We start from the raw sequence: 57,141 nt of genomic DNA on the forward strand, positions 1-57,141 counted from the left end.
ACACGCTGCTCGGCTCGGTGCTGATGCTGCTCGCCATCATGGCGATGTACTGGAGCGCCGGCACCACCGACATCACCGTGCTGCTCAAGCACGAATTCCCGAAGCAGTTGCAGACCTGGGCGTGGCTCGCCTTCTTCGCCTCGTTCGCGGTGAAGATGCCAATGTGGCCGGTCCATACCTGGCTGCCGGACGCCCACGTCGAAGCCCCGACCGCAGGCTCGGTCGTGCTGGCGGCGATCCTGCTGAAGATGGGCGGCTACGGGTTCCTGCGGTTTTCGCTGCCGATGTTCCCGCTCGCCTCGCTGGATTTCACCCCGCTGATCTTCACGCTGTCGGTGATCGCGATCATCTACACCTCGCTGGTCGCGCTGATGCAGGAGGACGTGAAGAAGCTCATCGCCTATTCTTCCGTGGCTCATATGGGCTTCGTCACCATGGGCATTTTCGCTGCCAATGCGCAGGGGATCGGCGGCGGCATCTTCCAGATGATCTCGCACGGCATCGTCTCGGGCGCGCTCTTCCTGTGCGTCGGCGTGGTCTATGACCGCATCCATACCCGCGAGATTTCCGCCTATGGCGGTCTGGTCGAGCGCATGCCGGTCTATGCCGCGGTTTTCATGCTCTTCACCATGGCCAATGTCGGATTGCCCGGCACGTCCGGCTTTGTCGGCGAATTCCTGACGCTCTTGGGCACCTTCAAGGTCAATGTCCAGGTCGCGACACTGGCGACCCTCGGCGTGATCCTGTCGGCCTGCTATGCGCTGTGGCTTTATCGAAAGATGATCTTCGGCAAGCTCGACAAGCCAAAGCTGATGGGCATTCAGGACATGAACTATCGCGAGATCGGCATATTCGTGCCGCTCGTGGTCCTGACGCTGCTGTTCGGCTTCTGGCCGAAGCCCGTTCTCGACATGTCGTCGGCTTCGGTCGATGCGCTGGTCGCGCAGTATCAGACGGCGATCGGCAAGACCAGGCAGGCCGAAGCCGATCGGCGCATCCCGGGTGAAACGAAATGAGCGCGGTCCCCAGTCTGATTCCGGCATTGCCGGAGATCATCCTCGCGGTCGGCGCGATGGTGCTGCTGATGGTCGGCGCCTTTGGCGGCGAGCGCACCAATCTCGCTGTCAGCGCCGCGTCGATCGGGCTGCTCGTCGTGGCCTGCCTTGCGGTCGTGCTGCTACCGTCAGGCCGGCTTGCGACGTTCAATGGCAGCTTCGTGGTCGACGATTTCGCGCGCTTTGCGAAAATTCTCGCCTTCGGCGGCACCGCGATCGCAATCCTGATGTCGTTCGATTTCGTCAAGCGCGCCGGCATGCGCAAGTTCGAATATCCGATCCTCATGCTGCTCTCCGCCGTGGGCATGGGCATGCTGATTTCGGCGACGGACTTGATCGCGCTCTATCTCGGCCTCGAATTGATGAGCCTGTCTTTGTACGTGATCGCGGCGATCGACCGCGACTCGGCCAAGTCGACCGAAGCCGGATTGAAATATTTCGTCCTGGGCGCGCTGTCGTCCGGCATGCTGCTCTATGGCGCGTCGCTGATCTATGGCGCGACCGGTCATATCTCCTTTGCCGGAATTGCCCAGGCCGCGCCGCAGGGCGGGCTGGCGCTGACATTCGGTCTTGTCTTCCTGTTGGCTGGTCTGTGCTTCAAGGTCTCGGCGGTGCCGTTCCATATGTGGACGCCGGACGTCTATGAAGGCGCTCCGACGCCGGTCACCGCGTTCTTCGCTGCTGCCCCAAAGGTCGCAGCAATGGCCGTGTTCGTGCGCGCCACCATGACCGCGTTTCCGACCGTGACGCTGCAATGGCAGCAGATCATAGTGTTCGTCTCGATTGCGTCGATGGTGCTCGGATCGTTCGCGGCGATCGGCCAGACCAATATCAAGCGGCTGCTCGCTTATTCCTCGATCGGTCACATGGGTTTCGCGCTGGTCGGGCTCGCGGCCGGTACGCAGGAAGGCGTGCAGGGCGTCCTGATCTATGTCGCGATCTACGTGGTGATGACGCTCGGCACGTTCGCCTGCGTGCTGTCGATGAAGCGGCCGGGCGGCATGGTGGAGAATATCTCCGATCTCGCCGGTCTCTCACGCACCTCGCCGATGATGGCGTTCCTGCTGGCGATGCTGATGTTCTCGCTCGCGGGCATTCCGCCGCTCGCCGGCTTCTTCGCGAAATTCTACGTCTTCATTGCGGCGATCAATGCCGGCCTCTACGCACTCGCGGTCATCGGCGTGCTCGCGAGCGTGGTCGGCGCCTATTATTATCTGCTGATCGTCAAAACCATGTATTTCGACGAGCCGCACAAGAGCTTCGAGCCGATGCCGGGCGAACAGGCGGTCGTGCTTGGCGTCGCCGGCCTGCTCAACCTGTTGTTCTTCGTTTATCCGGCGCCGCTGCTCGATGCGGCAACGGTTGCGGCGAAGTCGCTGTTCTGACGGGTGGCGTGTAAGCCCGTTGGGATGATGGTGCAGCCTCATATGCCGTTCATTTCCGCGAGAGCGGGGACCCAGAAGCTGAAGGTCTGGATTCCCGCTTTCGCGGGAATGGCCGGGGAGAGGTGATGACCTTCGCGCTCGGTCCGCGCGCGACGAAGGCGGGACATCGTCTCATCGCTTACGACACACTCGACTCCACCAACAGCGAGGCGTTGCGGCTGGCGCGCGCGGGCGAGGTCGGACCTCTCTGGATCGTCGCGCGCGAGCAGACGGCCGGCCGTGGCCGGCGCGGGCGCGAATGGGTTTCGGCCACGGGCAATCTGACGGCAAGTCTGACTTTTACCGCTGCGGTAACCCCTGCGGTTGCAGCGACCCTCGGCTTCGTTGCCAGTCTCGCAGTGTGGGAGACGTGCCGTGCGCTTGCGCCGGATCTGGACCTGTCGGTGAAATGGCCCAATGACGTGCTGGCGAATGGGGGCAAGATCGCCGGGTTGTTGATGGAATCCGAAGCCCAGGGCCAGGCCCTGGCGATCGTCATCGGCTTCGGGGTCAATGTCGCATCGGCCCCCGAGGCCATGGCGTTTCCGGCCAGTTCCCTGCACGGGCTGGGGCATAGGGTGACGGCCGATGAGGTGTTTTCCAGGCTGACCGATGCATGGGTGGCCGGCGCGGACCTCTGGGATCACGGCCTGGGATTCAAGGCCGTCCGGAACGACTGGCTCGCGCAGGCCGCAGGAATCGGGCAATCGATCTCGGTGCGCATGGGTGACCGGGTGGATCGGGGTATTTTCGAAACGCTGGACGAGCAGGGCCGGCTGATCCTGCGGAAGAAAGACGGCATGGTCCGCGTCGTCAGCGCCGGCGACGTGTTTTTCGGCGATGCGGCTGGCGGAGCGACAACCTGATGGCGGCACCTGAACAACTCGTCTTTGGACCGCTTGGCGGCGTCGGCGAGATCGGCATGAACCTGTCGGTCTACGGGCTGGGCGACGAGCGGCGGCGGCAATGGATGATCGTCGATTGCGGCGTCTCGTTCGCGTCCGAGGAGCATCTGCCCGGCATCGACCTGATGTTCCCGGATATCCGCTACCTGGTCGAGGAGCGGCGCAACCTGACCGGCATCGTGCTCACCCATGCTCACGAGGATCATTTCGGCGCGCTGTTCGACCTGTGGCCCCAATTGAAGGTACCGGTGTATGCGACGCCTTTCACCGCGGCGCTGATCGAGGCGAAGCGTGAGAGCGAGCCGGGAGCGCCCGAGATCGATGTCCGGGTCGTAGCACTCGGCAGCCGTTTCAATATCGGCCCCTTCGATGTCGAACTGGTTTCGATGTCGCATTCGATACCGGAATCGAATGCGCTGGTGATCCGCACGCCGCTCGGCACTGTGCTCCATACCGGCGACTGGAAGCTCGACCAGACGCCGGGCGTCGGGCTGCCGACCGATCAGGACAAGCTGCGTCGTCTTGGCGAGGAGGGCGTCCTCGCCGTGGTAGGCGATTCCACCAACACCGTACGCGATGGACGTTCGCCCTCCGAGGCCGATGTCGCGCGCACGATCGCGGAATTGATCGCGTCGTCGCCGGCCCGGGTTGCCGTCACCACCTTCGCCTCCAATGTCGCACGCCTGCGTGCGGTGGCGGACGGCGCAAAGGCCGCCGGCCGGGAGGTCGTGGTGGTCGGGCGCGCGATGGAGCGGGTGGTGCAGGTGGCACGCGAGACCGGCTATCTCGACGGCGTGCAGGAGTTTCGCGGGCCCGATGTCTACGGCTATCTGCCGCCTGACAAGGTGGTCCTGCTTTGCACCGGCAGCCAGGGCGAGCCGCGGGCGGCGCTTGCCCGCATCGCCCGCGACGACCATCCCGACATCACATTGGCGCGCGGCGACCGGGTGCTGTTTTCCTCGCGCACCATCCCCGGCAACGAGAAGGCCGTGTCCGGCGTCATCAACGGACTGATCGACCAAGGGATCGAGGTCATCACCGACCGCACCCATCTGATCCATGTTTCGGGCCATCCGCGGATCGGCGAAGTTGAGGAATTGCTCGGCTGGGTGAAGCCGAAAGTCCTGATCCCGGTGCATGGTGAAGCGCTGCATCTGTCCGAACATGCGGCGCTCGGCCGGCGGCTCGGAATTCCCGGGGTGGTCAGTTGCCGCAACGGCGATCTGGTGCAGATTGCACCCGGCACGCCTGGGGTCATCGACGAGTTGCCGCATGGCCGCGTCTACAAGGACGGCACGGTGCTGATCGGTGCCGACAGCCGCACCATCGCCGACCGCAGGCGCTTGAGCTTCGTCGGCATGGTCACGGTGGCGCTGGCGCTGACCGAAAAGGGCGCGCTGGCCGCCGATCCCGAGGTTGAATTGCTCGGCATTCCCGAACGCGGCAGGGACGGCAAGGCGCTCGCCGATGTCGCGCTGGATGCGGTGGAGGATACCGTCGAAAGCCTGCCCCGGCAGAAGCGCCGCGATCCGGACGCCGTCGCCGAGGCGGTGAAGCGAGCGGTGAGGGGGGCGATTGCCCAGCAATGGGGCAAGAAACCGATCTGTTACGTTCACGTTCTCGCTGTATAATCGCCGCATGATCGGACGCTTGAACCATGTGGCGATTGCCGTTCGCGATATCGCGAAGGCGTCGGACGTCTACCGCACGACACTCGGCGCGCAGGTGTCGGACAAGGTGCCGCAGCATGACCATGGCGTCTCCACGGTCTTCATCACGCTGCCCAACACCAAGATCGAACTGCTGGAGCCGCTGGGTGCGGATTCGCCGATCGCGAAATTTCTCGAGCGCAACCCGGACGGCGGTATCCACCACATCTGCTACGAGGTCGACGACATCATCGCGGCGCGCGATGCGCTGAAGGCAAAGGGCGCGCGGGTGCTGGGCGATGGCCAGCCGAAAATCGGCGCGCACGGCAAGCCGGTGCTGTTCCTGCACCCGAAGGACTTCTTCGGAACGCTGGTCGAACTTGAACAGGTCTGAACAGGGATCCTCGGCGTATATCGGTTGACGAGGATCACTCCTCCCACGCACTTCTTCGAGCATGGCGTCGGGCGTTGACCCGCACCACATGCATCACCTGACCTGCCCCAGACCTGACCCGTTGACTTGGATCCCATGACCTGGACCACCGGCTTCGCGATATATTTCCTGATCTGGTGGCTGACGCTGTTCGCGGTTTTGCCATTCGGGATCACATCGCAGCATGAGACCGAGACCGAACCTGGGACCGACCCCGGCGCCCCCGTGCTGCCCCGCATCGTCTCCAAGCTGATCTGGACGACGCTGGTGTCGACGATAATTTTTTCTTTGATTACAATCGTTTACGTGTATCGCCTGATCGGGCTCGACGACATTCCCGGGCTGCCGCGGCCGCTCCCCACGTCCTGAATTTTGGCGCTGTATGCAGCGCAAGGCGGAACGCCTGCGCGCGCCAGCGATTGTCCGGGACGCGACCCGAACGATTGGGGATACGAGATGCCACATTCGCGCTATTTCATCGTTGAAGCCGCCGACGGCTGGATGATCCAGTTTGCGGGCGGCGTTTTCGGGCCGTATCAAACCCGGCAGGAAGCGCTGATGTTCGCCGTGGACGCGGCCCAGCGATTGGGCGAAGGCCGGGGCGAGAACGCCGAGGTTTGCCTCGTCGGCGAGAACGGGCATTTCCGACCGGAATGGATTTTCGGCCGCAACGCATATCCGCCGCGACTGTAAAACTCGGGTTTTTCCACAGCTTGGGCTCGTAAAGCGAGTCTTGACGGCTCAGTATCGGCGTCCGGCGTACTTGGACGAGTGTCGACGGGCCAACATAGAGGCCCCGAACGAAAAAGAGCAGGGCAATCGCCCTGCTCAAAAATTATGCAAACGCTTCCGGCGTGAAATTATTGTTATATTTGAAGCGTCGGCGGCGCCTTTGGCGCTCGCGATCCTCCCAAGACTTGGACCGGTTGGGCAGCGTCTGCCCAACGCGAAGGCGATCAGCTATAGCATCTTTCTGTCACACGGCAAGTCCCTGCTAATCGCCGATCATGGGCCTGCCCAAGCTTTGAGCTTGCCTTGAATTTTCGGCCGCGATCCGGTTTCAGTGCTCCGAGCGCCGATCCGGCCGATTCCCCGAAAGCAAACGATGCGATTGTCGCGGTACTTCCTTCCGATCCTGCGCGAAACCCCGAAAGAGGCGGAGATCGTGTCGCACCGGCTCATGCTCCGGGCCGGCATGATGCGGCAGGAGTCGGCGGGCATTTATGCGTTTTTGCCGCTCGGCCTGCGCGTTCTCGACAGGATCTGCGACATCGTGCGCGAAGAGCAGAACAGAGCCGGCGCAATCGAACTTCTGATGCCGACGATACAGAGCGCCGAGCTGTGGCGGGAGAGCGGACGTTACGACGCCTACGGCAAGGAAATGCTGCGAATCAAGGACCGTCATACTCGTGAAATGCTGTATGGTCCGACCAACGAGGAGATGATCACCGACATCTTCCGCGCTTACGTGCGCTCCTATCGCGAGCTTCCGCTCAATCTCTATCATATCCAGTGGAAGTTCCGCGACGAGGTCCGCCCGCGCTTCGGATTGATGCGCGGACGCGAATTTCTGATGAAGGACGCTTATTCCTTCGACATCGACCAGGCCGGCGCACGGCATTCCTACAACAAGATGTTCGTCGCCTATCTGCGCACCTTCGCCCGCATGGGTCTGAAGGCTATTCCGATGGTCGCGGAGACCGGCCCGATCGGCGGCAATCTGAGCCACGAATTCATCATCCTCGCCTCGACCGGTGAGAGCGAAGTGTTCTGCCATCGCGATTATCTCGGTTTCAACGTTCCCGGTGAGACTGTCGATTTCGACGACATTGCCGGCCTGCAGGCGACGGTCGACCACTGGACCGCTCTCTATGCGGCGACATCCGAGAAGCATGACGCCGCGGCGTTCGATGCGTTGCCCGAGGCGTCGCGCGTGTCGGCACGCGGTATCGAGGTCGGCCACATCTTCTATTTCGGCACCAAATATTCCGAGCCGATGAAGGCGCTGGTGAAGGGCCCGGACGGCAACGACCACCCGGTTCACATGGGGTCCTACGGCATCGGGCCGTCGCGCCTTGTGGCCGCCATTATCGAGGCGTCTCACGACGATGCCGGTATCATCTGGCCCGAAAGCGTAGCCCCGTTCAGGGTTGCGATCCTGAATCTGAAACAGGGAGATGCGGCAACCGACGCCGCTTGTGAAAAACTGTATGCCGAACTGCAGGCGCGGGGTGTGGATACGCTCTATCACGACCTCGACGAACGGCCCGGCTCGAAATTCGCAACCGCCGATCTGATCGGAATACCGTGGCAGGTCGTGATTGGTCCGAAAGGTCTTGCCGCCGGGCAGTTCGAGGTCAAGCGGCGGGCGGACGGGAGCCGGGAGATGCTGAGTCCCGACGAGGTGCTGAACCGGTTCGGATGATCGAACGCGGCGCTACCGCATCGCGGGCGGTATTTTGCTGACGAGCTGTCCCCATGAATGTGTGTATGTCACTGTCTGGACAGTATTTGGCGGTGGCCTGGATCGGACAGAATCTGATGAAATCCGCAGGTTCAGGAGCCTGAATGAGCGAACCCACCGCGACGCGGCCCTTTGCCCCATTCGAGTGGATGCTGTCGCTGCGCTACCTGCGGGCGCGGCGCAAGGAAGGATTCATTTCCGTCATCGCCAGCATCTCGTTTCTCGGAATCATGCTCGGCGTCGCGACGCTGATCATCGTGATGGCGGTGATGAACGGCTTCCGCAAGGAATTGCTCGACAAGATTCTCGGCATGAACGGACACCTGCTGGTGCAGCCGCTCGAGTCGCCGCTGACCGACTGGAAGGAACTCGCAACCCGCCTCAGCGGGGTGCCGGGCGTCCGTCTTGCGGCGCCGATGGTGGATGGCCAGGCGCTGATTTCTTCTCCGTTCCATTCGACCGGCGTCGGGGTTCGCGGCATGCGCGCGGCGGACATCGACAAGCAGGCCTCGATCTCCGCGAATCTGCGGCAGGGTTCGCTTGAAGGGTTCGACGAGGGGCAGGGGATCATCATCGGCAAGCGGCTGGCCGATGCCTTGTCGGTGCGCGCCGGCGACAGCGCGACGCTGGTTGCGCCACGCGGAGCGGTTACGCCGATGGGCACGACGCCGCGGATCAAGACCTACAAGGTGGTCGGCGTCTACGAGATCGGGATGTCGGAATACGATTCCAATTTCGTGTTCATGCCGCTGGCGGAGTCTCAGGCTTATTTCAATCGCGCCAACGACGTCACCGCGATCGAGGTCTATATCGACTCTCCCGACCGCTACCGCGAATTCCGGACGCTGCTGACCCAAGCCGCCGCACGGCCGATCTTCATCACCGACTGGACCCAGCGCAACGCCACCTTCTTCAACGCGCTTCAGGTCGAGCGCAACGTGATGGCGCTGATCCTCTCCATGATCGTGCTGGTCGCGGTGATGAACATCATTTCCGGCCTGTTCATGCTGGTGAAGGACAAGGGGCGCGACATCGCGATCCTGCGCACGATGGGGGCGACCCAGGGTGCGATCATGCGCGTCTTCCTGATCACCGGCGCCTCGATCGGCGTCGTCGGGACCACGCTCGGATTCATCGTCGGCGTGGTGGTCTGCGCCAATATCGAGTCGCTGCGGCAGTTCGTGTCGTGGCTGACTGCGCGTGAGGTATTTGCGCCGGAGCTCTACTTCCTGTCGCGTTTGCCGGCCGAGATCGATGCGGGCGAAACCACTGCCGTCATTGTCATCGCGCTGGCGATGTCGCTCGCCGCGACGATCTACCCCTCATGGCGCGCGGCACGGCTCGATCCGGTCGAGGCGCTCCGCTATGAATGAGCGCGTGATGGCGGACGACCAGGCAGCCGCTGCGCGGCCGGCGACCGGGCCGGTGCTCTACCTCAACGCAGTCCAGCGGCGCTATCAGCAGGGCGAGGCCGAACTGATGATCCTGCGCGGCGCCGAGCTCGGTTGCTGGCTCGGTCAGTCGATCGCGCTGATCGCGCCGTCCGGCGCCGGCAAGTCGACACTCCTGCACATCGCGGGATTGCTGGAACATCCCGACGGCGGTGAAGTGTTCGTCGACGGCAAGCCGACCGCCGCCCTGTCCGACGCCGAGCGAACCGAAATCCGGCGGGTCGAAATGGGCTTCGTCTATCAGGCGCATCACCTGCTGCCGGAATTCTCCGCCGTCGAGAACGTGATGCTGCCGCAGATGATCCGTGGCCTGTCGCGTGCGGAAGCGCGCAAGCGGGCGAGCGAGCTGCTCAGTTATCTTGGGCTGAAGGCCCGGCTGGAGCACCGGCCTGCCGAACTGTCGGGCGGCGAACAGCAACGCGTTGCCATCGCGCGTGCCGTAGCGAATGCGCCGCGGATCCTGCTGGCCGACGAGCCGACCGGCAATCTCGATCCGCACACCGCAGACCACGTCTTCGATACGCTACGGCAGCTCGTCAGCGCGTCGGGACTGGCCGCGATCATCGCGACCCACAATCTCGAACTGGCGCGCCGGATGGACCGGCGGGTGACCATACGCGACGGCGTGGTGGTCGAGCTGGATTGAGGCGGCGGCCGCGCTCTTGAGCGCAGGTATCTCGGCTGGGCCGACAAAATCCCGAAAACGATCCCGTGGTCCCTGGCGCTCAAACAGGGCATTTCGCGTGCAGGTGGACGATTCCATCCCGCTTTAACGGCAGGCTTGACTGAGAACAAAAACAGAACTATGTTCCCCTTACGTTCTGTCCAATATTGGACTTTCAGGCAGGGGGCCCGTCATGTTTCGCGCCGTCGTCGAGGAGGCCGCCGCACTGGCCTCGCTGTCGCTGTTTCTGGGGATGATCGCCATCTGGGCGCAGGTGCTCGGCGGCCTATGACGGTTTTTGTTCGCCTGTGAGTAGCGTCATGCGTTTGTTGCGTCCGCGGGAGAAAAGGACGCGGTTTCGGCCGGGCGCCCATCCTGGATTTCGTTCTGCGTAGGCGGGCGCCCGGCTGCTTCCATAGTCCGGTCGGGCCGTGGCCTTCTTCGCCGCTCGGCTTGAGCTGAACAGCGATCCGGCCCCTCGGTAATCGCCCCTTGGGGAAAACGGGTGCGCGTGGCCGCCCCGCGGGATTGGGTATGGACTTGGCCGTCCGGTCTCCGCACGATTGCAGCTGACCAATCAGATTCGTGAGGCCTCGGTGTCGGATGCACCCTTCGTGCACCTGCATGTGCACTCTTCCTATTCGCTGCTCGAAGGAGCGCTGAAGATCGGCAAGCTGGCGGACCTCGCCAAGGCCGACCGCCAGCCGGCGCTCGCACTCACCGATACCGACAACATGTTCGGGGCGCTGGAGTTTTCCGAGAAGCTCGCGTCCTCGGGAATCCAGCCCATCGTCGGCTGCTGCTTTTCGATCGATTTCGGCGACCAGCCGCGCGACCCGCGCAATCCGGCGCACAACACGTCATTTCCGCGCATCGTGCTTCTGGCCGCGCGCGAGGACGGCTACCAGCGCCTGATGCGGCTGTCGTCGCGCGCCTTTCTTGAGACATCCGGCACCGAGCGGTCGCATATCCGGGCCGATTGGCTCGCCGAAGGCACCGACGGTCTGATCGCTTTGACCGGCGGACCGGGCGGGGCGTTTGATCAGGCGATTGCCGCCGGGCAGCTCGATCTCGCGCAGGCCCGCGCGGCCACGCTGCGCGGGCTGTTCGGCGACCGGCTTTATGTCGAATTGCAGCGTCACGGACTTGCCGAGGAGCGTGCGACCGAACCGCATCTGATCGACATCGCCTATGCGCAATCGCTGCCGCTGGTCGCGACCAACGAACCGTTCTTCGCCGCACCCGACGACTACGAGTCGCACGATGCGCTGATCTGCATCGCGGAAGGACGGCTCATTGCCGAAACCGACCGGCGGCAGCTGACGCCCGAGCATTGCTTCAAGAGCCGCTCGGAAATGACCGAATTGTTTGCCGACCTGCCCGAGGCGATCGCCAACACGGTCGAGATTGCTCAGCGCTGTTCGTACCGCCCACGCACCCTGAAGCCGATCCTGCCGCGCTTCACATCGGGCGACGCCGATGAAGGCGTGGAATTGAGGGAGCGCGCGAAGGCCGGGCTCGAGCGGCGCATCGCGCTGCATGGTCTGGCTCCCGGCGTGACGCGTGAAGAATATGACGAGAGGCTTGCGTTCGAAATCGATGTGATCGAGCGCATGAAATATCCGGGCTATTTCCTGATCGTCGCGGACTTCATTCAATGGGCGAAGGGCGAGGGCATTCCGGTGGGGCCCGGCCGCGGCTCGGGAGCGGGATCTCTGGTCGCCTATGCGCTCACCATCACCGATCTCGATCCGATCCGCTTCGGGCTGCTGTTCGAACGCTTCCTCAATCCGGAGCGCGTGTCGATGCCGGACTTCGACATCGATTTCTGCCAGGACCGCCGCGACGAGGTGATCAAATACGTGCAGCGGCGCTACGGCCGCGATCAGGTGGCGCAGATCATCACCTTCGGTACGCTGCAGGCGCGCGGCGTGCTTCGCGACGTCGGCCGCGTGCTGGAGATGCCGTACGGTCAGGTCGACAAGCTGTGCAAGCTGGTGCCGCAGAATCCGGCCAATCCGGTGACGCTGGCGCGGGCGATCGAGGATGAACCAAAGCTGCAGGCCGAGCGCGATTCCAACCCCACGGTGCGGCGCGCCTTCGACATCGCCCGCAAGCTCGAGGGGCTGACGCGCCATGCGTCCACCCACGCCGCCGGCATCGTGATCGGTGATCGGCCGCTGGCGGAACTGGTGCCGCTGTATCGCGATCCGAAATCCGACATGCCGGTCACCCAGTTCAATATGAAATGGGTAGAGCCGGCGGGTCTCGTGAAGTTCGACTTCCTCGGCCTGAAGACGCTCACGGTGCTGAAGACCGCGGTCGATCTGCTGAAGGCCCGCAAGATCGATATCGACCTCTCCGCGATCCCGCTCGACGACACGAAGACCTACGAACTCCTCGGTCGGGCGGAAGCGGTCGGCATCTTCCAGCTGGAAAGTCAGGGCATGCGCCGGGCGCTGCTCGACATGAAGCCTGACCGGTTTGAGGACATCATCGCGCTGGTCGCGCTGTACCGGCCGGGTCCGATGGCGAATATCCCGACCTATTGCGCGCGCAAGCACGGCGACGAGGAGCCGGATTACATCCATCCGAAGCTCGAGGAGGTGCTGAAAGAGACCTTCGGCGTCATCGTCTACCAGGAACAGGTGATGCAGGCCGCCCAGCTTCTGGCCGGCTATTCGCTCGGGCAGGCGGATCTGTTGCGCCGCGCCATGGGCAAGAAGATCCGCAGCGAGATGCAGGCGCAGCGGCAGGGTTTCGTGAAAGGGGCCGTCGAGCGCGGCGTGCAAAAATCTCAGGCCGATGCGATCTTCGATCTGCTCGAACGCTTCGCTGAATACGGCTTCAACAAGAGCCACGCCGCGGCCTATGCGCTGGTCGCCTACCAGACCGCGTGGATGAAGGCGAATTATCCAGTCGAGTTTCTGGCCGCGTCGATGACGCTCGATATGGGCAATACCGACAAGCTCGCGGAATTCCGCAACGAAGCGGAGCGGCTCGGGATCAAGCTGATGCCTCCGTCGATCAACCGGTCGGGCCGCGCCTTCGAGGTCGAGGGCAACACGATCTATTATTCGCTTGCCGCACTGAAGGGCGTCGGCGCGCAGGCGGTGGACCTGATCGTGGCCGCGCGCAAGGACCGTCCGTTCCGCGATCTCACCGATTTCGCGTCCCGCATCAATCCGCGGGCGGTCAACAAGCGCGTGCTGGAAAGCCTTGCCGCCGCCGGCGCCTTCGACCAGCTCGAAGCCAATCGCGCCAGCGTCCATGCCGCGGTCGAGACCATCCTTGCCACCGCGCAGCGCTCCCACGATGCGGCCGAGAGCGGGCAGAACGAATTGTTCGGCGGACCGTCGCATCGCGAGCCGCTGCGGCTGCCGAATGTCGAACCGTGGGCGCCGGCGGATCGTCTGCAACGCGAATACGAGGCAATCGGCTTCTTCCTCACCGGCCATCCGCTCGACGATTATGCAAAGGCGCTGAAGCGCATGCAGGTGTTGAACTGGATGGAGTTCACCAAGTCGGTGCGGGCGGGCGCGAGTGCCGGCCGCACTGCGGCAACCGTGATCTCGCGCGCCGAGCGCCGGACCAAGACCGGCAACAAGATGGGTATCATCGGCCTGTCCGATCCGAGCGGGCAATACGAGGCGGTGCTGTTCCAGGAAGGACTGCAGCAATATCGCGAGCTGCTGGAGCCCGGGAACGCGGTGCTTCTGTTCCTGTCCGCCGAGGCTCAGGGCGAGGACGTCCGGGCTCGCATCCAGAGCGTTGAACGGCTCGATCAGGCCGCCGAGAAGGTGCAGAAGAGCCTGCAGATTTTCCTGCGCGATCCGGCGCCGCTCGACACCATCACCAACCGGCTGGAGGCGAGGGGGGACGGCGAGGTCCGTTTCGTCCTGATGCTGTCGGATGGCGGCGAGGTCGATGTGAAGCTGCCAGGCCGCTATAAGGTCTCCCCGCAGATCGCCGGTGCGATCAAGGCGCTGCCCGGGGTGGTCATGGTCGAGGCGGGGTAGCGGCGCCATCCAGTGCCGGAGGACTCCCGCCCGATGGCATGCCGACCTGCGGCGGGGCTGATTTCAGGGCCCGCACAGGAATCCCGCTTTTCCTTGCCTTTTCCGGGGGATGCGTCTATATGCGCGCCATCTCACACGCGGATCAGGGTTTTTCGCCCCGGTAACGGGACGGCAGGCCATCCGGTGGCGTCGGGCATCCCGCCCGCCGTTCACGTCATCCGCGGCGGAAAAAACCGGAGAATATCTATGGCGCTGCCCGATTACAGCATGCGTCAGCTATTGGAAGCTGGCGTTCACTTCGGCCATCAGGCCCACCGCTGGAACCCGAAGATGGGTGAATACATCTTCGGCGTCCGCAACAACATCCACATCATCGATCTCGCGCAGACCGTGCCGATGCTGCATCAGGCCTTGCAGGCGGTGTCCGACACCGTGGCCAAGGGCGGACGTATTCTGTTCGTCGGCACCAAGCGCCAGGCGCAGGACGGCATCGCGGAAGCCGCGAAGAAGAGCGCGCAGTATTACGTCAATTCGCGCTGGCTCGGCGGCACCCTCACCAACTGGAAGACTATCTCCGGATCGATCGCCCGGCTGCGCAAGCTCGAGGAGATGCTCTCCTCGAACGAGGCCCAGGGCTACACCAAGAAGGAGCGCCTCGACCTGCAGCGCGAGCGCGACAAGCTCGATCGCTCACTCGGCGGCATCAAGGACATGGGCGGCATTCCCGACATGCTGTTCGTGATCGATACCAACAAGGAAGACATCGCGATCAAGGAAGCGCGCCGGCTCAACATTCCGGTCGCCGCGATCGTCGATACCAATTGCGATCCGAACGGCATCACCTATGCCGTGCCGGGCAACGACGACGCCAGCCGCGCGATTTCGCTTTATTGCGATTTGATCGCACGCGCCGCGATCGATGGCATCGGCCGCTCGCAGGGCGAGCGTGGCATCGATGTCGGCGCGGCCGCAGAGCCGGTGATGGAAGACCTGCCGACGGCGAGCGACACCGGCTACGAAGCGCTGCCTGGGCCGCGCGGCGTTGCCGACGATCTGAAGAAGTTGCCGGGCGTTTCGGGCTCGATCGAGAAGCAGCTCAACGATCTCGGCATCTTCCATTATTGGCAGCTGGCACCGCTTGCGCACGAACAGGCGCATCGGCTTGGTGAAGAAGTCGGTCTGCCGGGCCGTGCCGACCAGTGGGTCGCCAAGGCCAAGGAATTCACGGCCGACGCCGAATAGACATCGTCGAACCAACGGCGCGGGCCCGGACCCGCGCCGCAAAGTCCTCTTTCGGAATTTTTGATATGGCAGAAATCACCGCAGCGCTCGTGAAGGATCTGCGCGAACAGACCGGCGCGGGCATGATGGATTGCAAGTCGGCGCTGACCGAGACCAAGGGCGACATCGAGGCTGCGGTCGACTGGCTGCGCAAGAAAGGCCTGTCCAAGGCCGCCAAGAAGGCCGATCGCGTCGCGGCCGAAGGCTTGATCGGCATCTCGACAGCTCAAGGAAAAGGAGCGATCGTCGAGGTCAATGCCGAGACCGACTTCGTTGCGCGCAACGACCATTTCCAGGGCCTGGTCAAGCTGATTGCCGACGCGGCTTTGTCCAATGGCGGCGACGCCGAAGCTGTGAAGGCGGCGAAGGTCGGCGACAAGACGGTGCAGGAAGCCATTGCGTCCGCCATTGCCACCATCGGCGAGAACATGACGCTTCGCCGCGCGGCGTCGCTGTCGGTCGGCAGCGGCGTTGTCGGCACCTATATGCACAATTCGATTTCCGAAGGTCTCGGCAAGATTGGTGTCCTGGTCGCGATCGAGTCGACCGGCGACAAGCAGGAACTGGCGGCTCTCGGCCGGCTGGTGGCAATGCATATTGCCGCGACCGGTCCGCTCGCGGTGGATTCGTCGGGGCTCGGCGCGGACGTGATCGAGCGCGAAAAGGGTGTCCTGGCCGACAAGGCCAAGGCCTCCGGCAAGCCGGACAATGTGATCGAGAAGATCGTCGAATCGGGCCTCAAGAGCTTCTACAAGGAAGTCTGCCTGCTCGATCAGTCCTACGTGCATGACGACAAGAAGAACGTCGCGCAGGCGATGAAAGAGGCCGAAGGCAAGGTCGGCGGCCCGATCAAGATCACCGGATTCGTGCGCTACAAGCTCGGCGAAGGGATCGAGAAGCAGGACAGCGATTTCGCCGCCGAAGTCGCAGCCGCCGCCGGCAAGAGCTAACGGCCAACGCCGGGACGATCGCATCATGGCCCAACCGGTCTATGCACGTGTGGTCGTCAAGCTCTCCGGCGAAGCCCTTGCCGGCCCGGCAGGATTTGGCGTCGATCAATCCATCGTCGAGACCATTGCGGCCGACATCGCGGCCTCGCGCCGTCTTGGCGTCGATATCGCGCTGGTGGTCGGGGGCGGAAACATCTTCCGCGGCGTCGAAGTCTCCGGCCGGGGCGTGTCACGCCCGACCGGTGACACGATGGGGATGCTGGCGACGGTGATGAACAGCCTGGTGATGGAGGCTGCCATCGAGCGCCACGGTGCGCCCGCGGCGACGTTGTCCTCCATTCCGATGCCGACCCTGTGCGATCACTTTTCGCGACGCCGCGCGCTCGATCTGATCGGGGCCGGGCGCGTCGTGCTGCTCGCCGGCGGCACCGGCAATCCGTATTTCACAACCGATACCACGGCGGTTCTGCGCGCCGCCGAACTCGACTGCAATGCGGTGCTCAAAGCCACCAATGTCGACGGGGTCTACGATGCCGACCCCAAGCAGAACAGTTCCGCCCGGAGATACGACCGCTTGAGCCCCAGGGAGGCTCTGGAGCGCAACCTTAAGATCATGGATTCGACGGCGTTCGCGCTTGCCCGCGAGAATGGTATGCCTATCATCGTTTTTTCGATCCGCGAGCCAGGAGCTATCGAGTCCGTCTTGCGCGGAAAGGGCCGGGCGACCATCGTTGCCGATTGAGTCCGGCTGAGATTCGGTTTTTGCGGCGCACGGCCCGATTCGGTCGGGTCCGGCAATGATCCGACAGAGCGATTCGAGAAAACGGTCCAAGAGCGAATCCAAGAGAACAGCGAGATGGCAGCGACAACCCACGACATCAACGATCTGAAGCGGCGCATGCAGGGCGCGCTCGGCGTGCTGAAGCAGGAATTGTCCGGGCTTCGCACCGGCCGGGCCAGCGCCACCCTGTTGGAACCGGTGCAGGTCGATGCCTATGGTACGCACATGCCGCTGTCGCAGCTCGCGACGGTCAGCGTGCCCGAGGCGCGGCTTCTCAGCGTGCAGGTATGGGACCGCGCGATGGTGCATGCGGTCGAGAAGGCGATTACCGCAGCCAATCTCGGGCTCAATCCACAGACCGAAGGCCAAGTCATCCGCCTGCGGATTCCGGAACTGAACGAAGACCGCCGCAAGGAGCTGGTCAAGGTTGCGCATAAATACGCCGAGTCTGCGCGGGTTGCGGTGCGGCATGTGCGCCGCGATGGCATCGACGTGATCAAGAAGCTCGAAAAGGATTCCCAGATTTCGAAGGACGATCACGAGCGCCACGCCAACGAAATCCAGAAGGCGACGGATCAGGCCATTCAGGACATCGACCAGCTTCTCGCCACCAAGGAAAAGGAAATCCTGACGGTCTGACCGCCGCTCCGGATTGCGGACTTGACAACCATGTCGATGCCAAAGGTGTCAGTCGACGGGACTTCGGGTTTCGAAGTCCCCCGTCACGTTGCCATCATCATGGATGGCAACGGGCGCTGGGCCGCGGCGCGCGGGCTTCCGCGCGGCGAGGGGCACCGCCGTGGCGTCGAGGCGCTGCGCCGCACCGTGCGCGCGGCCGGTGAGATAGGCATCGGCATCCTGACGATTTTTGCTTTCAGTTCGGAAAACTGGACCCGTCCGAAATCCGAAATCCGCGACCTGCTCGGATTGCTGCGCCTGTTCATTCGCAACGATCTTGCCGATCTCAAGCGCAACAACGTGCGCGTGCGGGTCATCGGAGAGCGTGAGACGCTGGCCCCCGACGTGAGACGGTTGCTCGAGGAAGCCGAAGAGATGACGCGGGACAACGACGGCATGACGCTCGTCGTCGCCTTCAATTACGGCGCCCGTCAGGAAATCGCCCGCGCGGCGCAGCGGCTGGCCTACGAGGTTGCGGCCGGGCGCATGTCGTCGTCCGACATCTCGGCAGAGCGGCTGTCGCAGTTCATGGATATGCCCGATCTTCCCGATCCCGACCTGATCATTCGGACCAGCGGGGAGCAGCGGCTGTCGAATTTCCTGTTGTGGCAATCGGCCTATAGCGAACTCGTCTTCGTCCCGACCTTCTGGCCCGATTTCGACCGTGCCGCTCTCGAGCAGGCAGTCTCCGAGTTTGCGCGGCGGGAGCGGCGGTTCGGTGGGCTGGCGGCAGCCGGATCCTGATCATGGAAGGTGGCAAGCCATCGATTCCGCTGATTGAGACGACCTCTACGCCGTCGGCGCGCAATCTGTGGCTGCGGGTGGCGTCAGCCGCCATCCTGGCGCCGCTCGCGATCGGCGCCGCCTGGCTCGGCGACTGGCCGTTCACTTTGTTCTGGGGGCTCGCCGCAATTGCGGTGTGGTGGGAATGGATCGGCCTGATCGAGCCGTCCGGCCGCAACGTGCTGCTCGCGACCGGTATTTGTGCGCTGGTGCTGCAGGGCATCATGTTCGAGAGCGGCCATCCGTCCATCGCACTGATGATTGTTGCGCTGGGCGTACTGGCGGGGATCGTGACCGCAGGCAAACGGGCGCTGGCGGTCGCCGGCGGCCTTCTCTACGCGTCGGTATTGCTGATGGCGACGATCATCGTGCGGTCCGGCGACGCCTACGGTTTTGCGGCGATCTTGCTCCTGTTCGCCATCGTCTGGGGTACCGATATCGGCGGTTTCTTTGCCGGACGCGCATTCGGAGGCCCAAAGCTCGCGCCGGCGATCAGTCCTAAAAAGACCTGGTCCGGCGCGATCGGCGGCACCATCGTCGGGATTGCGGCTGCGATTGGCGTCGCGTTGATGTTTTCGCTACCCAATCCCGTGATGATCGGCATCGTCGCGCTGATCCTGTCGATCGCGTCGCAGGGCGGTGACCTGTTCGAATCCTGGCTGAAGCGGCATTTCGACGTGAAGGATTCCAGCGGTCTCATTCCCGGCCATGGTGGCGTCATGGATCGCCTCGATGGATTTATCTTCGCCGTAACGGTGGCGGCGCTGATCGGCGTGTCGCGCGGCGGCTTCGACAACCCCGCCGCAGGGCTTCTGGTCTGGTAATCAATGGTCAAAACCGCACCCCGTCTTCCCCGCCAGACTGCATCGCCCGAAACGGCGCTGCGAACGATCAGTATCCTGGGTGCAACCGGGTCGATCGGCACCAGCACGTTCGACCTGCTGGCGCGGCAGCGCGACCGGTACTGCGTTGAAGCGGTGGCCGCGCAGCGCAACGTCGAGGCTCTGGCCAAGACCGCCATCGCGCTTGGGGCCCGTTTCGCCGCAGTGGCCGAGCCGGACGCCTATGGGGCGCTGAAGGATGCCTTGTCCGGGTCGGGTATCACCGCTGCGGCCGGAGCCGATGCGGTCATCGAGGCTGCGGCGCGCCCGGCCGACCTGATCGTCGCCTCGATCAGCGGCGCTGCGGGGCTGGCGCCAACCATGGCCGCGATCGAGCGCGGCACCGCGGTCGCGATCGCCAACAAGGAATGCCTCGTCTGCGCCGGCGCGCTGTTCATGCGGCGGGCCGCGGAGAAGGGCGCCACGATCCTGCCGGTCGATTCCGAACATAACGCGCTGTTCCAGGCGATGGCCGCGGGGCGGCGGTCCGACGTTCGCCGGCTGATCCTGACCGCGTCCGGCGGGCCGTTCCGGACATGGAGCGCGGAGGCGGTCAGGAATGCCACGCGCGAACAGGCGCTGAAGCATCCGAACTGGTCGATGGGCGCCAAGGTCACGATCGATTCCGCGACTTTGATGAACAAGGGACTCGAATTGATCGAGGCGCATCACCTGTTTCAGATGCCGGCGAAGGACATCGACGTGTACGTCCATCCGCAATCGATCGTGCACGGCATCGTCGAATTCCGGGACGGCTCTTTCATTGCGCAGCTCGGCGCGCCGGACATGCGGATCCCGATCTCGCATTGCCTGGCCTGGCCAGAGCGCATGAACGAGCCCGCGCGGCAATTGCGGCTGGACGAGATGGCCAGTCTCACCTTTGAGGCGCCCGACCTGGTCCGGTTTCCCGCCCTGCGGCTGGCGCGCACCGCGCTGGAGGAGGGCGGCGCCGCCCCGACGGTGCTGAATGCCGCCAACGAGGTCGCGGTCGCGGAATTTCTTGCAGGTCGCCTCGGATTTGCCGCCATTCCGTCGCTCGTGGAGGCTAGTCTGGATGCTGCGGCCCGAAGGGGGATAGTTCGCGAGCCGGCAAGCGTGGAAGAGGCCTTGGCGATCGACCGCACCGTGCGGGAGATTGCGGCCACGTTGAAGTCGTCGGCTTCAGCGGGTCTTCACTAAATTGCCGCCATTTGGGGAATAGGGTCCGTGCATGGGTTTTCTCGACAATTTCAGCCTCTGGGGCGGCGGCTTTCCCGGCTCGCTGCTTCCGTTCCTGTTCGTGCTGACGATCGTCGTGTTCTTTCACGAACTGGGCCATTTCCTGGTCGCCCGGCTGTGTGGCGTACGGGTGATGGTATTCTCGGTCGGCTTTGGCCCCGAGCTTCTGGGTTTCAACGATCGGCACGGCACCCGCTGGAAGATTTCGGCGATCCCGCTCGGCGGCTACGTAAAGTTCTTCGGCGACGAGGATGCTGCCAGCACGCCCGATCATGCCAGCGTATCAACGATGACGGCGGCGGAGCGGCGGGAAAGCTTCCATCATCAGAGCGTCGGCAAGCGCGCGGCGATCGTTGCCGCCGGGCCGATCGCAAACTTCATTCTTGCGATCCTGATCTTCGCATCGATCTTCGTGTTCTACGGCAAGCCCTCGACCTCGGCGCGGGTCGACGGCATCCAGCCGGACAGCGCGGCCGCGGCAGCAGGTTTCCAGGCCGGCGACGTTGTGGTCGCGATCGACGGCCGGCCGATCAAGACATTCTCCGAAATGCAGAGGGTGGTCTCCACCAATGCCGGACAGCAGCTCGCAGTGACGGTCGAGCGCGGCGGTGCGCGGGTCGACCTGAAGGCGACCCCGACGCTGCGCGAGGTGAAGGACAATTTCGGCAACACGCACCGGCTCGGCGTATTGGGCATCAGCCGTTCGATGGCGCCGGCCGATGCCCAACATCAGACCGTGTCTCCGTTGCCGGCGCTATGGATGGGCATCGAGGAGACCTGGTTCGTCATCGATCGGACGCTGTCCTATCTCGGCGGCGTCATCGTTGGACGGGAAGCCGCGGACCAGCTGGGCGGTCCCATCCGGATTGCCCAGGTCTCAGGCCAGGTCGCCACCGTCGGCTTTGTTGCCCTAATGAACCTGTCGGCGATCCTGTCGGTCTCGATCGGCCTGCTGAACCTCTTCCCGGTCCCGCTCCTCGATGGCGGTCACCTTTTGTTCTACGGAATAGAGGCGGTACGGGGAAAGCCGCTGTCTGAACGTGCCCAGGAAATGGGGTTCCGTGTAGGGTTGGCGCTGGTGGTGATGTTGATGATTTTTGCAACTTTTAACGACATCATCCATTTGGCGGCCTCCTGACACCTTCGCGGGGGAACTTTGTGTGGCGAGGCGGCAACGTGCCCGGGGTTAGTCGTGGATTGGAGCGGTTTCGTTTGCGCCTTTGGCCCAAGGCTGTAAAAACGAGTGGTGGTAGACACTTGTTTACGATTCTGATTGCCAAAGGGGTGGGACAAGAGCGCGTGGGAATGGGAATCGGTACCCGAGTTTGGCGGGGAATGGGGCTGGCAGCCTTTATCCTCGGGGGAATCTTTTTCGGCGTCGCTGCGATCGCAGTGCCGGCTGGGCCAGCCTATGCCCAATCGGCGAGCAGTATCGTGGTCGAAGGCAATCGCCGCATCGAAGCCGACACCATCCGCTCCTACTTCAAATCTGCCGGCGGCGGCCTGAACGCCGCGACCATCGACGAAGGCCTGAAGGGCCTCTACGCAACCGGCCTGTTCCAGGATATCCGCATCCGTCAGGCCGGCGGTCGGCTGTATGTGACGGTTGTCGAAAATCCGGTCATCAACAGGATCGCATTCGAGGGGAACGTCAAAGCCAAGGACGAGCAGCTCCTCGGCGAGATTCAGTCGAAGGTTCGTGGCACGCTGTCCCGCCCGGTCGTGCAATCGGACACCCAGCGCATCATCGAGCAATATCGGCGCAACGGGCGCTACGACGTGCGCGTGGTGCCGAAGGTCATCGAGCTCCCGAACAATCGCGTGGATCTCGTTTTCGAGGTCAACGAAGGCAAGAAAACCGGCGTCAAGAGCATCCGTTTCGTCGGCAACCGGTATTATTCGGACTACCGGCTCAAGGACATCATCAAGACCACCGAGTCCAATTTCCTCAGTTTCATGAAGTCGAGCGACGTCTATGATCCGGACCGGATCGAGGCGGATCGCGACCTGCTGCGCCGTTTCTACCTGAAGCATGGTTTCGCCGACGTGCGCGTCGTGTCCGCGGTGAGCGAATTCGATCCTCAGGCCGGTGCGTTCATCGTCACGTTCACGATCGACGAAGGCGAGCAATACAAATTCGGCGCGGTCGACATCCAATCGAACGTGCGCGCCGTCGACGCAGCCTCGCTGGCCGACAAGCTGAAGGCAAAACGGGGCTCGGTTTACAACGCCGAAGCCGTCGAAAAGTCGGTCGAATCGATTGCCATCGATGTGGCGCGCCGCGGCTATCCGTTTGCGGTGGTGCGGCCGCGCGGCGATCGCGATTTCGAAGGCCGGGTCATCAATGTGGTCTTCACGGTCGAGGAGGGGCCCCGGGCCTACATCGAACGGATCCAGATCCGCGGCAACACGCGGACCCGGGACTGGGTGATCCGGCGTGAGTTCGATCTCGCCGAAGGCGACGCCTACAACCGCGCACTCGTCGACCGTGCCGAGCGTCGCCTGAAGAACCTGAACTATTTCAAGTCGGTGAAGATCACCAATGAGCCCGGCACTTCACCGGACCGGGTCGTGATCAACGTCGAGGTCGAGGAACAGTCGACCGGTGAATTCTCCGTCTCCGGCGGTTACTCGACTCAGGACGGCTGGCTTGGCGAAGTGTCGGTCGGCGAACGCAACCTGCTGGGCCGCGGCCAGGCGGTGCGAGCGGCGGTGCAATACGGCCAGCGCGCACGCGGCTTCGAATTGTCGTTCATCGAGCCGTATTTCCTCGATTACCGGATGGCGCTTGGTCTCGACTTCTTCGGCAAGGAGACCGACCAGCAGCAATACACCTCGTACGATACCCGGACATTGGGTGGCGCGGTGCGGCTCGGCTTCGAGCTTCGCGAGGACCTCGCGCTGCAGCTTCGCTACTCGCTGTTCCAGCAGGAGATCACGCTGCAGGAAGGCACGTCGGCCTGCTATACGACGGTGCCGTGGAAACCGGAGAACGACCCGACTTGGACGAAGCCGAACGGTTGTAACGACGTGTCGATCGTGCCGTCGCTGCCGGTTCGCCTGAGCTTCGATCAGGGCGCGCAGATCACGTCGATGGCGGGCTACAGCCTGATCTACAATACGCTGGACAATAACCGGAACCCGTCCTCCGGTATTCGCGGCGAACTGAAGCAGGAATTCGCCGGCATCGGCGGCGATGTGAACTTCATCCGGACCTCCGGCGATATTCGCTTCTATCAGGAGGTGATCCCGGATTTCGTCGGGCTGCTGCGCTTCCAGGCCGGCAATATCACGCCGTGGAATGGCAACAATCTGCGCTTCAACGATCTGTATCAGGGCGGGCCGAACCTGGTCCGCGGTTTCCGCCAGAACGGCTTCGGGCCGCGCGATCTGACGCCATGGACCACCCAGGATGCGATCGGTGGTGCGAATTTCTGGGCTGCGAGCGCGGAATTGTTCATCCCGCTGCATTTCATTCCGAAGGATGTCGGGATCCGGGCTTCGATCTTCGCCGACGCGGGTAATGTGTGGGATTACAAGGGACCGACAAGCGCTGGCGGTGAGGTCATGACGTTTGCGGATTCGAAGCTCATCCGCGCATCCGTCGGCGCCGGCCTGATCTGGGATTCGCCCTTCGGACCGTTGCGGTTCGACTATTCGATCCCGCTCAACAAGGAAAGCTACGATATCGTGCAGGAATTCCGCTTCGGCGGCGGAACGAAGTTCTGATCGACAAGGGTCCGGTTCTCCGCCAGAAGCCGCCAGAATGATGTTGCGAGCCGGCGGATGACCGAACCGATTTTCATCGAACGCGCGGAGACGTTGACCGCGGGGGACATCGCAGCCCTCACCGGAGCGACCCTTTCCGATCCTTCCCGAGCGGAGACGGTGATCGTCAACGTCGCACCGATCGATCGGGCCGGCCCCCGCGATCTGACGTTTTTTGAGAACCTCAGCTATGCCGAGGGCTTAAGGAATACCCGGGCCGGCGCGTGCCTCATCGCCGAGCGTTTCGCGCACCAGGCGCCTGCCGGGCTGCTGCTGTTACTGACGCGCGAGCCCTATCGGGGCTTCGTCGCGGTCACCCGCAAACTGTTTCCCGGCGCTCTGCGCCCCTCGTCGCTGTTCGAGGCCGATGGCATTACGCCCGGCGCCTCGGTTCATCCGAAGGCCAGGCTCGAAGACGGCGTGACGGTCGAGCCCGGAGCCGTGATCGGACCGAAAGCCGAGATCGGCACGGGCACGCTGGTCGGCGCTGGAGCGGTGATTGGGGCGGGCGTGCGGATCGGCCGCGACTGCAATATCGGCGCACATTGCTCGGTCACCCACGCGTTGATCGGGGACCGGGTTATCCTCCATCCCGGGTGCCGGATCGGTCAGGATGGCTTCGGATATGTCATGAGCCCACGCGGCCATCTCAAGGTCCCGCAGGTTGGACGCGTCATCATCCAGGACGACGTGGAGATCGGTGCCGGGACGGCGATCGATCGCGGCGCAATCCGGGATACGGTGATCGGTGAGGGAACGAAAATCGACAATCTGGTTCAGATTGGCCACAATGTCAGCATTGGGCGGCATTGTGTGATCGTCGCCCATTGCGCTATCGCGGGTAGCGTGACGCTCGAGGATTTTGTCGCTCTCGGAGGGCGCGTGACCATCAACAATCACGTCAGCATCGGAGAGGGAGCGCAGGTTGCGGGATTGAGTGGGGTGAATTCTGATATTCCGCCCGGCGGCCGATGGGCCGGCGTGCCTGCCAAACCGGCGAAGCTCTGGATGCGTGAGGTCGCCTGGCTCGAGCGCGCCGCCAAGAAGCACAGCGCCGAAAAAGGCAGAGCCGAAGATTAAACGACAAAGATTGAACCAAAAGTTTGAACGACGAAGATCGAACGTCATGGACGACACGCCAACCAAGCTCGAGACGGCCGATATCGCGCGCATTTTGAAGGCGCTGCCGCATCGCTATCCGTTCCTGATGATCGATCGTGTGATCGACATGCGGTCGGACGAGTCGGCCATCGGCATCAAGAATGTGACGGCGAACGAACCGCAATTCATGGGGCATTTTCCCGAGAATCCGGTCTTTCCCGGTGTGCTGATGATCGAGGGAATGGCGCAAACCGCCGGTGTGCTGTGCATCTGCTCCGGCAAGGCCGGCAGCACGACCAAGAGCGTATTCTTTCTGACCATCGACAAGGCGAAATTTCGCAAGCAGGTCGTTCCGGGCGATACCATCGAGTATCATGTGAGCAAGATCGCCAATAAGCGCATGATGTGGTGGTACCGTGCCGAAGCGCGCGTGCAGGGTTCACTGGTGGCCGAAGCCGAAGTCGGAGCGATGATTGTCAATGCTTGAAACGCCCGACGCCACCATCGATCCGACTGCGCGCATATCGCCCGGCGCCGTCATCGGCAAGGGATCCAGCATCGGCCCGTATTGCGTGATCGGCCCGAATGTCGTTCTCGGCGAGCAGTCGCGTCTGATCAGTCACGTGGCCTTGTCCGGCCACACCACGATCGGTGATCGCACCGTCATCTATCCATTCGCCTCGCTCGGCACGCCGCCGCAATCGGTCAAGTATCGCGGCGGACCGACCCGCCTGATCATCGGCTCCGATTGTGAGATCCGCGAAAACGTCACCATGAATACCGGCACCGAGGACGATGGCGGTGTCACCAGCGTCGGCGACAAATGCACGTTCATGGTCGGCTCGCATGTCGGTCATGACTGCAAGGTCGGCAACCAGGTCACGCTCGCCAACAATGCCGTCCTGGGCGGCCATGTCGTGGTCGAGGACTACGTATTCATGGGCGGCCACTCGGCCGCGCATCAATTCGTGCGGATCGGCGAGAGCGCGATGATCGCCGGCGTGACGGGACTCGGCGCCGACGTAATCCCGTTTGGCTTCGCGATCGGGCAACGCGGCGAACTGGACGGGCTGAATGTCGTCGGCATGCGCCGGCGGGGTTATTCGCGTGCCGATATCCATGGCTTGCGTCAGGCCTATCGCGCCTTGTTTCTGGTGCGTGGTCATTTCAAGGAGCGGGTCGAGGCGGTCGAACGCGGCTTTGCCGACGATCCGGTGGTCGCCAAGGTCGTGGCCTTCATCAAGGCCGGCGGCTCGCGGCCGTTGATGAAAGCGGGCAAGACCGGCCAGGCCGGAGAAAGAAGCCCGGCCGGGGAGTCATGACCGGTCCGGACGACCTGCCAGCGGACGCGGGTCCGGTCGCCATCATTTGCGGCGGCGGTACCTTTCCGTTCACGGTCGCCGACGCGTTGGTCAAGAATGGCCGCGGCGCCGTTCTGTTCGCCCTGAAAGGCTGGGCCGATCCCGAGCGTGTGAAGAGCTATCCGCATCACTGGGCGCATGTGACCCAGCTCGGTCGTTTCCTGCGGCTGGCGCGGCGCGAAGGCTGCCGCGACGTCATCTTCATCGGCACGCTGGTGCGGCCGAGTTTGCGGCAGCTGATCAATTTCGACCTCGCGACCCTGCGCGTCCTGCCCTCTGCGATCCGCCATTTTTACGGGGGCGACAATCATCTGCTCACCGGGATGGCGGGGATGCTCGAAGGCCACGGCTTCAGGCTGCTCGGTGCGCACGAAGTCGCGCCGGAGATCCTGGTGCAGGAGGGTGCCCTCGGACAGGCTGGACCGAAGCCCGGCGACCTCGACGACATCCGATACGGCCTCGACGTGCTGAGGGTGATGGGACCGCTCGATATCGGGCAGGGCGTGGTGGTCGCGAACCGGCATGTGATCGCGGTCGAAGCCGCGGAGGGGACTGACCTGATGCTGGCGCGCGTCGCCGATCTGCGTCGTAGCAAGCGGTTCCGCGCACCGCCCGGGACCGGCGTTTTGGTCAAGGCACCCAAGCCCGGCCAGGACCGGCGGTTCGATCTGCCGTCGATTGGGCCGCGGACGGTGGACGGTGTTGCCGAAGCCGGCCTTGCGGGCCTCGCCGTCATTGCCGGCGGCGCGATTGTCGCCGAGCCGCAAATTGTGGTGGAGAAGGCCGATCGTGCCAATGTATTCGTGCTCGGTCTTCCCGAACCGCACGGCGATGGCGCATGAAGGTCTTTCTGGTTGCGACCGAAGAATCCGGCGACCGCCTCGGCGCGGCGCTGATGCAGTCGCTGAAGGCGAGACTCGGCGACAACGTTCAATTCCGCGGCGTCGGTGGCTATGAAATGGCGGCGGAAGGATTGCCGTCGCTGTTTCGCATCGACGATCTCGCCATCGTTGGACTGGCCGGCATCACCCAGGCCTTGCCGATGATCCTGTCGCGCATCCGCCAGACATCGCGCGCTGCGCTCGATGAAAAACCCGACGTGATGGTCATCATCGACTCGCCGGATTTCACCCATCGGGTCGCGCGCCGCGTCCGCAAGAAGAACCGCGCGATCCCGATCGTGAATTATGTCTCGCCATCGGTCTGGGCCTGGCGGCCGGGGCGGGCGAAGGCGATGAGCCGCTATATCGATCATGTACTGGCGCTGTTGCCGTTCGAACCCGAGGTTCACAGGACGCTGGGCGGCCCGCCTTGCACCTATGTCGGCCATCCGCTGGTCGAGCAGGTTCACGAATTGCGCCCCAATGCGGAGGAGGCGGCGCGGCGCATGAACGGCACGCCGACGCTGCTGGTGCTGCCCGGCAGCCGCAAGGCCGAGATCCGGCGCCTGATCGAGCCGTTCGGCCGCACCATCGAACGCATCGCCAAAACCGTCTGGCCGCTCGACATCGTCATTCCCACCACACCGCATCTGCAGGATCTGGTGGTGCGCGAGACCGCGCGCTGGCCGCTGCGGCCGAAGATCGTGGTGAAGCGCGAGGACCGCCGCGCCGCCTTCCGGGAGGCGCGGGCGGCGCTTGCCAAATCCGGGACGGTCACGCTCGAACTCGGGGTGTCCGGCGTGCCGATGATCACCGCATACAAGGTCGCGTCCTGGGAGGCGGCGATCGCACGCAGGCTGATCCGGGTCCCGTCCGTGATCCTGACCAACCTGGTGCTCGGCGAGAATGTCGTGCCCGAATTCATCCAGACCGATTGCACGCCGGAGAAGCTCTCGGCCGCGCTGGCGCCGCTCCTGTCCGACAGCCCCGAGCGCCGCAGGCAGACCGAGGCCTTTGCCCGCCTCGATGAGATCATGCAGATCGGCACGGCCCAGCCCGCGCGGCGCGCGGCCGAGATCGTCGAAAACGTGGCCCGGAAATCAAGTCCGGCCGGCTGAGCCCCGGCCCGAAACGCTGGCATCCGGCCCCGTAACCGCCTAATTTGCATCGTCTTGTCACATTGCCAGATCCGGCGCGAGCGCCCATGCTTAATGGTCACAACTTAAAAACCCCAGCGATAACAGGCGTTTGCGGACATCTGCCGGATTACGTGCTGACCAATGCCGAGCTTGCTCGGCTGGTCGATACCTCCGATGCCTGGATCACCGAGCGCACCGGCATCCGCGAGCGCCGTATCCTGAAAGGTGAGGGGCTGGGCACCTCCCATATGGGCGCCGAAGCGGTGAAAGGCCTGCTCGCGCGCACCGGCAACAAGCCCTCCGACATCGACCTGTTGATCTGCGCGACCACGACGCCGGACATGGTGTTTCCGTCGACCGCCAACCTGATCGCCGACATGGTGGGCCTCGGCCCGGTCGGATCGTTCGACGTGCAGGCGGCGTGTTCGGGCTTCATCTACGCCATCACCATTGCCTCGCAATTCGTTGCCAACGGCCAGTGCAAGAAGGTTGTGGTCGTCGGCGCCGACAAGATGTCGACCATCATCGATTACACCGATCGCGCCACCTGCGTGCTTTTCGGCGATGGCGCCGGCGCGGTGCTGATCGAACCCAGCCCGAATGGCGAAGGCATCCTCGACACCCTGATCCGCTCGGACGGATCGGGCATGATCCACCTGCACCAGAAGGCCGGCGGCAGCCGATTGCCGCCCAGCGCCGAGACGGTGGCGAAGCGCATGCATTACGTCCATCAGGAGGGGGCGGCGGTCTACAAATTCGCCATCGCCAAGATGGCGGAGGTGGCCGGCGAAATCATGAGCCGCAACAACCTGCGCGGCGACATGATCCAGTGGCTGGTGCCGCATCAGGCCAACCGGCGCATCATCGAATCGACCGCCGAGCGGATGGGCCTGCCGATGGAGCGGGTCATGATGACGATCCAGAAATACGGCAACACCACAGCCGCGACGATCCCGCTCTGCCTCTGGGATTACGAGAGCCAGCTCAAGACCGGCGACCGCCTGATCCTGGCGGCATTCGGCGGCGGCTTTACCTGGGGCGCGTCCTACGTGACCTGGGCCTATGACGGCGCCGAGCGCGTTAAGCAGACCAATGGCCAAGGTGCCCACGCGGCCTGAGCGGATGTCGATCCGGCGCAGCGTTTTCACAGCGATCTGATCCGCGGCTGCGGCGCGCTCGTTGTGTCGTGAGGATTGGCCGTCACCGGCGCAGCGTCAGGAGCGGCTTTCGGCGCATAGCGCCGCTGCAATTCTTGCCAGCGCGCCACTTCGGCGTCGGCCGCCAGGCCCGCTGCTTTGTTTGTCAGTCCGCCGGCGCTGGCCGTGATGGCGGCGCGAACCCAGACCCGGGCTTCCTCAGGCAGTTGCCACCAGAAATGCCGGAAGCATGCCTGCGCATCGCCTTTGCAATCGAGGGCGCGCCGGCAGGGCGGCTTGCCGCAGACGCGCCAGAACTGCAGCGCCCGGCAGAGCGGACGCAGGTCCTGCGCCTCGCTGTCGGAGTGGCTTTTCCGCTGTGCGGTTTGGGGACGGCGCTTGCCGGGCCTGCTCATGGTGGCCTCCGATGAGATCGATGATTGGAAAGGGCAGCCGTTCGCGATCCCGCGGCGCATCCGCGCCCCGGGGCTGCGCTGAAATCCCCTCGCATCGTGAGGGGAGGTGGAACGCCGCGAGGCGCACCAGCCGATGTCCGCACCGCGACGGGTGCGGCGCGCGCGTTATCGCAGCGCGCTCGCCTTGCGGCGCTCCACCAGCGGCGTTCTGACGGGGCCCGAAAGCCGCCGCCAACCCCGGGCCGCGCTTCCAGCGCCGGGACAAACCCGACGCCACTAGCGAGCTCCTCGCACGCCGGTCCTAGTGCCGGCAGGGCGGGGTCCCGGGGCCACCCGAGAACAGGCTCCACGTTAGAGCCAGCCCGCAGGGCGCCGCGTCCTGCTCCATCCGCCGAACGTCTCCGGAAGACGCCCCTCGCGAGCCGGACGGGAGAAGGTATATTATCCTATAGGAATATTGTCAAGGGGTGGTGGAGGAGCGTCATTCCGGGGCGCTGGCCCTGAGCGAGCGAATCCAACGGGAGGGCTCAAAGTGCCGATCAAATCAGAATGCACTCGCGAGCACGGCGGGTCTTCGATCGTCCGCGCACTGACGGTCGGACTGAGCCGGCTTATGTGACGTCCGGCCTACGCGGTCTTCCCGAACTTGTCCCACGCCCACAGCGCCAGCAGGACGATCAGCGAGCCGACGAAGGCCGCTACAACATCGCGCAGCGAGATCGAAATCCGGTCGAGATTCGGAAACAGCCCGAACAGCCTGAACAGGAAGCCGCCAAGGAGCGCGCCGACAAGGCCGAGTGCGGCATTGCGCCAGACGCCGAAGCCGGCCTTGTGCCAGGTGATGGCGTAGCCGGCGAGGGTGCCGCCGATCAGGCCTACGGCAACCCAGACGATCAGTTGCGAGAGTGTCGGCATCATGGTTCGTCTCCGCGCCCGCTGCGTCAGGCAAACGCGAATCTACACCCAATCCCACACCCCTGAAATCAAAAGGCCGGCTGCGAGAGCCGGCCTTTCAAAAAATCTGGGACTAACTCGGCGTCCTGCGCGTCGATCCTCAGGCCTTGCGGGTCGAGATCGGCACGTAATCGCGGCGGGTCGGGCCGGTATAGAGCTGGCGCGGCCGGCCGATCTTCTGCTGCGGATCCTCGATCATTTCCTTCCACTGCGCGATCCAGCCAACCGTTCGCGCAACGGCAAAGAGCACGGTGAACATCGAGGTCGGGAAGCCCATCGCACGCAGCGTGATGCCCGAATAGAAATCGATATTCGGATACAGCTTCTTCTCGATGAAATAGTCGTCGTGCAGCGCGACGCGCTCGAGCTCCATCGCCACCTGCAGCAGCGGGTCGTCCTGATGGCCGACCTCGGACAGCACTTCGTGACAGGTCTTCTGCATGATCTTGGCGCGCGGATCGTAGTTCTTGTAGACCCGGTGGCCGAAGCCCATCAGACGGAACGAGTCGTTCTTGTCCTTGGCGCGCTTGACGTATTCCGGAATGCGATCGACCGAGCCGATCTCTTCCAGCATTTTCAGCGCGGCTTCGTTGGCGCCGCCATGCGCGGGACCCCAGAGGCACGCGACGCCGGCAGCGATACAGGCGAACGGATTGGCGCCCGAGGAGCCGGCAAGGCGGACCGTCGAGGTCGAGGCATTCTGCTCGTGGTCGGCATGCAGGATGAAGATGCGATCCATCGCGCGCGCCATCACCGGGTTCGGCTTGTAATCCTCGGTCGGCACCGCGAAGCACATCTTCAGGAAGTTCGACGAATAATCGAGCGCATTGGTCGGATACACGAACGGCTGGCCGATCGTGTATTTGTAGGCCATCGCCGCCAGCGTCGGCAGCTTGGCGATCATGCGGATCGAGGCGACCAGACGCTGATACGGATCGGAGATGTCGGTGGAGTCGTGATAGAAAGCCGACAAGGCGCCGACCGAGCCGACCATAACCGCCATCGGATGTGCGTCGCGGCGGAAGCCCTGGAAGAACCGGCTCATCTGCTCGTGCACCATGGTGTGGTTGGTGACGCGCTTGACGAAGTCCGCCTTCTGGGCCGCGGTCGGCAATTCTCCGAACAGCAGCAGGTAGCAGGTCTCGAGGAAGTCGCCGTGCTCGGCGAGTTGTTCGATCGGATAACCGCGATAGAGCAGGATGCCCTCATCGCCGTCGATATAGGTGATCTTGGATTCGCAGCTCGCGGTCGAGGTGAAGCCCGGATCGTAGGTGAACATGCCGGTCGCGGCATACAGCTTCGAGATATCGAGAACCTCGGGCCCGATGGTTCCGGTCTTGACCGGAAAATCATGGCTGTCGTCGCCGACCGTGACTTTGCCAGTCTTGGCGCTTGCCGTTTTTGCGTCCATCGGCATCCCCTTGCGAGCAGCCCGGATATTCTGACCGCGATCGGCCGGTCGAATTCCGACCGGCTCTCAAGCCCAGCATCCGGGGAATTGGTTCAGTGCTTTTGGCCTATCCCATCCCATTCCGCACCGCAAGATGGGCCAAAGTCGGCGCGGGCAAGGAACCACGATGCGGTTACCGCGCGGCAAAAAAACCGCCGCGTCACGCGGGATCAGGCGGCCACGGTGCCGGTTTTCAGGGCCTGCTCGCGAATTCGCGCAAGGCTGTCGGTCTTTCCCAGCACCGTCAGCACGTCGAAAATTCCGGGAGAGGTCACGCGGCCGGTCAGAGCGGCGCGCAACGGCTGCGCGACCGAGCCGAGTTTCACATTCGCGGAGTCGGCATAAGCGCGGACCGCGGCTTCGGTGCTTTGCGCCGACCAGTCGGGCAGCGCCTCGAAATGCGGAAGCAGGCCGCGCAAAAGGTCGCGCGCTTCGGCGGTCAGCAGCGCCCGGGCCTTGTCCTCCATCGGCAAGGGCGGATCGGACCAGATGAAGCGGGAATGGTCGAGCAGTTCGACCAGCGTCTTCGCCCGTTCCTTCAGACCCGGCATTGCTTTCAGCAGCTTGTCGCGCATCGCCTCGTCGAGCTTCGCCTTCAGCTCCGGCCCGCCGGCGAGATAGGGCAGCGCCTGCTCGAACGCATCCAGCAGCGCGGTGTCCGACATCGACCGCATGTAGTGACCGTTCAGGCTTTCCAGCTTGACGAAATCGAAACGCGCCGCCGAACGGCCGATCTGCGGGAGGTCGAACAATTCGATCATCTCGCGGGTCGAGAAAATCTCCTGGTCGCCATGGCTCCAGCCGAGCCGGACCAGATAGTTGCGCAGCGCCTCCGGCAGATAGCCCAGCGCCCGATAGGCATCGACGCCGAGCGCGCCGTGGCGTTTGGAGAGTTTCGATCCGTCCGGTCCATGGATCAGCGGGATATGCGCCATGACCGGCACCGGCCAGTCGAGCGCTTCATAGATCTGCTTCTGGCGCGCGGCATTGGTCAGGTGATCGTCGCCGCGGATGATGTGGGTGACCCCCATGTCGTGATCGTCGACCACGACCGCGAGCATGTAGGTCGGATTGCCGTCGGAGCGCAGCAGCACGAGATCGTCGAGATCCTGGTTCTGCCAGACCACACGGCCCTGGACCTGATCCTCGATCACGGTCTCGCCGGTCAGCGGCGCCTTCAGCCGGATCACCGGTTTCGCGCCGGGGGGCGCTTCGGACGGATCGCGGTCGCGCCAGCGCCCGTCATAAAGCCGCGCCCGGCCGGCGGCGCGGGCCGCTTCCCGCATCTGCGTGAGCTCCTCGGGGGTCGCATAGCAGCGATAGGCCTTGCCGGACGCCAGCAATTGTTCGGCGACCTCGCGGTGACGCGCGGCGCGGGCGAACTGGTGAACCGCGTCGCCGTCCCAGGTGATGCCGAGCCAGGTCAGCCCGTCGAGGATCGCATCGATCGCGGCATCGGTGGAGCGCTCGCGGTCGGTATCCTCGATTCGCAGCAGCATCTTGCCGCCCTGGCCATGCGCATACAGCCAGTTGAACAGCGCCGTGCGGGCGCCGCCAATATGCAGAAAGCCGGTCGGGGAGGGTGCGAAGCGGGTAACGACGGTCATCCGGGGGGCGTATCGGTTTCGGTTCGGCCCATCTATCATGGTGCGCGAACATTCGGAAACAGCGCTTGGCGGCTTATTGCGGCAAGGACGGGGCAGGGTTACCTGAAACTTCCGCAGCTTGGCTCAAACACACGAATTTGGCAGACAGGCGCCGGCGAACCGGTATCGCCGGCGAGAGAGGCAAAATGGCCGCAGACGACACGTCGACTTTGGAAGCGGGGCGCGATTTCATCCGCGACATCGTGCAGGCCGATCTCGATTCGGGACGGCACAAAAGCGTCGTGACCCGGTTTCCGCCGGAGCCGAACGGCTACCTGCATATCGGCCACGCCAAATCGATCGGCCTGAATTTCGGCATCGCGCAGGAATTCGGCGGGCGCTGCCACCTGCGTTTCGACGACACCAATCCGGTCAAGGAGGAGCAGGAATATATCGATGCCATCAAGGAGGACGTGCGCTGGCTTGGCTATGACTGGGGGCCGCACCTTTTTTACGCGTCGGACAATTTCGAGCAGCTCTACGAATGGGCCGAACTCCTGATCAGGGAGGGCAAGGCCTATGTCGACGACCAGTCGCCTGACGAAATGCGGGCGACCCGCGGCACCCTGACCGAGCCGGGCAAGAACTCGCCGTTCCGCGACCGCTCGGTGGAGGAGAATCTCGACCTGTTCCGGCGCATGCGGGCCGGCGAATTCCCAAACGGTGCGCGCGTGCTGCGGGCGAAGATCGACATGGCCTCCGGCAACATCAATCTGCGCGATCCGGTGCTCTACCGGATCCTGCATGCGCATCATCCGCGCACCGGCGACGCCTGGAAGATCTATCCGAGCTACGATTATGCGCATGGTCAGTCGGATGCGATCGAGCATGTCACGCATTCGATCTGCACGCTCGAATTCGAGGATCACCGGCCGCTCTATGACTGGTGCATCGAGAACCTGCCGGTGCCGTCGCGGCCGCGCCAGTACGAGTTCGCACGGCTCAACCTGAGTTACACCGTCTTGTCCAAGCGAGTGCTGAACCGGCTCGTGCAGGACAACCACGTGTCCGGCTGGGACGATCCGCGGATGCCCACGCTTGCGGGATTGCGCCGGCGCGGCGTACCGCCCGCAGCCTTGCGCGATTTCGTCAAGCGCATCGGCGTCGCCAAGGCCAACAGCGTGGTCGACATTGCGATGCTCGATTTCTCGATCCGCGAGGCGCTGAACAAGACTGCGCTTCGGCGCATGGCGGTGTTGCGGCCGCTCAAGGTTGTGATCGAGAATTACCCCGAGGGGCAGAGCGAAGAACTCGATGCCGTGAACCATCCCGACGATGACAACGCCGGCACCCGCAAGATCCGCTTCGGCCGCGAGATCTATATCGAGCAGGACGATTTCATGGAGGACCCGCCGAAGAAGTTCTTCCGGCTATCTCCCGGCAAGGAAGTGCGATTGCGCTACGCCTATTTCGTCACCTGCCGCGAGGTGGTGAAGGATGCGGCCGGCAACATCGTCGAGCTGCGCTGCACCTACGATCCGGAAACCAAGGGCGGCAACGCCCCGGACGGCCGCAAGGTCAAGGCGACCATCCACTGGGTCTCGGCACAGGATGCGGTCTCGGCCGAAATCCGGCTCTACAATCCGCTTTTCACCAACCCCGCGCCGGATGCCGCCAACTTTGCCGGCGAACTGAATCCCAACTCGCTGGAGATTCTGGCTGACGCAAAGGTCGAGCCGGCGGCGATCGCGGATCAGACCGGCGAGCCGGCGCAGTTCGAGCGGCAGGGTTATTTCGTGCGCGACCGCGACTCCACGTCCGGCCGCCCGGTCTTCAGCCGGACCATCGGGCTGCGGGACACCTGGGCCAAGGTTTCGGCGGTTAGTTGATCGCTTTCGCAAAGGACGCCGGCTGATGTAGCCTCAACCCCCGGTCGAGTGCCGGGGGCGGGGGCTCATGGCTGGCGAGAGCGATCCGAAAGGTCGCGAGCGGGCGGAGGCGCGCAAGGGCGCGCGGGCCGGCACGTGGCCGCTTGGAGGACGCACCCGCGATGGATCGTCCGGCTGGCCCGATGCCCTGTCCCCTTTGTTGCAGGGCGCCGGCGCGCGCATGGGCAGCTGGATCGCCCATGACACCGCGCCGGGACGCCTCATTCCCTGGCTGCCCATCGCCTTCGGCTTCGGCGTCGTCCTCTATTTCGCCGCGGATCGCGAGCCGTTTCTGTGGGCCGGCATCGCACTCACGGCCGCGGCGATACTTCTATGCATCGCGGCCCGCGCCCGACCGATCGCGTTTCCGGTCGCTGTGGCTGCCGCCGCGATCGCATTCGGCTTCACGCTCGCAGCCTGGAAGACCGCTCGCATCGCCCATCCGATCCTCGCGGCGCCCGCATTCAATGTGACGCTGTCGGGCTTTGTCGAATCCAGAGAGGAACGCGAGCGAAGCGATCGTATCGTGATTGCCGTCCATGCCATGAGCGGTGCGCGCCCCGACATCAAGCTGGAACGCGTTCGCGTGTCTGTGCGCAAGGGCATGGCGCCGCCGGTGGCCTCCTTCGTCGAATTGCGCGCAAGACTCAATCCTCCGCTCTCGCCGCTGCGGCCGGGCGGCTACGACTTCGCGCGCGATTACTATTTCCAGCGGCTCGGCGCGACGGGTTTCGTGCTCGGCGCGATCAAACAGGTGACGCCGCCCGAACCGCCCGGAATGCGGCTGCGCTATGCCGCTGCCATCGGGTCGCTTAGGGATGCGATCGACGCGCGCATCCGCGCGGTCATTCCGGGCGACAACGGCGCGATCGCCTCGGCGCTGATCACCGGAAAACGCGATGCGATATCGTCGTCGGTCAACGAGGCCATGTACGTCTCGAGCCTCGCGCATGTGCTGTCGATCTCCGGCTATCACATGGCCGTGGTTGCCGGCATCGCCTTCTTCACGTTCCGCGCCGGCCTCGCGTTCTTCCCTTCGATTGCCAGCCGTTACCCAATCAAGAAATGGGCGGCGCTGGCGGCTCTGTGCATGGCGGCATTCTATCTGCTGCTGTCCGGTGCCGAAGTCGCGACCCAGCGCGCCTTCATCATGACGGCAATCGTGTTGATCGGCGTGATCTTCGACCGGCCGGCCCTGACGCTTCGTACGATCTGCGTCGCCGCCTTGGTGCTGCTCGCGATCTCGCCGGAGGCAATTGTCCATCCGAGTTTCCAGATGTCGTTTGCGGCCACGCTCGCGCTGATCGCGGTGTACGAGCGCGGACTGCCAATCATGTCGGCCGAGCCGGGCACGCCCTTTGCGGCCCGGATGGCGTTATGGGGCGGACGGGAGATCGCGGCGCTCGTCATTGCGTCGCTTGTCGCGGGGTCTGCGACGACACTGTTCGCCGCCTATCACTTTCACAGACTGGCGCCTTATGGCGTGCTGGCAAATCTCTTCGCGATGCCGGCGGTGTCGATCTGGGTGATGCCGGCTGGCATTCTCGGCCTGATCGCACTGCCGTTCGGCTTCGACCGGCCATTCTGGTGGCTGATGGGCGAGGGCATCGAGTGGATGATCGTTGTCGCAACCTGGGTTGCCAGTCTGCCCGGCGCCGTCGGACGGATCCCGGCTTTCGGCGTTGGCACCCTGCTGATCGGCGCTGCCGGGCTGGTGGTGATGTGCCTGTTGCGATCGCCGCTGCGGTGGACCGGCGCGGCGATGGTCGCGCTTTGTATCGTGTTTGCCTGGAGGGCACCGCGACCGGACATCCTTGTGTCGGCCGACGCAAGCATGGTGGCGGTCCGCGATGCCGGCGGAGTCTTGCGGGTCATGGCCAGCCGCCGCGACGGATTCGTCCTGCGTGAGTGGCTTGCCGCCGATGGCGATGCCAGAACCGACAAGGACGAGTCGCTGGCGGAGGGCATTCGCTGCGACCTGGCGGGATGCGTTGCACGGCTGGCCGACGGCCGCGCCGTCGCGCTGTCGCTCAGCGCGGAGGCGCTGATGGAGGATTGCACTTCGGCGGTTTTTGTCGTGACCGCGCGCAACGCTCCGCCGGTTTGCGCCGCGTTGCTGATCGACCGCACTCGCGCGCGCGCTCATGGTGCGGCCGCGGCCCGCTGGGATGGCGGCATGTTCGTGCAGGAGAGCACGCGGCCGCCAACCTACGACCGGCCTTGGGCCCGCGCTCCTGCGGCAGTGGCTACGATCCCCGCACGCCCGGCCCCGCCGCGCGACGCGACACCGCGGCCGGCCGATCTGGAAGCCGACGACGGTCCGTCAGTAACGCCGGAATAGTCCCACCAGTTTGCCCTGAATCCGGACGCGGGTCGGCGGCAGGATACGGACTTCATACGACGTGTTAGCCGGTTCAAGTGCGATGGAAGCGCCGCGCCTGCGAAACCGTTTGAGGGTCGCTTCCTCATCGTCGATCAGGGCCACGACGATGTCGCCGGTATCGGCGGCCTCGGACTTGCGGATCAGCACCGTATCGCCGTCGAGAATGCCGGCATCGACCATCGAATCGCCGCGCACTTCGAGCGCGAAGTGATCGCCCGAGGTGAGCAGGTCCGGCGGCACATTGATGGTGTGGCTTTTGGTCTGGATCGCCTCGATCGGCGTGCCCGCCGCGATTCGGCCCATCATCGGCACCGCGACGGGGCGGCCGCCATCGTCTTCCGACGCGGTTCGCACCCGGCCGAGATTGCCCTCGATCACGCTCGGGGTGAAACCACGGCGGGGCGTGCTGCCCTGGTTGACCGAATCCGGCAGCTTGATCACCTCGATCGCGCGCGCGCGGTTCGGCAGGCGCCGGATGAAACCGCGCTCCTCCAGCGCCGTGATCAGCCGGTGGATGCCGGATTTGGACCGCAGGTCGAGGGCGTCCTTCATCTCGTCGAAGGACGGCGGAACGCCGGCTTCCTTCAGACGCTCGTTTATGAATCGCAGAAGCTCGAACTGCTTGCGGGTCAGCATTCAGGTGTCTCCCGGACAGCGTCAGGATCGTGGAACAATCCCAAGAGATACGAAACAAATCATGAACGAACACTATATGTTCGATATGTGTTCCGCAACCCCTTAATTTGACGTGAAGAAAGCGGGAGATGCCTAAAGGGGAAGCTTCAGGATAACACAGGGTGAACCGGCGGGCGCGGGCGATGCATGCGGTTCGCGGATCACGAGGCAATCGGCATCGGCCAGAATGCGGGTCATCGACGAATCCTGGGTCGGGAACGGAGTGGCCACCAGCGCGCCGCGCGACGACCGCGACAGGCGGGCTCGCAGGTAATCGGCACGCTCGTCGTTCTCGGGCAGGTCGCAGCCGAGCAGGCCATGGTCGAGGGGGATCGAGACGTCGGTTCGGCCGGTCAGGGTGCGCAGCAGCGGCACCAGAAACAGCACCGCGCAGACGAAGGCCGAGACCGGATTGCCCGGCAGGCCCAGCACATGAATCGGGCCGAGCCGGCCATGCATCAGCGGACGCCCCGGCCGCATCGCAATCTTCCAGAACGACAGGTCCATGCCTTCCTGCTTCAGGGCCTGCTGCACCAGGTCATAGTCGCCGACCGAAGCGCCCCCCATGGTGACGAGCACGTCGGCCCGCCGCATCCGCGCATCTTGGATCGCTGCAACGGTATCGGCCACGGTGTCGCGGGCGATGCCGAGGTCGCTGACATCGGCGCCTTCCTGGCGGGCCAGCGCGGCAACCGAATAGCCGTTCGAATAGACGATCTGACCCGGGCCGGGTTGGCGTCCGGGTAGCACCAGCTCGTCACCGGTGGCGAGCAAGGCGACGCGCGGCTTGCGGTGAACCGGTAGGATCGGGTGGTTCATCGCCGCCGCAAGCCCGAGATCGCGGCCGCTCAGGACGCGGCCGCGCGTGAGCAAGGTCTCCCCCTGCTTGAAATCCAGTCCGGCGGCGCGGATATGGCGGCCCTTCCGCGGCACCTCGGTGACGATGACGTTGTCGCCGTCGCGGCGGGTGTCTTCCTGCACCACGATGGTGTCGGCGCCGGCGGGCAACTCGCCGCCGGTGAAAATCCGCGCCGCCTGTCCCGGTCTCACCTCGCCAGTGAACGGCCGTCCGGCCGCGACCTCGCCGATGACTTTCAGATCGGTCGGCGCGCTGGTGATGTCCTCGGAACGGACCGCATAGCCATCCATCGCCGACACATCGACCGGCGGCTGGGTCCTGAGTGAGCGGACATCGTCAGCGAGGACGCGGCCATGCGCTTCGGTGATCGGCACGCGTTCGCTCGGCAGCGCACTCGCTTGCGCCAGCACGCGCTGCAAGGCGTCGGCAACGGGCAGGAGCGCCATATTCACGTCGCCCGGTAGGGACCGGATTTGCCGCCGGTCTTTTCCACCAGATGCACGCCTTCGATGCGCATGCCGCGCTCGGCGGCCTTGACCATGTCGTAGATGGTCAGGCACGCGACCGACACCGCGGTTAGCGCTTCCATTTCCACGCCGGTCGGTCCGGTCACCTTCACGCTGGCGCGCACGGCAATGCCGGGCAGCGCTGGGTCGGGCGTGAGGTCGACGCTCACCTGCGACAGTGCGAGTGGATGGCAGAGCGGGATCAGTTCGTGCGTGCGCTTGGCGGCCATGATGCCGGCGATGCGCGCGGTGCCGAGCACGTCGCCCTTCTTGGCATTGCCCGACATCACGAGGTCGAGCGTGGCCTTGCTCATCACCACGCGGCCTTCCGCGACGGCGACACGCTCGGTCGCCGCCTTGTCGGAGACGTCGACCATATGCGCTTCGCCGGATGGCCCGAGATGGGTGAGCACCTTGTCGGACATGGCTTAGCCCGCCGCCGCGCGGGGCTGGGGCCGAGCAAGCAGCGAACGCGTTGCCTCGGCCACATCGTTCGCGCGCATCAGGCTCTCACCGATCAGGAATGTGGAGATACCGACCGTCGACAATAGGGCGAGATCGGCCGGCGTGAAGATGCCGCTCTCGCCGACGATCAGCCGGTCGCGCGGGACCTTCGGCGCAAGCGCCATACTGACATCGAGTGATGTCTCGAATGTCCGCAGATTGCGGTTGTTGATGCCGAACAGCCGCGACTTGAGCTTGAGCGCGCGGTCGAGTTCGGCCTCATCGTGGATTTCGATCAGTACGTCCATGTCGTAGGAGATCGCCGCGGCTTCGAGTTCATGCGCGGCGGCGTCATCGATTGCGGCCATGATAATCAGGATGCAATCGCCACCCCAGGCGCGCGCCTGCGCCACCTGATAGGGATCGAACATGAAATCCTTCCGGAGCGCGGGCAGGGAGGTCGCGGCCCGCGCCTGCGTCAGGAATTCGGGCTTGCCCTGAAATGACGGCGCATCGGTCAGCACCGACAGGCAGGCGGCACCGCCCTGTTCGTAAGCCTTCGCAATCGCCACCGGATCGAAATCCGCGCGGATCAGCCCTTTTGACGGACTGGCCTTCTTGACCTCGGCGATCAGCGCGTATTGCCCGCCGGCGAGCTTGCGCTCGATAGCGGCGGCAAAGCCGCGCGGCGCGGACCCGGTCCGCGCTTCAGCCTCAAGCGTGGCGAGACTCGTCTCACGCTTCGCGGCCGCGATCTCCTCGCGCTTGTAGGCCTCGATCGTCTTCAGGATGTCGGCCATTGAACTCTCATGCGTTGGACACGTCGATCAGCCGCTCGAGACGCGTCCGCGCGCCGCCGCTGGACAACGCCTTGCGCGCCAGTTCGGCGCCGTCTTTCAGGTCTTTCGCCGCGCCTGCAACCACCAGCGTGGCGGCAGCGTTCATGATCGCGACATCGCGATAGGCGCCGGGCTTGTCCTCCAGCACATCCTTGAGCGCTGCTGCATTGTGGTAGGCGTCGGCGCCGCGCAAAGCTTCCGGCTTGACCGGTGCGATACCGATATCGGCCGGCGAAATCTCGAAAGTGCGGATGTTGCCATTCTCGAGCGCGGCGACCGCAGTCGGCCCGGAGGTCGTGATCTCGTCGAGCCCATCCGAGCCATGCACCACCCAGACCGCTTCCGAGCCGAGATTTTTCAGCACCAACGCGAGCGGCTCGATCCATTGCCGCGAAAACACACCGACGAGCTGACGCTTGACGCTGGCCGGATTGGACAGCGGACCGAGCAGATTGAAGATGGTGCGGGTGCCGAGTTCGACCCGGGTGGCGCCGACATTCTTCATCGCCGGATGATGCGATGGCGCAAACATGAAGCCGATGCCGGCCTCATAGATGCAGCGGGTGATCTCGTCCGGCCGCAGGTCGATCTTGATGCCGAGCGCGGTGAGGACGTCGGCCGCACCCGATTTCGACGACAACGCGCGATTGCCATGCTTCGCCACCGGCACGCCGGCGCCCGCGACAATGAACGCCGCGCAAGTCGAAATGTTGTATGAGCCCGAGGCATCGCCGCCGGTGCCGACCACATCGACCGCGCCGGGAGGCGCCGCGACCTTGGTCATCTTGTCGCGCATCGCGCTGACCGCGCCGGTGATCTCGTCGACGGTTTCGCCGCGCACCCGCAACGCCATCAGCAAGCCGCCCATCTGAGAGGGCGTTGCTTCACCCGACATCATGCGGTCGAAGGCATGCGACGCTTCCTCGCGGGTCAGCGCCGCGCCCGATGCGGTCTTGGCGATCAATGCCTTGAACTCGTCGGCCATGATGCGTCCTCAATGCAGGCGACGCTGCGCGCCGTTCCAGGCGGCGGCGAGGTCGAGAAAATTCTTCAGGATGAGATGACCGTGTTCGGAGGCGATGCTTTCGGGATGGAATTGCACGCCGTGCAGCGGCAGCGTCTTGTGCGAGAGACCCATCACCAGTCCGTCGTCGGTCTCCGCGGTGACTTGAAGCGCGTCCGGCAGGCTATCGCGCCGGACCACCAGCGAATGGTAGCGCGTCGCCTTGAACGGTCCATTGATGCCGCGGAACACGCTCTGCCCCTCATGCCGGATATCGGAGAGCTTGCCATGCACCGGCGAGGGCGCGCGCACTACCTCGCCGCCGAAGGCCTGGCCGATTGACTGATGGCCGAGGCAGACGCCGAGGATTGGCACGCTGTCCTGAGCTTTGGCGATCAGGTCGAGGCAGATGCCGGCCTCGTTCGGGGTGCAGGGTCCGGGAGAGAGCACGATCGCGTCGGGCTTCATGGCGATGACCTGATCCGCGCTCACGGCGTCATTGCGGTGCACAGCGACGTCCGCTCCCAGCCCGCCCAGGTAATGGACGAGGTTGAAGGTAAAGCTATCGTAATTGTCGATCAGCACGATCATGCGGCAACCCGGGCGTGTCGCGGGTTTAGACGCGGGGTTTCTGGGGGTCAAGCGGAGCCGGATGTCAGGACCAGGGTCATGAAAACGCTGTTCGGATCGAGCACATAGGAGCCGAACGGCTGGCAGTCGACGAAGCCGCGGCTCCGGTACAGCGCCACGGCGGGCTGAAAGTAAGGCGCAGACCCCGTCTCCAGACTCAGCCGCGCCAGCCCGGCATCTTGCGCCGCCGCGATGATGTGCTCGACCATGACGCGGCCGGCGCCGCGGCGTCGATAGGCCACGTCCGTATACATCGACTTGACCTCGCCATGATCCGGCGAAAGCCGCTTCAACGCACCGGTGCCGACAAGGGCGTTGTCGTCCCACATCGTCCAGACACTGACATCGGGTGACTTCAATCCGGAAAGATCCAGCGCATGCGCGCTGCACGGCGCGGTTTCCGCGCGCGCGCGAGTCACGTGCGTCTGTATCATCGCAATCACGCGCGGATCGTCGAGGTCGGCCGGGACGATGCTGAACATGCCGAAGCTGCTCCCCCGCGGAAGGCGATGGATATCAGCCCCTGTGGATCGGGTCGATCCAGGCCACGTTTTCCGGCTTCTCGACCGGCTCGATATCGAGATTGACCACGACGGCCTCGTTGTCCGAGCGCACCAGCACGCATTCCAGCACCTCGTCGGGACTGGCATTGATCTCCTGATGCGGCACGAAGGGCGGCACGTAGATGAAATCGCCGGGGCCCGCCTCGGCGACGAACTCGAGATTTTCGCCCCAGCGCATGCGGGCCTTGCCGCGCAACACATAGATCACGCTTTCCAGTTCGCCATGATGGTGCGCGCCGGTTTTCGCGTTCGGATGAATATTGACGGTGCCGGCCCAGATCTTCTGGGCGCCGACACGCGCGGCATTGATCGCGGCCTTTCGATCCATGCCGGGCGTCTGCGCGGTGTTGCCGTCCAGCGAACCGGCTGGGATCACACGCACACCGTCATACTTCCATTTGCTCTCGTGTGAATGGTCGTGGTGCGAATGATCGTGACCCATCTCTCTCTTCCCTGTGTTTGTTATTGCCCGCGCCCGGCGCTGCTCGCAAAGCGCTGCGCTTCCTCGGCGGCGCGGAACAGCGCCTTGGCCTTGTTGACGCATTCCTGCTGCTCGGAGGCAGGATCGCTGTCGGCAACGATGCCGGCGCCGGCCTGCACATACATGGTGCCGTCCTTGATCACGGCGGTGCGCAGCACGATGCAGGTGTCCATCTCACCAGCAGCCGAGAAATAGCCGACGCAGCCGGCATAGATGCCGCGCTTCTCCTTCTCCAGTTCGTCGATGATTTGCATCGCCCGCACCTTCGGCGCGCCGGAGACGGTGCCGGCCGGAAAGCCTGCGATCAGCGCGTCGAGCGCATCGCGGCCCTCGGCGAGCTCGCCCTCGACATTCGACACGATATGCATGACCTGGCTGTAACGCTCGATGAAGAACCTGTCGGTGACATCAACGGTGCCGATCTTCGCCACCCGTCCGACGTCGTTGCGTCCAAGGTCGAGCAGCATCAGATGCTCGGCGCGTTCCTTCGGGTCGGCGAGCAATTCGCGCTCCAGCGCCATGTCCTCATGCGGCGTCGCACCGCGCCGCCGTGTGCCCGCGATCGGCCGGATGGTGACGCGGCCCTCGCGCACCCGCACCAGGATTTCCGGACTCGATCCCGCGATCGCAACTCCGTCGAGATCGAGAAAATACAGGAAAGGCGCCGGGTTGACCCGGCGAAGCGCGCGATAGAGCGAGAACGGCGACAGATCGAACGGCGTCTCGAAGCGCTGCGACAACACCACCTGGAAGATGTCGCCCGCCGCGATGTATTCCTTTGCCCGCGCCACCATGGCGGAATATTCGGCGGCGCTGGTATTCGACGTCGCATGCGCGGCAATGCCGCCGGAATGCGCCTCGCGCATCGATGCCGGCAGCGGCGCATCGAGACGGTCGACGATCGCGGTCAGCCGTTCGCTAGCCCGCGCCAGCGCCGCCTTCGCGGTGATGCCGGGCTCCGGACGCACCGGCGTGACGATGGTGATCTGGTCCTTCACCAAATCGAACACCACGACAATGGTCGGGCGGATCAGCAGCGCATCGGCCGCGCCAAGCGGATCAGCGTTGACGTTCGGCAGGTGCTCCATCTGCCGCACCATGTCGTAACCGAGATACCCGAACAGCCCGGCCGCGGGCGGGGGCAATTCGTCCGGCAGATCGATCCGGCACTCGGCGATGAGGGTGCGCAGCGCCTCGAGCGGCGGCTGCGGGCAGGGCACAAACGCGTCTTTCGCGTGCGCGGCGGTGCGGTTGATCTCGGCGATGGAGCCGCGGGCGCGGAAGATCACGTCGGGCTCAAGGCCGATGATCGAATAGCGGCCGCGCACAGCGCCACCTTCGACCGATTCGAACAGGAAGCTCATCGGCCGGCCGTCCGCGATCTTCAGGAAAGCCGAGACCGGCGTTTCGAGATCGGCGACGAGATGTGTCCATACGACTTGCGGCGCGCCACTGTTGTAGCGCGCCGCGAATTCATCCGGTGCAGGCTCGATGATCATCGCCATCCGGCGCGAGCATGCGCCTTACACTCCGCTAGTTCGTTGTGCCGCCGCCGATCACTTGATTGAGCGCGCCCTCGTTGATCGTCGCACCCAGCGATGACTGGAGATTGGCGAGATATTGCGCGACCAGATCCTCAGTCAGCATCGAGGTGAGGCCGTCGCGAATCCGCTTCGCGTCGGCGGAATTCGGATCGATCGCCGGCACCGTGACGCCGGTGACACGGAACACCACCCATTGCGTGGCGCTCGAGCCTTGCGCGCTTCCGACGTCGTCCTTGGGAGTCTGGAAAACGGCGTCCAGCGCGGTGGCCGGGAAATCGCCCTGGGTGCGGTCACGGCGCAGCGCCACGATGAACTGCGGCTTGGCGCCGATCGCGGCCGCTGCATCGGCGATGCTTGTCGCCTTGACCTTTTCCACGGTCGTCTTGGCGAGTTCCTTGAGCTTCGCCGCAACCTGATCGTTACGCCAGCGTTCGATCACCCGATCGCGCACGTCATCGAGCGGACGTTCACGGGACGGCGTGCTCGAGGCGACCTCATACCAGACATAGCCGTCGCCCTTGGCGAGCTGGACCGGGTCGTTTTCCATACCGACCTCGGCGCCGAAGATCGCAGAATACAGATTGGCGCCATCAGGCAATTGCGACACCGGCTTGCCGTCGGGACCGCGGCCGGAGCGATCGACCGCCTCGATGGTCTGCACCGGCAGGCCGACCTTTTTCGCAAGCTCCGCCAGCGTGCCGCCGCCGCCGCGTTCATCCTCCAGCTTGTCATACAGCGTGCGGACTTCGGCGCGCGCGCGCGTCAGCGCGAGTTCGCGCTTCAGGTCGGCGGCCACTTCGTCGAACGGACGCACCGTTTCCGGCTCGACCTTGCCGACATGGATCAGCACGGTGCCGAACCGGCCCTTGACCGGTTCGCTGGTCGTGTCGGGCGGCAGCGCGAATGCGGCATTCGCAACCGCCGGATCGAGGATCTGCGACTTCGGCACCATGCCGAGATTGACGTCGCTGCCCTTGCGCTCGGGAGACGCGGCATAAGTGTCGAACGTCATTCCCGGCTGCTTGATTTTTTCCAGCGCCTCGCGGGCATCGGCTTCGGTCGGGAAAACGATCTGATGCACCGCCCGCCGCTCCGGCGTGACGTACGTCGCGCGATCGGCGTCGTAGACCTTCTTCGCGTCCTCATCCGAAATCGTCATCGCCTTTGCGAGCGCTTCGGCGGACAGCGTCACGACATCCACCTTGCGGAATTCCGGCGCACGAAACAGATTCTTGCGCTCGTCGTAGTATTTGGTCAGCTCCTCCGGCGTGGGGTCGGCGATCTCGCCAACCTGATCCGGCCCGAGCACGATGTAGTCGAGCGCACGCAATTCGTTGACGAAACGATTCTGAGCATCGATCGCAATTTCCGGCGTCTTCAGTTCGCCGGCCAGGCTGCGGATGATTTCCTGCTGCAGCATCTGCCTGCGCCGTTCGGCGACGTAGCGCGCTTCGGTATAGCCGAGCTCGCGCAGGATCGCGTTGAAGCGGTTGGGATCGAACTGGCCGCTGATGCCGCGGAAGGACGGGTCGTTGCGGATCTGCTGGGCGACAAGCTCGTTCGGCAGGTTGAGGCCAAGCCGGCGGATATCCTCTTCGAGTGCGGCTTCCGCGATCATCTGGCCGAGCAATTGCCGATGCAGCCCGAGCGCACGGGCCTGATCGGCCGGGATCGGCTTGCCGACCTGACGAATCAGGCGCTGCATCTGTTCGTTATAGGATTGCCTGAACCGCTCGACGCCGATCTCGGTCGAGCCGACCTTGGCGACGGTCGAGGTGCCGAAGCCGCGGAAAATGTCGCCGATGCCCCAGACCGCGAACGAAATCGCGATCAGGCCCAGCAGGGTTCCGGTGATCAGGCGGCCAAGCCAGTTGCGGGTAGCGTTTTGAATTCCGCGCAGCATGAGAGCTCAGGGTCTTTCGTGGTCGGCGATGACGTGAAAAGGACGCGCATCATAGAGACGGCGGCATGACGCTGCAACACGCTGAGAAGTCACGGGAAAGCGCTGGCTCAAGGGTCGACCGTCTGATAGCCGGATGCGTTCTGGGGTGGAATTCAAGCGAAAGAAAGAGGGTCTATGGCTCACCAACCGCGTCCGCTGGTCGCAGGTAACTGGAAGATGCACGGCATTGCCGCATCGGTCGCCGAATTGGAAGCGATTATTGCGGGCGCCGCGAGCCATCCGCCGTCGGCCGATCTGATGATCTGCCCGCCGGCCACCCTGATCGCGAGCTTCGCCAAGGCGGCGGCCGGGTCGACGGTCGCGATCGGCGCGCAGGATTGCCACGCCGAGGTCTCCGGCGCCTTTACCGGCGATCTGTCCGCCGAAATGCTGAAGGACGCGGGTGCCACCGCCGTGATCGTGGGGCATTCCGAGCGGCGCAGCCTGCATGGCGAGAGTGACGAGATGGTGAAGGCCAAGGCGATGGCCGCCGGCCGAGCCGGCCTGACCGCGATCGTCTGCATCGGCGAAACCAGCGAGGAGCGGGAGGCCGGCGCCACCATGGCGCGCCTCAAGCGCCAGCTGGACGGGTCGCTGCCCGACACGCTGGAGCGGCTGGTGATCGCCTATGAGCCGGTCTGGGCGATCGGCACCGGCCTCACACCGACCCCCGCCGATGTCGCGGAGGTTCACAAGATGATCCGCAACTATCTGATTTCAAAAGATAAAGCCCAGGGCGAAACGGTCCGGATCCTGTATGGCGGATCGGTAAAGCCACAGAATGCCAAGGAACTGATGGCGGTTCCGAACGTCAATGGCGCGCTGGTCGGCGGCGCCAGCCTGAAGGCGGCGGATTTCCTTGGCATTGCCGCGGCTTACGCCTAGGCAGCGGCGAACCGGCGCGTTTGTCGAGCCGGGGTGGAATTGTGTGACCGGATCATGTACAGACGCGCCCGCATTCCTATATGGCGGGTTGAGAGAAGCGGCCCGCCGCGTGTGGCGGGTTCGGACATCCGCCCAAGGGCGGAGCCAGGGTTTTTATCGATGCAGACCGTGATCATCGTCATTCATCTGCTCATCGTCTTGACGATGATCGGTCTTGTTCTGCTGCAGAAGTCGGAAGGCGGCGGTCTGGGCATGGGTGGCGGCGGCGGCTTCATGTCGACTCGCGGCACGGCCAACCTGCTGAGCCGGTCGACCGCCTATCTGGCCGGAGCGTTCTTCGTCACCAGCCTGCTGCTGTCCTGGATGGCCGGCCACAACCGTGCACCGACCTCGATCATCAATACCGGCACGCCTGCGGGACCCACGGTTCCCGGGCCCGGCGCGCCTGTGGCCCCGCTGGGATCGGGGTCCGGCGGCGTGCTGGATCAACTCCAGCAACGGCCCGCGGCGCCCGCGCAACCCTCGGGGCCGCAGGTTCCGCAATCGCAGTAAGACCCATCACAAGGGCCGGGAAACCGGCCCTTCGAATTTGCAGGGTCAGTTATCCCAAACCTGAGGGGGGCATCCCCTCGTCGAATCGAGTCCGGGTCTCTAAAGGTTAAATCCCATGGCGCGGTACGTATTCATCACCGGCGGCGTGGTGTCCTCACTGGGCAAGGGGCTTGCATCGGCGGCGCTTGGCGCGACGCTGCAGGCGCGCGGCTACAAGGTCCGGCTGCGCAAGCTCGACCCCTATCTCAATGTCGATCCCGGCACGATGTCGCCGTACCAGCACGGCGAGGTGTTTGTCACCGACGACGGCGCCGAGACCGATCTCGATCTCGGTCATTACGAGCGGTTCACCGGACGGCCTGCGAACAAGCAGGACAACATCACCACCGGCCGCATCTATCAGGACATCATCGCCAAGGAGCGCCGCGGCGATTATCTCGGCGCCACTGTGCAGGTGGTCCCGCATGTCACCAACGCGATCAAGGATTTCATCCGCGACGGCAATGACGGCTACGACTTCGTGCTGTGCGAGATCGGCGGCACCGTCGGCGACATCGAGGGGTTGCCGTTCTTCGAGGCGATCCGCCAGCTCGGCAACGACCTGCCGCGCGGCGACGCGCTCTACATTCATCTGACCCTGCTGCCTTTCATTCCGAGCGCCGGCGAACTGAAGACCAAGCCGACCCAGCATTCGGTCAAGGAGCTGCGCTCGATCGGCATCCAGCCCGACATCCTGCTGTGCCGCACCGACAGGCCGATCCCGCCGGAGGAGCGGCGCAAGCTCGCGCTGTTCTGCAACGTGCGCGAGACCGCGGTGATCGAGGCGCGCGACGTCGACAACATCTATGCGGTGCCGGAGGCCTATCACGCCGCCGGACTCGACACCGAATTGCTGTCGATCTTCGGCATGGATGCGAAGAAACAACCGGACCTGAAGCGCTGGCAATCGATCAACGAACGCATCCGCAATCCGGAAGGGCAGGTGACGATCGCGATCGTTGGCAAATATACCGGCCTGAAGGATGCCTATAAGTCGCTGATCGAGGCGCTGGCGCATGGCGGCATCGCCAACACCGTGAAGGTCAATCTCGACTGGATCGAATCCGAAGTGTTCGAACACGAAGACCCGGCGCCGTTCCTCGAACACGTCAACGGCATCCTCGTGCCTGGCGGCTTCGGCCAGCGCGGGGCGGAAGGGAAAATCCGCGCGGCGCAGTTCGCGCGCGAACGCGCGGTGCCGTATTTCGGCATCTGTTTCGGCATGCAGATGGCGGTGATCGAAGCGGCGCGCAATCTGTGCGGGATCGAGGCTGCGAACTCGACCGAGTTCGGCGCCACCGACGAACCCGTCGTCGGCCTTATGACCGAATGGCTGAAGGGCAACGAGCTGCAGCAGCGCGCGGCCGGCGGCGATCTCGGCGGCACCATGCGGCTCGGCGCCTATCCCGCAGCCCTCGCGCGGGGCAGCCGCGTCGCCGACATCTACAATTCGATGGAAATTTCCGAGCGCCACCGCCACCGCTACGAGGTCAACACCGCCTACAAGAACCGGCTGGAGCAGCACGGCCTGCGCTTTTCCGGCATGTCGCCGGACGGGATCCTGCCCGAGATCGTCGAATACGAGGATCATCCCTGGTTCGTCGGCGTGCAGTTTCACCCCGAGCTGAAATCGCGACCGCTCGAGCCGCACCCGCTATTCGCATCGTTCATCGGCGCCGCGGTAGAGCGGAGCAGGCTGGTGTGACGAAGACGGGCAAGGCTTTCATGCGGGCCACATTCGCCTGAAGTCTGTCTTTTTCTTACGATAGATCGGCGGGTGACGCAGCGCTGCCGCGGCCCGGCAATGACAAAAGGCAAAGTAATCGGACATGCCTCGCGGTCTCGACCATATCGTTCATGCCGTGCGCGATCTCGATGCCGGCGCCGAGCTGTATCGGCGGCTCGGCTTCACCGTCGGTGCGCGCAACCGCCACCCGTGGGGCACGCATAACCACATCGTGCAATTTCCGGGCTTCTTCATCGAAGTGCTGACCATGGCCGAGTCAGAAAAGCTCGGCGACGATGGCATCTCGAAACTGTTCGGCGATTTCAACCGGCGTTTTCTGGAAGCAGGCGAGGGCTTCTCGCTTTTGATCCTCGAGAGCAAGGACGCCGCGGCCGATGCACGCGCGTTCGAGGCCGCGAAGATCGCTGCATCCGACGCGCTGCGCTTCGAGCGCGAGGGCAAACGGCCGGACGGCTCATCGGTCAAGGTGGCGTTCTCGCTCGTGTTCGCGCACGATGCGCTGGCGCCTGCGCACAATTTCGCGGTCTGTCAGCAACATTACCCGGAGAGCTTCTGGAACCCAGATTATCAGCGGCACGCCAATTGCGTGACCGGGGTCGCAGGCGCGGTGATGGTCGCGGACAATCCGAGCGACCATCACATCTTCATGTCGGCGCTTGCCGGCGAACGCGAATTGCTGTCGTCGTCGGCGGGCATCACCGTGACGACGCCGCGCGGCGAGATCCAGGTGGTAACGCCGGCGGCGTTTTCCGACTTGTTCGGGATTGCAGCGCCGAATGTTTCGGAGGGCGGGCGGCTTGCGGCCCTGCGCCTCAAGTCATCCGACATGAATGCGACCGAGACTAGTCTGTCGGCAGGAGCCTTCAGCCCGATCCGGCACATGGGTCGCCTGATTGTTCCGCCGGATCAGGCGCTGGGCGCGGCCCTCGTATTCGAGACGGCGCATTGATTCCATAACCTGCCCGGCGCATGGTCGAGACATGTTTGAGCAGGAGCCGATCCGAAAACCGCTTCACACTTTTCGGGCTCATGCTTCATGAGAAACGATGGATAAACCCTTGATCCCGAACCCGGTTGTGGATGTCGGCACCGCGCGCTTCGGCAACGATCTGCCGCTCGCGCTGATCGCAGGTCCCTGTCAGCTCGAGAGCCGTGCGCATGCGCTGGAGATGGCCTCCGCGCTCAAAGAGATGGCGCAGCGTATCGGTATCGGGCTCGTCTACAAGACCTCCTTCGACAAGGCCAATCGCACCAGCGGCAGCGCCGCGCGCGGCATTGGGCTCGACGCCGCCTTGCCGATCTTCGCCGAGATCAGGTCGTCGCTCGGATTGGCGGTGCTCACCGACGTGCACGATGCGGCGCAATGCGCCATCGCGGCGGAGGCGGTGGACATCCTGCAGATCCCGGCCTTCCTGTGCCGCCAGACCGATCTGTTGATCGCGGCGGCGAAGACCGGTCGCGCGGTCAACGTCAAGAAGGGGCAGTTTCTCGCGCCCTGGGACATGAAGAATGTGGTCGCCAAGATCACCGGCGCCGGCAATGCGCGGGTGCTGGTGACCGAACGCGGCGTTTCGTTCGGATACAACACGCTGGTCTCCGACATGCGCGCCCTGCCGGAACTGGCCAAGACCGGTGCGCCGGTGATCTTCGATGCCACCCATTCGGTGCAGCAGCCGGGCGGGCAGGGCACGGCATCCGGCGGGCAGCGCGAATATGTGGCGGTGCTGGCGCGCGCCGCGGTCGCGGTCGGCGTGGCGGGCGTCTTCATCGAAACCCATCAGGATCCCGACCGCGCGCCATCCGACGGGCCGAACATGATCGCGCTGAAGGATCTCGAGCCGCTGCTGAAGACCTTGATCGCCTTCGACCGGCTGGCCAAAAGCTAACAACGAGCCGCCAGAACCGACCCGCCACCGCAACCGACCGCACGCGCAAAAGCCTCAGATGAACCGTGAGCTGCTGATCATTGCGCTGATCGTGTTCGTCACGTCGCTGTTCACCCGTTCGGTCGATCCCGTGGTGCCGCTGATCGCGGACGGGCTTACGGTCCAGATCGGCACCGCGGCGCTGCTGTCGACCGCCTTCGCATTGCCATATGCGGTGATCCAGCCGGTCTTCGGCGCACTTGCCGACATGATGAGCAAGACCAAGCTGATGAGCATCTGCCTGGTGATCCTGGTGCTGTCGGCGCTGGTCAGTGCCACGGCGCCGGATTTCACCACCCTGATGCTGTCGCGGGTCGCGGCCGGGCTCGCATCCGGCGGTATTTTCCCGACCTCGCTTGCGGCGGTCGGCGACCGCATTCCGGTGGCGCAGCGGCAGGTTGCGATCTCGCGGCTCCTGGCCGCCACCATGACCGGCAATCTGCTCGGCGCGTCTCTTGCCGGCGTGGTCGGCGATCTGGCCGGCTGGCGCGCCGTGTTCGTGGTGGTCGGCGTCCTCGGCTTGATCGCCATGGTTACGGCGCTGATCGGCTTCCGCAAGATCACGCCGCCGCCGCCCGCGGGCTTCGATCTCGCGACCATCGGCCCGAATTACCGCGCCATCTTCGCCAATCCGCATGCGAAAATCTGCTTCGGCGCGGTGTTCGTCGAATCGCTCGTGGTGTTCGGCATCTTTCCGTATATCGCCGCCATCCTGGCGGAAGCGGGCGAGACGCGATCGTCGATTGCCGGAATCGTGCTGGCGGGTTTCGGCATCGGCGCTGTCATCTACACGCTGCTGGTTCGGTCTTTGCTGCACCTGGTCGGCGAGACGCGGCTGATGCTGGGCGGCGGCCTGATCATGGCCGCATTCCTGCTGATCCTTACGCTGCAACTGCCATGGCCGCTGGAATTCGCGAATTTCGTGATGCTCGGTTTCGGCTTCTACTGGCTGCATGGCAGCATCCAGGTCTTCGCCACCGAGCTCGCGCCACAGGCCCGCGGCACGGCAATGGCGCTGCATTCGGCGGCGTTCTTTCTGGGACAGGCCGCCGGCCCGATCGTCTACGGAGCCGGCTTCGCGACCATCGGCAAGACGCCGCTGCTCGTTTGCGGCGCTGTCATCATCGCATTGGTCGGCTTTATCTGCTCGCGCACGCTGCGACGCGCGCCAGCAACCACGATCTAGCTTCTCTTGGTTGACGCTTTTTCTTGACGCGAACCGGCGCCCACTTCGCTCGTAAACGCTTTAGCCGCGCCCGCGATAGGGTGCGACGCCCTGTTCGGGCACCCAGACGCCCTTCGGCAGCGTGCCGGCTTGCCAGAAGACGTCGATCGGCATGCCGCCACGCGGGTACCAATAGCCGCCGATCCGGATCCAGCGCGGCTTGAGCAGAGCGTTCAGCCGCTTGCCGATCGCGACGGTGCAGCCCTCATGGAAGGAGCCGTGATTGCGGAAGGAGTTCAGGTAGAGCTTCAACGACTTCGACTCGACCAGGAACTTGTTCGGAACATAGTCGATGACGAAATGGGCAAAGTCCGGCTGGCCCGTGATCGGGCACAGGGCGGTAAATTCCGGCATCGTGAACCGCGCCACGTAATGCGTGTCCGGGTGCGGGTTCGGCACGCGGTCGAGTTGCGCCTCATCCGGCGACGCCGGCAACGGGGTCGGTTTGCCGAGCTGAAGCCCGGATTGAAGCCTGGAGCGGGTGTTGGATTTGCGAGCCATTTGGGGGTCTTAGCGCGACTTGCGCGCGCGGGTCCATCCTGTACAAGCGGCGCCGAAAGCGAACAGAGCCGGACCCCCACCATGACCGCCATCGTCAATATCGTCGGCCGCGAAATTCTGGACAGCCGCGGCAATCCCACCGTCGAAGTGGATGTGCTGCTCGAGGACGGCTCGTTCGGCCGCGCCGCGGTTCCATCCGGCGCCTCGACCGGGGCGCATGAGGCGGTCGAACTGCGCGACGGCGACAAGTCGCGCTATCTCGGCAAGGGCGTGACCAAGGCGGTCGACGCGGTCGAAGGCGAGATTTTCGATGCCATCGGCGGTATGGACGCCGAGGACCAGGTGCTGATCGACGACACCATGATCGCACTCGACGGCACTCCCAACAAGGCGCGGCTCGGCGCCAATGCGCTGCTCGGCGTGTCGCTTGCGACCGCAAAGGCCGCGGCGGAGGCAAGCGGCCTGCCGCTCTATCGCTATGTCGGCGGCACCTCGGCGCGCACGCTCCCCGTTCCGATGATGAATATCGTCAATGGCGGCGCGCATGCCGACAACCCGATCGACTTCCAGGAATTCATGGTGATGCCGGTCGGCGCGTCCTCGTTCGCGGAAGGCCTGCGCATGGGCGCGGAGATTTTCCACACGCTGAAAGCCGCGCTGAAGGCCGCCGGCCACAACACCAATGTCGGCGACGAGGGCGGCTTTGCGCCCAACCTGCCGAGCGCCGAAGCAGCACTCGACTTCGTCATGCAGGCTGTGAGCAACGCCGGCTTCAAGGCCGGTGACGACGTGCTGCTCGCGCTCGATTGCGCCTCGACCGAATTCTTCAAGAACGGCGCCTATCATTATGAAGGGGAGGGCAAGACCCGTTCGATCCAGCAGCAGGTCGATTATCTCGCCGAGCTTGTCTCCAAATATCCGATCGCCTCGATCGAGGACGGCATGGCCGAGGACGATTTCGAGGGCTGGAGGCTTCTGACCAAAGCCATCGGCGACAAGTGCCAGCTGGTCGGCGACGATCTGTTCGTGACCAACGTCAACCGTCTCGCCGAGGGCATCAAGACTGGGATGGGCAATTCGATCCTGGTCAAGGTCAACCAGATCGGCACGCTGACCGAAACGCTCGCTGCGGTCGAGATGGCGCACAAGGCGGCGTACACCGCGGTGATGTCGCATCGCTCCGGCGAGACCGAGGATTCCACCATCGTCGATCTCGCGGTCGCCACCAATTGCGGGCAGATCAAGACCGGCTCCCTGGCGCGCTCCGATCGCACCGCGAAGTACAATCAGTTGCTGCGTATCGAGCAGGAGCTGGGCGCGCAGGCGATCTATCCGGGGCGAGCGGCGCTGAGGGGTTAGGCTCAAGAGGCGTCCATCGCTTGGCTCCGCGGCCAACAGCGGCCGAATCCGAATCCAATTAATCCGCCCTTAACATCACCCGCGCATCTTGCCGCGATGGTCTCCCGCAGACGCGCACGCGGCATTCTGACGGCGCTCGGCCTCTACATCGTGGCCGGCGCGCTGATCGGCTATTTCGGCTTCCACGCCTTCAACGGGCAGCGGGGGTTGCATGCGCGTCATCTGATCGACCAGCAGATGGTGGAACTGACCGGCGAACTGGAACGGCTCAAGGCGGAGCGCAATCTCTGGGAGCGCAAGGTGGCCTTGCTGCGGCCCGAGAAGATCGATCCGGACATGCTGGATGAGCAGGCGCGGCTGCAGCTCAACTTTGCCCAGCCCAATGAGCTGGTTTTCATGGTCAAGCGCCGGTAACGCGCGAGAGCGGCAGAATTTCCCGTTGCGCCTCAGGCATTTCGCCGCAATCCGCATTGCGCACAGGGCATGGCGCGCGCTTTAATCCGGGAACGAATTCAGGTAAGTGAGGGGCGACACAGCCCACAACGCGGCGCGCAGGGAGCGTCAGGGAATTCCATATGGCCGTAGCCAAGAAGACGCCAACGTCCACCCCGGCCGACAGCGCGGCCACTCGCGCCGAATTCACCAAGGAACAGGAGCTTTCGGCCTATCGCGAGATGTTGCTG

Annotated in this window: 52 protein-coding genes (1 of these 52 only partly in view); 37 read left to right on the top strand and 15 right to left on the bottom strand. The window is 64.2% G+C overall.

Going from position 1 to position 57,141, the window contains the following annotated elements:
- The 26 genes from AC5I5I_RS06650 to AC5I5I_RS06775 all read left to right on the top strand — a co-directional run.
- Window positions 1–1,016 (top strand): NADH-quinone oxidoreductase subunit M (locus AC5I5I_RS06650; protein WP_495971168.1); only part of this gene is annotated, 1,016 nt, incomplete at its 5' end.
- Window positions 1,013–2,440, top strand: coding sequence for an NADH-quinone oxidoreductase subunit NuoN (gene nuoN, locus AC5I5I_RS06655; RefSeq protein WP_495971170.1), 1,428 nt, complete (start codon window positions 1,013–1,015; stop codon window positions 2,438–2,440). The genes AC5I5I_RS06650 and nuoN, both read left to right, overlap by 4 nt.
- Before the next feature lie 125 nt (window positions 2,441–2,565).
- On the top strand, window positions 2,566–3,345 hold the full coding sequence (locus tag AC5I5I_RS06660) for a biotin--[acetyl-CoA-carboxylase] ligase (protein WP_495971172.1): 780 nt from the start codon (window positions 2,566–2,568) through the stop codon (window positions 3,343–3,345).
- Window positions 3,345–5,015: a ribonuclease J gene (locus AC5I5I_RS06665; RefSeq protein WP_495971174.1), complete on the top strand. Its 1,671-nt coding sequence runs from the start codon at window positions 3,345–3,347 to the stop codon at window positions 5,013–5,015. Before AC5I5I_RS06660 ends, AC5I5I_RS06665 begins: the two co-directional genes overlap by 1 nt.
- A 7-nt stretch (window positions 5,016–5,022) precedes the next feature.
- Complete coding sequence (gene mce / locus AC5I5I_RS06670) at window positions 5,023–5,427, top strand: methylmalonyl-CoA epimerase (protein ID WP_495971176.1); 405 nt, start codon at window positions 5,023–5,025, stop codon at window positions 5,425–5,427.
- Window positions 5,428–5,562: 135 nt separating this feature from the next.
- Window positions 5,563–5,835, top strand: coding sequence for a DUF1467 family protein (locus AC5I5I_RS06675; protein WP_495971178.1), 273 nt, complete (start codon window positions 5,563–5,565; stop codon window positions 5,833–5,835).
- Between the two features lie 87 nt (window positions 5,836–5,922).
- Complete coding sequence (locus tag AC5I5I_RS06680; protein WP_495971180.1) at window positions 5,923–6,159, top strand: DUF2188 domain-containing protein; 237 nt, start codon at window positions 5,923–5,925, stop codon at window positions 6,157–6,159.
- Between the two features lie 412 nt (window positions 6,160–6,571).
- Window positions 6,572–7,891, top strand: coding sequence for a proline--tRNA ligase (gene proS, locus AC5I5I_RS06685; RefSeq protein WP_495971182.1), 1,320 nt, complete (start codon window positions 6,572–6,574; stop codon window positions 7,889–7,891).
- Window positions 7,892–8,034: 143 nt separating this feature from the next.
- On the top strand, window positions 8,035–9,303 hold the full coding sequence (locus AC5I5I_RS06690) for a lipoprotein-releasing ABC transporter permease subunit (RefSeq protein ID WP_495971184.1): 1,269 nt from the start codon (window positions 8,035–8,037) through the stop codon (window positions 9,301–9,303).
- Between the two features lie 7 nt (window positions 9,304–9,310).
- A complete protein-coding gene (locus AC5I5I_RS06695; protein ID WP_495971186.1) occupies window positions 9,311–10,027 on the top strand; it encodes an ABC transporter ATP-binding protein in 717 nt (238 codons plus the stop codon).
- Window positions 10,028–10,641: 614 nt separating this feature from the next.
- Window positions 10,642–14,064, top strand: a complete 3,423-nt coding sequence (gene dnaE, locus AC5I5I_RS06700; protein WP_495971188.1) for a DNA polymerase III subunit alpha — start codon at window positions 10,642–10,644, stop codon at window positions 14,062–14,064.
- Window positions 14,065–14,310: 246 nt separating this feature from the next.
- Window positions 14,311–15,306, top strand: a complete 996-nt coding sequence (locus tag AC5I5I_RS06705; RefSeq protein WP_495971190.1) for a 30S ribosomal protein S2 — start codon at window positions 14,311–14,313, stop codon at window positions 15,304–15,306.
- A gap of 65 nt (window positions 15,307–15,371) precedes the next feature.
- Complete coding sequence (gene tsf / locus AC5I5I_RS06710; protein WP_495971192.1) at window positions 15,372–16,295, top strand: translation elongation factor Ts; 924 nt, start codon at window positions 15,372–15,374, stop codon at window positions 16,293–16,295.
- A gap of 25 nt (window positions 16,296–16,320) precedes the next feature.
- Window positions 16,321–17,037, top strand: a complete 717-nt coding sequence (gene pyrH / locus AC5I5I_RS06715) for a UMP kinase (RefSeq protein ID WP_495971194.1) — start codon at window positions 16,321–16,323, stop codon at window positions 17,035–17,037.
- A gap of 114 nt (window positions 17,038–17,151) precedes the next feature.
- Window positions 17,152–17,715: a ribosome recycling factor gene (gene frr / locus AC5I5I_RS06720; RefSeq protein WP_495971196.1), complete on the top strand. Its 564-nt coding sequence runs from the start codon at window positions 17,152–17,154 to the stop codon at window positions 17,713–17,715.
- A gap of 30 nt (window positions 17,716–17,745) precedes the next feature.
- A complete protein-coding gene (locus AC5I5I_RS06725) occupies window positions 17,746–18,498 on the top strand; it encodes an isoprenyl transferase (protein ID WP_495971198.1) in 753 nt (250 codons plus the stop codon).
- A 2-nt stretch (window positions 18,499–18,500) separates the two neighbouring features.
- Entirely contained in the window at window positions 18,501–19,361 is an 861-nt protein-coding gene (locus AC5I5I_RS06730) for a phosphatidate cytidylyltransferase (RefSeq protein ID WP_495971200.1), read from the top strand.
- Window positions 19,362–19,364: 3 nt separating this feature from the next.
- On the top strand, window positions 19,365–20,597 hold the full coding sequence (gene dxr / locus AC5I5I_RS06735) for a 1-deoxy-D-xylulose-5-phosphate reductoisomerase (RefSeq protein WP_495971202.1): 1,233 nt from the start codon (window positions 19,365–19,367) through the stop codon (window positions 20,595–20,597).
- Between the two features lie 31 nt (window positions 20,598–20,628).
- The gene (gene rseP / locus AC5I5I_RS06740; protein ID WP_495971204.1) at window positions 20,629–21,774 is read left to right on the top strand and encodes an RIP metalloprotease RseP; all 1,146 of its coding nucleotides are present in this window, start codon (window positions 20,629–20,631) and stop codon (window positions 21,772–21,774) included.
- 167 nt (window positions 21,775–21,941) lie between these two features.
- On the top strand, window positions 21,942–24,365 hold the full coding sequence (gene bamA, locus AC5I5I_RS06745) for an outer membrane protein assembly factor BamA (protein WP_495971206.1): 2,424 nt from the start codon (window positions 21,942–21,944) through the stop codon (window positions 24,363–24,365).
- A 57-nt stretch (window positions 24,366–24,422) separates the two neighbouring features.
- Window positions 24,423–25,484 (top strand): UDP-3-O-(3-hydroxymyristoyl)glucosamine N-acyltransferase, encoded by a 1,062-nt coding sequence (gene lpxD, locus AC5I5I_RS06750; RefSeq protein WP_495971208.1) that lies wholly within the window; start codon window positions 24,423–24,425, stop codon window positions 25,482–25,484.
- Window positions 25,485–25,530: 46 nt separating this feature from the next.
- On the top strand, window positions 25,531–25,992 hold the full coding sequence (fabZ, locus tag AC5I5I_RS06755) for a 3-hydroxyacyl-ACP dehydratase FabZ (RefSeq protein ID WP_495971210.1): 462 nt from the start codon (window positions 25,531–25,533) through the stop codon (window positions 25,990–25,992).
- Window positions 25,985–26,827, top strand: a complete 843-nt coding sequence (gene lpxA / locus AC5I5I_RS06760; protein ID WP_495971212.1) for an acyl-ACP--UDP-N-acetylglucosamine O-acyltransferase — start codon at window positions 25,985–25,987, stop codon at window positions 26,825–26,827. The genes fabZ and lpxA overlap by 8 nt, the downstream gene beginning before the upstream one ends.
- A complete protein-coding gene (locus AC5I5I_RS06765) occupies window positions 26,824–27,708 on the top strand; it encodes an LpxI family protein (RefSeq protein WP_495971214.1) in 885 nt (294 codons plus the stop codon). The genes lpxA and AC5I5I_RS06765 overlap by 4 nt, the downstream gene beginning before the upstream one ends.
- Complete coding sequence (lpxB, locus tag AC5I5I_RS06770) at window positions 27,705–28,865, top strand: lipid-A-disaccharide synthase (protein WP_495971216.1); 1,161 nt, start codon at window positions 27,705–27,707, stop codon at window positions 28,863–28,865. Before AC5I5I_RS06765 ends, lpxB begins: the two co-directional genes overlap by 4 nt.
- 86 nt (window positions 28,866–28,951) lie before the next feature.
- A complete protein-coding gene (locus AC5I5I_RS06775) occupies window positions 28,952–30,004 on the top strand; it encodes a beta-ketoacyl-ACP synthase III (protein WP_495971219.1) in 1,053 nt (350 codons plus the stop codon).
- Between the two features lie 26 nt (window positions 30,005–30,030).
- On the opposite strand, the gene AC5I5I_RS06780 is transcribed toward AC5I5I_RS06775, so the two are convergent.
- From AC5I5I_RS06780 to gltX, 4 genes are all read right to left on the bottom strand, one after another.
- Window positions 30,031–30,438: a hypothetical protein gene (locus tag AC5I5I_RS06780; RefSeq protein ID WP_495971222.1), complete on the bottom strand. Its 408-nt coding sequence runs from the start codon at window positions 30,436–30,438 to the stop codon at window positions 30,031–30,033.
- A gap of 627 nt (window positions 30,439–31,065) precedes the next feature.
- Window positions 31,066–31,356 (bottom strand): GlsB/YeaQ/YmgE family stress response membrane protein, encoded by a 291-nt coding sequence (locus AC5I5I_RS06785; protein ID WP_495971224.1) that lies wholly within the window; start codon window positions 31,354–31,356, stop codon window positions 31,066–31,068.
- A gap of 136 nt (window positions 31,357–31,492) precedes the next feature.
- Entirely contained in the window at window positions 31,493–32,803 is a 1,311-nt protein-coding gene (gene gltA / locus AC5I5I_RS06790) for a citrate synthase (RefSeq protein WP_495971226.1), read from the bottom strand.
- Window positions 32,804–33,012: 209 nt separating this feature from the next.
- Complete coding sequence (gene gltX, locus AC5I5I_RS06795; RefSeq protein ID WP_495971228.1) at window positions 33,013–34,449, bottom strand: glutamate--tRNA ligase; 1,437 nt, start codon at window positions 34,447–34,449, stop codon at window positions 33,013–33,015.
- Window positions 34,450–34,634: 185 nt separating this feature from the next.
- On the opposite strand from gltX, the gene AC5I5I_RS06800 reads away from it, so the two are divergent.
- Together AC5I5I_RS06800 and AC5I5I_RS06805 are read left to right on the top strand one after the other, a co-directional pair.
- Window positions 34,635–36,317, top strand: coding sequence for a glutamine--tRNA ligase/YqeY domain fusion protein (locus AC5I5I_RS06800; protein WP_495971230.1), 1,683 nt, complete (start codon window positions 34,635–34,637; stop codon window positions 36,315–36,317).
- 67 nt (window positions 36,318–36,384) lie between these two features.
- Window positions 36,385–38,697, top strand: a complete 2,313-nt coding sequence (locus AC5I5I_RS06805) for a ComEC/Rec2 family competence protein (RefSeq protein WP_495971232.1) — start codon at window positions 36,385–36,387, stop codon at window positions 38,695–38,697.
- Here AC5I5I_RS06805 and lexA read toward each other — a convergent pair.
- The 10 genes from lexA to AC5I5I_RS06855 form a co-directional block, all read right to left on the bottom strand.
- Window positions 38,680–39,375 carry a transcriptional repressor LexA gene (gene lexA, locus AC5I5I_RS06810; RefSeq protein WP_495971234.1) on the bottom strand — a complete coding sequence of 232 codons (696 nt, stop codon included), beginning with the start codon at window positions 39,373–39,375 and terminating at the stop codon, window positions 38,680–38,682. The two genes, AC5I5I_RS06805 and lexA, sit on opposite strands and share 18 nt — an antisense overlap.
- 132 nt (window positions 39,376–39,507) lie before the next feature.
- On the bottom strand, window positions 39,508–40,719 hold the full coding sequence (locus tag AC5I5I_RS06815) for a molybdopterin molybdotransferase MoeA (protein ID WP_495971236.1): 1,212 nt from the start codon (window positions 40,717–40,719) through the stop codon (window positions 39,508–39,510).
- A gap of 2 nt (window positions 40,720–40,721) precedes the next feature.
- Entirely contained in the window at window positions 40,722–41,204 is a 483-nt protein-coding gene (gene moaC / locus AC5I5I_RS06820) for a cyclic pyranopterin monophosphate synthase MoaC (protein WP_495971238.1), read from the bottom strand.
- 3 nt (window positions 41,205–41,207) lie between these two features.
- A complete protein-coding gene (trpC, locus tag AC5I5I_RS06825; protein WP_495971240.1) occupies window positions 41,208–42,023 on the bottom strand; it encodes an indole-3-glycerol phosphate synthase TrpC in 816 nt (271 codons plus the stop codon).
- A 7-nt stretch (window positions 42,024–42,030) separates the two neighbouring features.
- The gene (gene trpD / locus AC5I5I_RS06830; protein ID WP_495971242.1) at window positions 42,031–43,047 is read right to left on the bottom strand and encodes an anthranilate phosphoribosyltransferase; all 1,017 of its coding nucleotides are present in this window, start codon (window positions 43,045–43,047) and stop codon (window positions 42,031–42,033) included.
- Between the two features lie 9 nt (window positions 43,048–43,056).
- Window positions 43,057–43,656, bottom strand: a complete 600-nt coding sequence (locus AC5I5I_RS06835) for an anthranilate synthase component II (RefSeq protein WP_495971244.1) — start codon at window positions 43,654–43,656, stop codon at window positions 43,057–43,059.
- A 47-nt stretch (window positions 43,657–43,703) separates the two neighbouring features.
- Window positions 43,704–44,177 carry a GNAT family N-acetyltransferase gene (locus tag AC5I5I_RS06840; protein WP_495971246.1) on the bottom strand — a complete coding sequence of 158 codons (474 nt, stop codon included), beginning with the start codon at window positions 44,175–44,177 and terminating at the stop codon, window positions 43,704–43,706.
- 34 nt (window positions 44,178–44,211) lie between these two features.
- Window positions 44,212–44,700: a cupin domain-containing protein gene (locus AC5I5I_RS06845; protein ID WP_495971248.1), complete on the bottom strand. Its 489-nt coding sequence runs from the start codon at window positions 44,698–44,700 to the stop codon at window positions 44,212–44,214.
- 20 nt (window positions 44,701–44,720) lie between these two features.
- The gene (gene trpE / locus AC5I5I_RS06850; protein WP_495971250.1) at window positions 44,721–46,238 is read right to left on the bottom strand and encodes an anthranilate synthase component I; all 1,518 of its coding nucleotides are present in this window, start codon (window positions 46,236–46,238) and stop codon (window positions 44,721–44,723) included.
- Between the two features lie 34 nt (window positions 46,239–46,272).
- Entirely contained in the window at window positions 46,273–48,186 is a 1,914-nt protein-coding gene (locus AC5I5I_RS06855) for a peptidyl-prolyl cis-trans isomerase (RefSeq protein ID WP_495971252.1), read from the bottom strand.
- Window positions 48,187–48,360: 174 nt separating this feature from the next.
- Between AC5I5I_RS06855 and tpiA the strand changes: the two genes are divergently transcribed.
- The 6 genes from tpiA (at window position 48,361) to AC5I5I_RS06885 (ending at window position 54,559) form a co-directional block, all read left to right on the top strand.
- Window positions 48,361–49,110 carry a triose-phosphate isomerase gene (tpiA, locus tag AC5I5I_RS06860; protein WP_495971253.1) on the top strand — a complete coding sequence of 250 codons (750 nt, stop codon included), beginning with the start codon at window positions 48,361–48,363 and terminating at the stop codon, window positions 49,108–49,110.
- 159 nt (window positions 49,111–49,269) lie between these two features.
- The gene (gene secG / locus AC5I5I_RS06865; RefSeq protein ID WP_495971255.1) at window positions 49,270–49,662 is read left to right on the top strand and encodes a preprotein translocase subunit SecG; all 393 of its coding nucleotides are present in this window, start codon (window positions 49,270–49,272) and stop codon (window positions 49,660–49,662) included.
- Window positions 49,663–49,777: 115 nt separating this feature from the next.
- On the top strand, window positions 49,778–51,406 hold the full coding sequence (gene pyrG / locus AC5I5I_RS06870) for a CTP synthase (RefSeq protein ID WP_495971257.1): 1,629 nt from the start codon (window positions 49,778–49,780) through the stop codon (window positions 51,404–51,406).
- A gap of 124 nt (window positions 51,407–51,530) precedes the next feature.
- Window positions 51,531–52,397: a VOC family protein gene (locus AC5I5I_RS06875; RefSeq protein WP_495971259.1), complete on the top strand. Its 867-nt coding sequence runs from the start codon at window positions 51,531–51,533 to the stop codon at window positions 52,395–52,397.
- Window positions 52,398–52,494: 97 nt separating this feature from the next.
- Window positions 52,495–53,334, top strand: a complete 840-nt coding sequence (gene kdsA, locus AC5I5I_RS06880) for a 3-deoxy-8-phosphooctulonate synthase (RefSeq protein ID WP_495971261.1) — start codon at window positions 52,495–52,497, stop codon at window positions 53,332–53,334.
- Window positions 53,335–53,392: 58 nt separating this feature from the next.
- Window positions 53,393–54,559, top strand: coding sequence for an MFS transporter (locus AC5I5I_RS06885; RefSeq protein ID WP_495971263.1), 1,167 nt, complete (start codon window positions 53,393–53,395; stop codon window positions 54,557–54,559).
- 60 nt (window positions 54,560–54,619) lie between these two features.
- Here the strand turns inward: AC5I5I_RS06885 and queF are convergent, their stop codons facing one another.
- Window positions 54,620–55,099 carry a preQ(1) synthase gene (gene queF / locus AC5I5I_RS06890; RefSeq protein WP_495971265.1) on the bottom strand — a complete coding sequence of 160 codons (480 nt, stop codon included), beginning with the start codon at window positions 55,097–55,099 and terminating at the stop codon, window positions 54,620–54,622.
- 81 nt (window positions 55,100–55,180) lie between these two features.
- Between queF and eno the strand changes: the two genes are divergently transcribed.
- The 3 genes from eno to pdhA form a co-directional block, all read left to right on the top strand.
- Window positions 55,181–56,458, top strand: a complete 1,278-nt coding sequence (eno, locus tag AC5I5I_RS06895; protein ID WP_495971267.1) for a phosphopyruvate hydratase — start codon at window positions 55,181–55,183, stop codon at window positions 56,456–56,458.
- A 96-nt stretch (window positions 56,459–56,554) separates the two neighbouring features.
- A complete protein-coding gene (locus AC5I5I_RS06900; RefSeq protein ID WP_495971269.1) occupies window positions 56,555–56,872 on the top strand; it encodes an FtsB family cell division protein in 318 nt (105 codons plus the stop codon).
- A 161-nt stretch (window positions 56,873–57,033) separates the two neighbouring features.
- Window positions 57,034–57,141 carry the beginning of a pyruvate dehydrogenase (acetyl-transferring) E1 component subunit alpha gene (gene pdhA, locus AC5I5I_RS06905; protein ID WP_495971271.1) on the top strand. Its footprint extends 915 nt past the window's final position, so only the first 108 of its 1,023 coding nucleotides appear in the window; its start codon is at window positions 57,034–57,036; its stop codon lies off the right edge, out of view.

The sequence above is a fragment of the Pseudorhodoplanes sp. genome (assembly GCF_059499825.1).

What these genes read in the sequence shown, in the direction of transcription:
- nuoN (WP_495971170.1), top strand. Translation starts at nt 1,013, where the DNA reads ATGAGCGCGGTCCCCAGTCTGATTCCGGCATTGCCGGAGATCATCCTC.
- AC5I5I_RS06660 (WP_495971172.1), top strand. Translation starts at nt 2,566, where the DNA reads ATGACCTTCGCGCTCGGTCCGCGCGCGACGAAGGCGGGACATCGTCTC.
- AC5I5I_RS06665 (WP_495971174.1), top strand. Translation starts at nt 3,345, where the DNA reads ATGGCGGCACCTGAACAACTCGTCTTTGGACCGCTTGGCGGCGTCGGC.
- mce (WP_495971176.1), top strand. Translation starts at nt 5,023, where the DNA reads ATGATCGGACGCTTGAACCATGTGGCGATTGCCGTTCGCGATATCGCG.
- AC5I5I_RS06675 (WP_495971178.1), top strand. Translation starts at nt 5,563, where the DNA reads ATGACCTGGACCACCGGCTTCGCGATATATTTCCTGATCTGGTGGCTG.
- AC5I5I_RS06680 (WP_495971180.1), top strand. Translation starts at nt 5,923, where the DNA reads ATGCCACATTCGCGCTATTTCATCGTTGAAGCCGCCGACGGCTGGATG.
- proS (WP_495971182.1), top strand. Translation starts at nt 6,572, where the DNA reads ATGCGATTGTCGCGGTACTTCCTTCCGATCCTGCGCGAAACCCCGAAA.
- AC5I5I_RS06690 (WP_495971184.1), top strand. Translation starts at nt 8,035, where the DNA reads ATGAGCGAACCCACCGCGACGCGGCCCTTTGCCCCATTCGAGTGGATG.
- AC5I5I_RS06695 (WP_495971186.1), top strand. Translation starts at nt 9,311, where the DNA reads ATGGCGGACGACCAGGCAGCCGCTGCGCGGCCGGCGACCGGGCCGGTG.
- AC5I5I_RS06705 (WP_495971190.1), top strand. Translation starts at nt 14,311, where the DNA reads ATGGCGCTGCCCGATTACAGCATGCGTCAGCTATTGGAAGCTGGCGTT.
- tsf (WP_495971192.1), top strand. Translation starts at nt 15,372, where the DNA reads ATGGCAGAAATCACCGCAGCGCTCGTGAAGGATCTGCGCGAACAGACC.
- pyrH (WP_495971194.1), top strand. Translation starts at nt 16,321, where the DNA reads ATGGCCCAACCGGTCTATGCACGTGTGGTCGTCAAGCTCTCCGGCGAA.
- frr (WP_495971196.1), top strand. Translation starts at nt 17,152, where the DNA reads ATGGCAGCGACAACCCACGACATCAACGATCTGAAGCGGCGCATGCAG.
- AC5I5I_RS06725 (WP_495971198.1), top strand. Translation starts at nt 17,746, where the DNA reads ATGTCGATGCCAAAGGTGTCAGTCGACGGGACTTCGGGTTTCGAAGTC.
- AC5I5I_RS06730 (WP_495971200.1), top strand. Translation starts at nt 18,501, where the DNA reads ATGGAAGGTGGCAAGCCATCGATTCCGCTGATTGAGACGACCTCTACG.
- dxr (WP_495971202.1), top strand. Translation starts at nt 19,365, where the DNA reads ATGGTCAAAACCGCACCCCGTCTTCCCCGCCAGACTGCATCGCCCGAA.
- rseP (WP_495971204.1), top strand. Translation starts at nt 20,629, where the DNA reads ATGGGTTTTCTCGACAATTTCAGCCTCTGGGGCGGCGGCTTTCCCGGC.
- bamA (WP_495971206.1), top strand. Translation starts at nt 21,942, where the DNA reads ATGGGAATCGGTACCCGAGTTTGGCGGGGAATGGGGCTGGCAGCCTTT.
- lpxD (WP_495971208.1), top strand. Translation starts at nt 24,423, where the DNA reads ATGACCGAACCGATTTTCATCGAACGCGCGGAGACGTTGACCGCGGGG.
- fabZ (WP_495971210.1), top strand. Translation starts at nt 25,531, where the DNA reads ATGGACGACACGCCAACCAAGCTCGAGACGGCCGATATCGCGCGCATT.
- lpxA (WP_495971212.1), top strand. Translation starts at nt 25,985, where the DNA reads ATGCTTGAAACGCCCGACGCCACCATCGATCCGACTGCGCGCATATCG.
- AC5I5I_RS06765 (WP_495971214.1), top strand. Translation starts at nt 26,824, where the DNA reads ATGACCGGTCCGGACGACCTGCCAGCGGACGCGGGTCCGGTCGCCATC.
- lpxB (WP_495971216.1), top strand. Translation starts at nt 27,705, where the DNA reads ATGAAGGTCTTTCTGGTTGCGACCGAAGAATCCGGCGACCGCCTCGGC.
- AC5I5I_RS06775 (WP_495971219.1), top strand. Translation starts at nt 28,952, where the DNA reads ATGCTTAATGGTCACAACTTAAAAACCCCAGCGATAACAGGCGTTTGC.
- AC5I5I_RS06780 (WP_495971222.1), bottom strand. Translation starts at nt 30,438, where the DNA reads ATGAGCAGGCCCGGCAAGCGCCGTCCCCAAACCGCACAGCGGAAAAGC.
- AC5I5I_RS06785 (WP_495971224.1), bottom strand. Translation starts at nt 31,356, where the DNA reads ATGATGCCGACACTCTCGCAACTGATCGTCTGGGTTGCCGTAGGCCTG.
- gltA (WP_495971226.1), bottom strand. Translation starts at nt 32,803, where the DNA reads ATGGACGCAAAAACGGCAAGCGCCAAGACTGGCAAAGTCACGGTCGGC.
- gltX (WP_495971228.1), bottom strand. Translation starts at nt 34,449, where the DNA reads ATGACCGTCGTTACCCGCTTCGCACCCTCCCCGACCGGCTTTCTGCAT.
- AC5I5I_RS06800 (WP_495971230.1), top strand. Translation starts at nt 34,635, where the DNA reads ATGGCCGCAGACGACACGTCGACTTTGGAAGCGGGGCGCGATTTCATC.
- AC5I5I_RS06805 (WP_495971232.1), top strand. Translation starts at nt 36,385, where the DNA reads ATGGCTGGCGAGAGCGATCCGAAAGGTCGCGAGCGGGCGGAGGCGCGC.
- lexA (WP_495971234.1), bottom strand. Translation starts at nt 39,375, where the DNA reads ATGCTGACCCGCAAGCAGTTCGAGCTTCTGCGATTCATAAACGAGCGT.
- AC5I5I_RS06815 (WP_495971236.1), bottom strand. Translation starts at nt 40,719, where the DNA reads ATGGCGCTCCTGCCCGTTGCCGACGCCTTGCAGCGCGTGCTGGCGCAA.
- moaC (WP_495971238.1), bottom strand. Translation starts at nt 41,204, where the DNA reads ATGTCCGACAAGGTGCTCACCCATCTCGGGCCATCCGGCGAAGCGCAT.
- trpC (WP_495971240.1), bottom strand. Translation starts at nt 42,023, where the DNA reads ATGGCCGACATCCTGAAGACGATCGAGGCCTACAAGCGCGAGGAGATC.
- trpD (WP_495971242.1), bottom strand. Translation starts at nt 43,047, where the DNA reads ATGGCCGACGAGTTCAAGGCATTGATCGCCAAGACCGCATCGGGCGCG.
- AC5I5I_RS06835 (WP_495971244.1), bottom strand. Translation starts at nt 43,656, where the DNA reads ATGATCGTGCTGATCGACAATTACGATAGCTTTACCTTCAACCTCGTC.
- AC5I5I_RS06840 (WP_495971246.1), bottom strand. Translation starts at nt 44,177, where the DNA reads ATGTTCAGCATCGTCCCGGCCGACCTCGACGATCCGCGCGTGATTGCG.
- AC5I5I_RS06845 (WP_495971248.1), bottom strand. Translation starts at nt 44,700, where the DNA reads ATGGGTCACGATCATTCGCACCACGACCATTCACACGAGAGCAAATGG.
- trpE (WP_495971250.1), bottom strand. Translation starts at nt 46,238, where the DNA reads ATGATCATCGAGCCTGCACCGGATGAATTCGCGGCGCGCTACAACAGT.
- AC5I5I_RS06855 (WP_495971252.1), bottom strand. Translation starts at nt 48,186, where the DNA reads ATGCTGCGCGGAATTCAAAACGCTACCCGCAACTGGCTTGGCCGCCTG.
- tpiA (WP_495971253.1), top strand. Translation starts at nt 48,361, where the DNA reads ATGGCTCACCAACCGCGTCCGCTGGTCGCAGGTAACTGGAAGATGCAC.
- secG (WP_495971255.1), top strand. Translation starts at nt 49,270, where the DNA reads ATGCAGACCGTGATCATCGTCATTCATCTGCTCATCGTCTTGACGATG.
- pyrG (WP_495971257.1), top strand. Translation starts at nt 49,778, where the DNA reads ATGGCGCGGTACGTATTCATCACCGGCGGCGTGGTGTCCTCACTGGGC.
- AC5I5I_RS06875 (WP_495971259.1), top strand. Translation starts at nt 51,531, where the DNA reads ATGCCTCGCGGTCTCGACCATATCGTTCATGCCGTGCGCGATCTCGAT.
- kdsA (WP_495971261.1), top strand. Translation starts at nt 52,495, where the DNA reads ATGGATAAACCCTTGATCCCGAACCCGGTTGTGGATGTCGGCACCGCG.
- AC5I5I_RS06885 (WP_495971263.1), top strand. Translation starts at nt 53,393, where the DNA reads ATGAACCGTGAGCTGCTGATCATTGCGCTGATCGTGTTCGTCACGTCG.
- queF (WP_495971265.1), bottom strand. Translation starts at nt 55,099, where the DNA reads ATGGCTCGCAAATCCAACACCCGCTCCAGGCTTCAATCCGGGCTTCAG.
- eno (WP_495971267.1), top strand. Translation starts at nt 55,181, where the DNA reads ATGACCGCCATCGTCAATATCGTCGGCCGCGAAATTCTGGACAGCCGC.
- AC5I5I_RS06900 (WP_495971269.1), top strand. Translation starts at nt 56,555, where the DNA reads ATGGTCTCCCGCAGACGCGCACGCGGCATTCTGACGGCGCTCGGCCTC.